We start from the raw sequence: 57,671 nt of genomic DNA, 5'->3' as shown, positions 1-57,671 counted from the left end.
GCGTCGCGGCGGGGGCGTCCATCGCGGCGAGAGCGGCGGGCAGGTCCTCGAAGGCGATGGTGCGGCCGACGGATTCGGCGGGGCGCAGACGGCCGGCGACGATGTCGTCGAGGAGGGCCGTGTAGCCGCTCCGGGCGATGCCGTGGCTGCCCAGCAGCTCCAGCTCCTGGGCGATGATCCGGCCGAGCGGGATCGCCGGTGCGGCGTCGGGCCCGAGCAGCAGACCCACCTGCACGTGCCGGCCGCGCGGACGCAGGGCGGCGATCGACGCCTCCGCGGTGACCCTGCTGCCGACGGCGTCGACCGCCAGATGCGCCCCTCCTCCGGTCGCCGCCCGGATCGCCTCGGCGGCACCCTCGCCTGCGGGGACGGTCACCGCCCCGAGCGCGGCCGCGGCCTCCCGCGCCGGGGCGGAGACGTCCGACGCCACCACGCGGGCCCCGGCCGCGAGCGCGACGATCACCGCGGAGAGGCCGACTCCGCCGCAGCCCAGCACCGCGACCCACTCCCCCGGGGCGACCCGGCCGCGCTCGTGCAGGGCGTGGTACGCGGTCCCGAAGCGGCAGCCGAGACCGGCCGCCTCGACGAAGCCGACGGAGTCGGGCAGGCGCACCAGGTTCAGGTCCGCACCCGTCACGGCCACCGCCTCGGCGAACGACCCGTCGAGGGTGAATCCCGGCTGCTGCTGCCGGAGGCACACCTGCGTCGCCCCCTCCCGGCACTGCTCGCAGTCGCCGCAGGCGAACACGAACGGCGCCGTGACCCGGTCACCGACCGCGAAGAGCGACACCTGGGCTCCCGTCGCGATCACCGTCCCGGCGAACTCGTGCCCGGGGATCTGCGGCAGGACGACCGAGTCGTCGTGCCCCTTCCACGCGTGCCAGTCGCTCCGGCACACCCCGGTCGCCGCGACGCGGACGACGACGCCGTCGACGGGGCAGACGGGCTCCGGGACCTCGACGATCGCGGGGAGGGCGGAGAAGGACGAGTAGCTCACGGCGCGCATGCCGAGAGTCTTCCAGAGGCCCGGGCGGCGCTCTGCCTACAGTGCGTCGACCGGGATGCCGCCGGTGCCCGGCTGGGCGGGCTCGCGGTGGACCGGGTAGACCGTGCCTCGGGCGCGGTCGATCGCGATGCTGCCGAGAGCGAGCACGATTCCGGCCGCGGTCAGGCCCACGCCGACCCAGATGGGAGACAGGTAGCCCAGTCCGGCGGCGATCGTCAGGCCGCCGAGCGCGGCACCCACCGAGTTGCCGATGTTGAGCGCGGAGTGGTTGAGCGCTGCCGCGATCGTCTGGCTGTCGCGCGCCACGTCCATCAGCCGGGTCTGGATCGCGGGCGACGCGGCCGCCGAGAAGCCCGCCGAGAGGAACGCGAACACCACCAGGCCGACGACCGACGAGGCCGACAGCGCGAGTCCGATCAGCGAGACGCCGACGCCGGCGAAGAACACCACCAGCGCCCGCCGCACGTCGCGGTCGGCGGCCCAGCCGCCGACGAGGTTGCCGACGGTCATCCCGAGGCCGATGACGACCAGGATCCACGGGACCGCGCCGAGCGGCAGGCCCGTCACCTCGGTCGCGAGCGGCGAGATGTAGCTGTACATCGCGAAGAGTCCGCCGAAGCCGATGGCGCCGACGAGCAGGGTCATCCAGACCTGCAGGCGCCCGAACGCCCGCAGCTCGTTGCGGACGGTCGCCGCCGGATTCCCGGGCTGCGCGGGCACCAGAAGCTGGACGGCCACGACGGTCAGCGCGAAGAGCACCGCGACCACGAGGTAGGCGGTGCGCCAGCCGGCCACCTGCCCGACCCAGGTGATCGCGGGCACGCCGACGACGTTCGCGATCGTGAGCCCGGAGAGGACGAACGCGACTCCCTTGCCGCGCTTGCCGGGACCCATCAGGTCGGCGGCGACCAGGGAGGCGATGCCGAAGTAGGCGCCGTGCGGGAGCGCGGCGACGAAGCGCGCGGCGAGGACGAGCGGGAAGCTCGGGAGCAGCGCCGAGCCGATCGTCCCGACGGTGAAGGCGACGAGGAGGGTCAGGAGGAGCCTCTTGCGCGGCCAGCGCGCCGCTGCGGCGGCGATGGTGGGGGCGCCGACCACGACACCGAGCGCGTAGGCCGAGATCAGCATCCCCGCCTGCGAGACGGCCTGCTCCTGGCTCGCGGCCCAGACCCCGGGGAGGAGGTCGGCGGCGAGCTGCGGGAGGAGCCCCATCGCGACGAACTCGGTCGAGCCGATGCCGAAGCCCCCCATCGCGAGGGCGAGCAGGGCGAGGCGGGTCCGAGCGGGCGAGAGCGTCACCGGTCAAGGCTACTCAGGATCGGGCGGATGTCGAATCGATTCGAGAAAGCCCGGACACGAGAGGTCTCGGCGCGGACCCGCTACTCCCCCAGCGCGTCGTTCAGCCGGGCGATCTTGCCGTCGATCTCGCCCGAGTAGCCGGGGCGGATGTCCGCCTTCAGGACGAGCGACACGCGCGTCCCGAACGCTCCGACGGCCTCCGTCGCGCGCTTGACGACGTCGAAGACCTCGTCCCACTCCCCCTCGATCTCGGTGAACATCGAGGTCGTCCGCGACGGCAGGCCGCTCTCGCGGACGATGCGGACGGCGGCGGCGACGGCGTCATGGACGGACGCGTCGGGCGCCTCGCCCCCGGACGGTGCGACCGAGAATGCGACGAGCATGGGAGCCTCCTTGACTGCGCGCACCGCGTGCCGGCTCCGCGCCCTCCGAGCCTACGAGCCCTGGGGCGCCAGGCGGGTCTCGCCGGTCAGCGACGACGCGGAAGTCGTGGCGCCGGGTGCGACGACCCGCGCCGTCCCCATCCTCCACAGCTCGCGCAGCAGCCAGCCGAGCAGCACCACGAGGAGGATGTTCCGCACGGTCAGCACGAGCACCATCCACCAGTGCGACCAGAGGAGGAAGAGGTAGAGGTACGGGTAGACCACCTGGGTCAGAGCCGCAGTGACGAGGGTCAGCTTCGCGGGCCGGTCGAACGCGCCGTCGCGGCACGCGATCAGCCCGGCGATCACCGGCGGCGCGAGCCAGACGATGTACTGCGGCGAGAGCACCTTGTTGGTGTCGATGAACACGACCACGAAGGTCAGCGCGAGCAGCGGGAACAGCCTCGCGGGGTCCGCCCGGCGGGCGAGAGCACGGGCACCCAGCAGGGCCACGCCGAGCATGGCCAGAGCGAGCAGCGGGGTCATCAGGCTCGCCGCGAACTCGGTGCCGGGCCCGTGCATCTCGAAGGTGTTGATGTCGGCGGCGTAGTAGACGTAGCTCCCCGATCCCGGGAGGACCGACAGCCACATCCAGGGAGTGCTCACGACGGCCTCGATCTGGAGGCCCCGATCGGTCTGATCGGTGACGAAGCTGAAGACCTGGTCCCCGCCACCGACGAGGACGACCGCGAGCACGATGATCACGGAGGCGACCGCGGGGACGAGGACCATCCGCAGCCGTCCGCGCAGGACCAGCACGGCAGCGGCGAGGATCGCGGCCGGCCACACCTTGATCCAGGTGGCCACGGTCAGCAGCAGCGCCGCGACGCCCGGACGGGTCGCCGCCCAGAGCATCCCGGCGATGGCCGGCGGCGCGGTGAAGGCGTCGATGCGGCCGATCGCGATCGGCCCGAGGAGGACGAGGAACAGCAGCCACCAGCGCGCCGCGGCGAGGCGCGGTGCCGACCGGCCGCGCAGCAGCAGGGCGAAGGCGGCGGCGTCGGCGAGCGCGACGAGGACGAGCCACACCAGGTCGTAGCCCGCCGAGCCGAAGAGCCAGGAGGCGGCGATCGGGCCCCAGGCGAGGATCGGGTAGACCCAGCCCGTGTCGATCCCGGCGATGCCGCCGCCCTCGACGGCGGTCCTCATCCACTCCTTGTAGACGATGCTGACGTCGCCCATCGGCAGACCCGGAGCGAACAGCGCCAGGAGGGAGAGCACCACGTGCACCAGCGCGAAGGCGCCCCAGAGCACGGCGACGGAGTCGCGGTTCTCGCGCAGCCGGGCGAGGGGGCGGGAGGACGCTCGAGGAGGGGAGGACGGCACCGCGTCATTGTAGAGGGGCCGCTGAACGGGACCCTGGCAGGACCTGAGCCCGCCTGAGAGCGCCGCTCCCGCCGGGCATCGGTCCCCCCCCGGCGGCGTCGGTCGCCGCCGGGCGTCAGCAGACGGCGGGCGTCAGCAGGCCGCGGGTGTCAGCAGGCCGCGGGTGTCAGCAGCCCGCGGGCGTCAGCAGCCCGCAGGCGTCCGCAGCCCGCAGGCGTCACCATCCCGCGGGCGTCACGACCCGACGAACTCAGTAGCCGGCGAACGCGTCGGTGCGGATCCGCTTCGCCCCGGCACCGCGCAGGGCGCCGCGGACCGAGTCGACGAACGACGGCGACCCGGAGACGTAGCCCACACGGCGGCCGGCGTCCGGCACCGCGTCCGCGAGCAGCTCGGCGGTCAGTCGGCCTGTGACGTGCGACCACCGTGCGGGCAGGTCGGTCGGCGCCTCCTTCGAGCAGAGCACGACCCGGGCCCCCGACTCCTGCAGCAGGTCGCGGTACGCGACCTCGGCGAGGCTCGGCGCGGCGACCACGACGACGACGTCCCGCCGCGGGCCGTCCGCGAGCGAGCGGAGCTGACTGGCGAACGGGGTGATCCCGATGCCGCCCGCCACAAGCAGCAGCGGCACGGTGGGATCGGCCGGCAGGACGAAGTCACCGCCGACGCTCGTCGCCCGGAGCGAGTCGCCGGGCTCCAGCGCGGCGAGGGCGCGCTTGAAGCTGCTCGCCTTCTCCGGCATCCGCAGGGCGATCGCGATCTCGCCGTCGGACGGAGCGGAGGAGACCGAGAAGGTGCGCCGGCTGCCCCGGCTGTCGGCGCGGTGCGGCAGGTCGAGCTCGAGCCACTGGCCCGGCTCGAAGGTCAGCGGCGAGCGGGAGCGGAAGCGGTACTCCGCGATGCCCGGCGCCAGCACGCGGGTAGAGGCGAGCTCGAGCGTGTGCCGCCGACGCTGGCGGAATGCGAAGGCGAACGCGAGGGCGTTGCCGACCACGAGGCCCAGCTCCGGAGTGGCGGAGACGACGCCGATGTGGAAGGGGACGCTCGCCACGAGCGCTGCGACGACCGCGATGATCAGCTGCTGCGAGCGGCGCGGCGCGAGCGTGAGCGGCTCCGTCAGCATGAAGGCGCCGGCGAAGACGAAGGGGTAGGCCGTGAGGACCAGAGCCGCCGCGGCGCCGAGGTCCTGGCCGTTCTGCACCGCCTGCTGCACGGACACCCCGCCGGCGACGACGACGAAGACGGCGAAGACGGCCCAGCGGCGGACCCGCGCGACGATCAGGAGGGAACCCACGACGACGAACGGCCAGATCGCGCCACTGGCGATCCACCAGGCTCCGGCGTTGAGCCCGGTGAAGCCGATGATCAGCACGGCGACCGCGGCCGGATTGAAGAGGTGGCGGCCCCGCCAGGCCAGGACGTACTTGGACGCGGCGGCGATCGCGCCGACGAGCGCGATCACGGCGAGCCCGCGGGGATCGGCCGTCGGGAAGAGGAGGCAGGCGATCAGCAGACCGGTGACGAGCGAGGACTCCAGGTGCGCGCGGCTCCGGAACAGCCTCGCGAGGACCGCGCTGACCAGGGCCGTCGAGGCGACGGCGACGAGCGTCGTGCCGAGGATCTCGAGCGGCGTCGAGAAGATCAGGCCGGCTGCGGCGTAGCCGACGGCGACGAGCAGGAGCGCGGCGAGCGTCATCCAGACCAGCCGGTAGGTGGTGACGCGGCCGAGGGCGCGGTCGAAGGCGCCGATCATCGGAAGACCTCTCCGGGGAAGGAAGGCGAGTAGTGGAGGGTGCCGTCGCTGCGGACGCGGACGAACTCGAAGTCGAAGCGCTCGGCGAGGGTCTCGGGCGGGCAGACGAACAGCGCGGTCGCGAGCCCGTCGGCGACGAGGGCCGTGTCGGCCACCGCCCAGGTAGCGACGATGCTCTCGACCGGAGCTCCGGTCCGCCCGTCGAGGACGTGGTGGAGGCCGCTGCCCCAGGCGCGGCGGTTGCTCGCCGAGCCGCAGAGCGCGCGGTCGCCGGGCACCGCCACGCCCAGTGCGCTGCTCGGGTCCCACGGGTGCTCGAGGCCGACCCGGACGGGTCCGGCTCCGATGCCCCGGAGGTCGCCGCTCGCGTCGACGACGGCGGGCCCGACTCCGTCGAGCTCCTCGAGGACGAGGTCGACGAGCTGGCCCTTGCCCGCGGCGCCGACGTCGACGACGGTCCCGGGCTCGACCCGCAGTCCCGCCGCCCCGCGTCGGGCGGCGGCCCAGGAGGGAGCGGGGACGGCGGGTCCGCGCGGGACGAGGGTGTACGCGGAGTCGTAGCCGAGCTGCTCGAGAGAGCCGCCGACGAAGGGGGTGACCGCCCCGCCGGTCAGCTCGTCGAGCACGTCGTACAGTGCGAAGAGGTCGGCCGCCTCGTCGGGGAAGACGTGCTCGCCTCCGACCCGCAGCTGCGAGACGGCGGAGTCGTCACGGAACCGCGACCAGGTGCGGTCGTACTCCGCGATGCGCGCCTCGACCCGCGAGCGGTGGGAGGGCTCGAGCGGCTCGGCGGTGTCGATCTGCCAGCCGGTGCCGATCGCGTCGAACCGCCACGCGTGCCCGAGGACCGTCGGGGCGTCAGGCCGTGGCATCGGCCTTGATGGTCTCGACGGCGTCGTTGAAGCCGCCGGAGGTGAGGGAGGACCCCGACACCTTGGAGACCTTCAGCTCGTCGAGCTGCTTGCCGACGACCTCGCCCGCGATGCCGCCCGCGAAGCGCGACTGGTACTGCTGGCCGGTGGGGTTCTCCGACTCCGGGGTCACGGTCACGTCGGTGACGACGCCGTCGGCGAGGGTCAGCGAGACGCCCACCTTCTCGTTCCCTCCGGGCGAGGTGTAGGCGCCCTCGGCCTCGTAGGTGCCGTCGGCGTAGCTGCTGCCGCTCGCGGCGGAGGACGCGGCGCCGGTCGCCTCGGGGGCGGAGCTGGTGGCGGTGCTCGGAGCGGTGGTGGTCGCCGCGTCGGCGGCGTCGCTCCCGGTCGTGGTGGTGCTGGAGCAGGCGGCGAGCGCGGCGAGGGTGCCGGCGCCGGCGAGGAGGGTCAGGGCGTAGCGGGCGGGAGTCGTGGTCTTCGCGGTCATGTCTGTTCTCCTGGTCAAGGCGGACGCGGCGGATCCGACGGTAGAGGTGCTCGCTTCGAGCACCCGATGAGGCGGCGGTGCGGAGCCGGTGAGCCGGGCCGCGGGCGTCGCTTCCTCCAGGACAACGGCGGCGGTCCCGGTTCGGTTCAGCGCTCGTCCGACGGGCGTGTCAGCGCAGGAGTGCGGCGACCACTCCGGGCAGGTGCTCCGCGATGTCGAGCGCGGCGATCGGGCCGCCGGCGGAGGCGCTCCGTCCGGCCTCCGCGTGCAGGACGGCGGCCGCGGCGGCCACGGGGGCGAGGTCCTCCGCGGTCAGAGTCGCCCCGGCCGCCTCGGCGTCCGCGGCCCGACCGGCGAGGAGTGCGCCGAGCACGCCGCCGAGGACGTCGCCGCTGCCCGCGGTCGCCAGCCAGGGCGTGGATCCGGAGACCTCGAGCTCGACGCCGCCCGCGACGACGTGGGTGGTGCCGCCCTTGAGGAGCACGCAGACTCCGAGGCGGCCCGCCGCCCGGCGCGCCCACTCCCCCGGGGCCTCGGCGATCGTCGCGGCGTCCGCGTCCAGACCCGCTCGGCCGAGCACTCCGGCGAGCTCGCGGTAGTGCGGCGTGATGACGACCGGGCCTGCGGCCTCGTCGATCAGGTCGAGCGCGCCCGCGTCGAGCACCACCGGGACTCCCGAGTGCAGCTGCTCGATCAGGGTGCGCCGCTCCTCGTCGCTGCGGTCCTCGGCGCTGGTGCCGGAGCCGACGAGCCAGGCCTGCACGCGTCCCACCGCGGTCACGACCTCCGGCCGCCGGGCGAGCACCAGTCCCGCGGGCCGCTCCGGTCCGAGGTAGCGGACCATGCCGACTCCCGTCCGCACCGCCGCCTCGACGCCGAGCACCGCCGCTCCCGGGTACCGCTCCGACCCGGTCGCGATCCCCAGCACCCCGCGCGTGTACTTGTCGTCGTCCTCCCGCGGCACCCTGATGCTCCGCGCCGCCTCCGCCGTCCCGACCCGCTCACCCATCCCGCCACCCTACGTCGCCCTGCGGCGGAGCCGCCCGGTGCCGCCGCAGCCGCACTGGTGCCGACGCAGCGCACTGGTGCCGGCGCAGCCGCACCCCTCTCCCCTTTCTCCAGGGGGGCGCGGGTGCTGGAGGGGGCAGTCGCTGGGCGGAGGAGGAAGCGGTACCGGCGGTATCGCGCCCGACGACAACGCCGCCTCCAGCACCCGCGGGCGCGGGCCGCGGAGGGGTCGGATGCAAGGCGGAGGAGGAAGCGATACCGGCGGTATCGCGCCCGACGACAACGCCCCCTCCAGCACCCGCGGGCGCGGGCCGCGGAGGGGTCGGATGCAAGGCGGAGGAGGAAGCGATACCGGCGGTACCGCGCCCGACGACAACGCCGCGAACGATCCTCCAGCACCCGCGGGCGCGGGCCGCGGAGGGGTCGGATGCAAGGCGGAGGAGGAAGCGATACCGGCGGTATCGCGCCCGACGACAACGCCGCAGACGGCCCCTCCGCGGCCCGCGCCTAGCGGCGGGTGGCGTCGTCGACTTCGCCGACGAGCTCCTCGATGATGTCCTCGAGGAACAGCACTCCGGTGGCGCGGCCCTGCTCGTCGAACGCCCGGGCGAGGTGGGCGCCGGTGCGCCGCATGATCGCGAGGGCGTCCTCGAGGTCGGTGGCCTCGAAGATCGAGGCGAGCTGGCGGATGCGCTTGGCGGGGACGGGGAGGCGGAACTTGGCGCCCTCCGTGTCGCCGTCGAGGTCGAGGACGTCCTTGAGGTGGATGTAGCCCTCGGGGGTGCCGTCCTCGCCGAGGATCACGTAGCGCGAGAAGCCGTGCTTGGCGACGGCGCGCTCGACGTCGGCGGGAGTCGCTCCGCTGGGGAGGCTGACGATCCCGTCGAGGGGCAGGGCGACGTCGTGGACCTTCTTCTCGGTGAACTCGAACGCGGCGAGGAGGGTCCCGGTCGAGTCGCGGAGCGTGCCCTCGCGGGTGGACTGGTCGACGATCGTCTGCACCTCCTCGAGCGTGAAGGTGCTGTTCGCCTCGTCCTTGGGCTCCACCTTGAAGAGGCGGAGCACTCCGTTCGAGACCGCGTTGAGGGCGACGATGATCGGGCGGAGGACCCGGGCGATGGCGACGAGCGGCGGCGCCAGGAGGAGCACGGCGCGGTCGGGCATCGAGAACGAGATGTTCTTGGGGACCATCTCGCCGAGCACCACGTGCAGGAACGACACGATCAGCAGCGTGATGACGAAGGCGACGGTGCCGGAGAGCTCGTCGGGGATGCCGACGGCGTGCAGCGGCACCTCGAGCAGGTGGTGGATCGCCGGCTCGCTCACGTTGAGGATCAGCAGCGAGCAGACGGTGATGCCCAGCTGCGTGGTCGCGAGCATCAGTGTGGCGTGCTCCATCGCGGCGAGCGCGGTGATCGCGCTGCGGCGTCCGCTCTCCGCGAGGGGCTCGATCTGGGAGCGGCGCGCGGAGATGACTGCGAACTCCGCTCCGACGAAGAAGGCGTTCGCGGCGAGGAGCACCACGAGCCAGGCGATTCCGGCCCAGTCACTCATCGTCGGACTCCTTCCGTCCGCGGTGTCCGCGGGCGACGTCGGCGAGCGGGTCGGGGATCCCGTCGGGATCCGCGTCGGGGTCGGGGGTGAAGCGGAGGCGGTCGATGCGGCGGCCGTCCAGGCGCTCGACGCGCAGCGAGCCGCCCTCGACGTCGACCCGGTCGCCGACGGCGGGGAGGCGGCCGAGCTCGCTCATCACGAACCCGGCGACCGTCTCGTAGGGCCCCTCCTCGGGGATGTGCACGCCGGCGCGGTCGAGGACCTCGTCCGGGCGGAGCATGCCGGGGAAGGTGGTGGAGCCGGGGAGCTTGACCACGTCGGCCCGGGAGCGGTCGTGCTCGTCGGCGACCTCGCCGACCAGCTCCTCGACCAGGTCCTCGAGCGTGGCGACGCCCGCCGTGCCGCCGTACTCGTCGACGACGACCGCGAGCTGGAAGCCGCGTCCGCGCAGCTCGGTGAGCAGCACGTCGAGCTTCATGGTCTCGGGGACGCGGAGCGGCTCGGAGCGCAGCGCCGTGACCGGGACGTCGGACCTCTTGCCGCGGGGCACGGCGACGGCCTGCTTGACGTGCACGACTCCGACGATGTCGTCGATGTCGTCGTCCGTGATCGGGAAGCGCGAGAACCCGGTGGTTCGGGCGAGGTCGAGCACGTCCTGCGCGGTGCTCGCGCGCTCGACCGTCGACAGGCGCAGGCGCGGCGTCATCACGTCGCCCGCGGTGAGGGCGGAGAAGCGGAGGGTGCGCCCGAGCAGGTCGGCCGTGTCCTCCTCGAGCAGTCCGGCGCTGGCGGAGTGGCGCACGAGGCTCGAGAGCTCCTCGGCGCTGCGGGCGCCCGAGAGCTCCTCCTTCGGCTCGATGCCGACCAGGCGCAGCAGGGCGTTCGCACTGCCGTTCAGCAGGGCGACGGCCGGGCGGAACACCGTCGTGAACGCGGTCTGCAGCGGCACGACGAGCTTCGCGGTCGCCCGCGGCAGAGCGAGGGCGAAGTTCTTGGGGACCAGCTCGCCGAGGATCATCGACAGCAGGGTCGCGATGACGATGGCGACCACCGTCATGACCGGCGCGAGCGCCTCCTCCGGGATGCCGAGTCCGCTGAACGGCTCCTGGAGCAGCGTCGAGAGGGCGGGCTCCATCGTGTAGCCGGTGAGCAGCGTCGTGAGCGTGATGCCCAGCTGCGCGCTCGAGAGGTGCGTGGAGGTGACGCGCAGGGCCGCGATGGTCATCCCCAGGCGCGTCTCGCCGCGGTCGCGACGGGCCTCGAGGTCGGCCCGGTCGAGGTTCACCAGCGCGAACTCGCTGGCGACGAAGACGCCGGTGCCCAGGGTCAGCAGCAGGCCGACGCCGAGGAGGAGCCACTCAGTTCCCACGGTGGTCGCCCCCGGTCACGAGAGGGTGGTGCGAGGAGAGCCGGACAGTGCGGGCCGGCGGAGCGGCGGCACCGGAGAGTCGAGCGGGAGTCCGAGGAGCACGGCGGCGAGCGGAACGGGCCGGATGCGCAGAGGGAGGGTCGTCCATTGTGGCGCCGAGTCTACCCGCCGCGGAGCGCCGCCGGGCGTGCTCCGATGCCGCGGCTCAGAGCCACTTCTTCCGCTTGAACACCGCGTAGAGCGCGAAGCCGAACAGCACCATCAGGCCCAGCGCCCAGGGGTAGCCGAGGCGCCAGTGCAGCTCCGGCATGTCGTCGAAGTTCATCCCGTAGATGCCGGCCACGAGCGTCGGGGCGAAGAGGATCGCCGCCCACGAGGAGATCTTGCGGACCACGTCGTTCTGGGCGAGCCCGGTCTCGGTCTGCCGGCGCGAGACGAGCGTCGAGTGCACCGTGAGCGCCTTGTCGAGGATCGCGCGCAGGGAGTCGACCGCCTCCGTCACGCGGATGGTGTGGTCGAGCACGTCGCGGAGTGACCGGCGCAGCTCGATCCGCTCCGGCGAGGGCGAGGGCTCCCCCTCCACGGGCGTCGACTCCTGCAGCAGCTCGTGCAGCAGGGCGGTCAGCGGCTGCACCGAGCGCTGGAAGTGGATGACCTCGCGCGAGAGCCGGTAGATGCGCTCCGAGAGCCCGTCGTCCGAGTCGTCGCCGAAGAGCTGGTCCTCGATCTCGTCCACGTCGCCCTGGACGCCGAACACCACCGGCGCGTACTCGTCGACGACCTGGTCGAGGATCGCGTAGAGCACCGCTTCGGGCCCTCGGGCGAGAAGGGCCGGATCCTCCTCCAGGCGGCGGCGCACGCGGGCGAGGTCCGGGGAATCGGCGTGCCGGATGGTGACCACGAAGTCGGGGCCGACGAAGACGTGCAGCTCGCCGAAGACGACCGTCTCGGCGGCGTCCGCGTAGCGCGCCGGCCGCAGCACGACGAAGAGCCCGTCGTCGTAGCGCTCGAGCTTGGCCCGCTGGTGCCCGCTGAGCGCGTCCTCGACGGCGAGCGGGTGCAGCCCGAACTCCTCGGCGACCGCCTCGACCTCCTCGCGCGTCGGGCGGTAGAGGCCGATCCAGGCCATGCCGTGCTCGTCGCGCATCAGCTCGAAGGTGTCCTCGAGCGAGTCGGGGTTCCGGATGCGGCGGCCGTCGACGTACACGGCGTTGTCGACGATGGTCATGGGCTCGGTTCTAGCACGCGGCGCCCGCTCACCAGCTGACCGGCAGCGCCTTGCCCTCCTCGTAGCCCGCGGCCGACTGCAGGCCCACTTGCGCCCGCTCGTGGAAGTCGGCCACGCTCCGGGCGCCGGCGTAGGTGAAGGACGAGCGGACCCCCGAGGTGATCATGTCGAGCAGGTCCTCGACCGAGGGTCGCAACGGGTCGAGGTAGATGGTGGAGGAGGAGATGCCCTCGGCGAAGAGGCGCTTGCGGGCGAGCTCGTAGGCGTCGAGGCGGTCGAAGCGCTCCTGCACCGCCTTGGCCGAGGCCATGCCCCAGCTCTCCTTGTAGACCCGGCCGGCCGCGTCGCTGCGCAGCTCCCCTGGCGCCTCGATCGTGCCAGCGAACCAGGAGCCGATCATCACGGAGGCGGCGCCCGCGGCCAGCGCGAGGGCGACGTCGCGCGGGTAGCGCACCCCGCCGTCCGCCCAGACGTGGGCGCCCAGCTCGTGCGCGCGCTCGGCCGTCTCGAGGACGGCCGAGAACTGCGGGCGGCCGACCGCGGTCATCATCCGGGTGGTGCACATCGCGCCGGGGCCGACGCCGACCTTGAGGATGTCCGCTCCCGCGTCGACGAGGTCGTGCACCGCGTCGGCCGTGACGACGTTGCCCGCCGCGATCGGCACTCCGAGATCGAGCGCGGAGACCGTCCGGAGCGCCCGGAGCATTCCCTCCTGGTGGCCGTGCGCGGTGTCGAGGACGAGGACGTCGACGCCCGCGGAGACGAGCGCGCGCGCCTTCGCCTCGACGTCGCCGTTGATGCCGATCGCCGCCGCGACGCGCAGACGCCCGTCCGCGTCGAGCGCCGGGTCGTAGACGGTGGAGCGGAGGGCGCCGGTGCGCGACAGCGTGCCGACCAGGGCGCCGTGGTGCAGCACGGGGGCGAAGTCGAGGTCGGCGGCCACCATGAGGTCGAAGGCGGCCCGCGCGGTGGGCACGTCGTCGGCGTCGATCGAGGGGGTGGCGGAGTGCACCAGGTCGCCCAGGCGCGCGTCCGGCAGCGCGGTCGCCAGGCGCGAGGCCGGGACGCAGCCGAGGATCGCGCCGCCCTCCTCCTGCACCACGAAGCCGTGGCCGGCGACGGCCGGCAGGATGCGCAGCGCCTCCTCCACGGTCGTCGCCGGCGAAGCGGTGAGGGCGCCGGAGAAGGCGACCGGCTGGCGCTTCACCCAGCGGATCGCGGCGTCCAGCGCCTGCAGGGGCATGTCCTGCGGGAGGACGCCGAGCCCGCCCCGGCGCGCGAGCGTCGCTGCGAGGCGCTGACCGGTGACCGAGTTCATGTTGGAGGAGACGACGGGGATCGTCGCCCCGGTGCCGTCGCCCGGGGCGAGCGAGACGTCGAGGCGGCTCGTCACCGACGAGCGGCCGGGGACGAGGAAGACGTCCGAGTAGGTGAGGTCGCCTGAGGGTGTTCCGCCGGAGAAACGCATGGGGGAAACGCTACTCCGGCGCGGCCCCGGGTCGGCCGTGCAGGGAACGGGGCTAGGCTTGGCGACCGGGACGGGACCAGGCGACGGCACCGGTTCCCGCTGGTGCGAGGACGACCTCCTCCGCCGCGGTGGCAGGCGCCGAGGGATGCGACGGGCCCGTCCGGATGATCGAGGACGAATCAACGGAGAGAGTGGGCGATCGGCTGTGTCGAGCCAGTTGACCGGAGCAGGAACAGAGCAGGGCGCGGAGGACTTCGGAGCCAACGAGTGGCTCGTGGAAGAGTTGTACGAGCAGTACAGCGCCGACCGCGCCTCGGTGGACGAGTCCTGGTGGCCCATCCTGGAGCGCTACGGCGCCCAGCTCGCGAACTCCGGCAAGGACGCTCCGGCTCCGGCTCCCGCCGCGGCCCCCGCGCCCGCCGCCTCGAAGCCCGCCGCTGCCGCCGAGCGCGTCTCGTCGAGCGGCGGAGGCGCCGTGACCCATCCCGCCGCGGCCTCCTCCACCGAGTCGACCCCCGCCTCCCGCACCACGTCGAAGCAGCCGAAGGCGCAGCCGATCCCGGCCGACGCTCCGGTGAGCAAGCCCTCCGCCGAGGACTCGACGCCGGATGAGGACGTCGTCACCCCGCTCCGCGGCATGGCGAAGAGCCTCGCGATCAACATGGACGCCAGCCTCAGCATCCCCACCGCGACGAGCGTCCGCACGATCCCGGCGAAGCTGATGATCGACAACCGCATCGTCATCAACAACCACCTGCGCCGCACCCGCGGCGGCAAGGTCTCGTTCACGCACCTGATCGGCTGGGCGCTCATCCGCGCGCTCAAGGACTTCCCGAGCCAGAACGTGTTCTACGACGAGGTCGACGGCAAGCCCGCGGTCGTCGCCCCGGCGCACGTCAACCTCGGCATCGCGATCGACATGCCCAAGCCCGACGGCACGCGCGCCCTGCTCGTGCCGAGCATCAAGCGCGCCGACACGCTGAGCTTCACCGCCTACCTCTCGGCCTACGAGGACCTGGTCAAGCGCGCGCGCGGCAACAAGCTCGTCGCCGGCGACTTCGCGGGCACCACGCTCTCGCTGACGAACCCCGGCGGCATCGGCACGGTCCACTCCGTCCCCCGCCTGATGAAGGGCCAGGGGTGCATCATCGGCGCCGGCGCCCTCGAGTACCCGGCGGAGTTCCAGGGCGCGTCCGAGAAGACGCTGGTCGAGCTGGGCATCGGCAAGACCATCACCCTGACCTCGACCTACGACCACCGCGTCATCCAGGGTGCCGGCTCGGGCGAGTTCCTCAAGATCGTGCACGAGCTCCTGCTCGGCGGCCGCGGGTTCTACGAGGACATCTTCGCCGCGCTGCGCATCCCCTACGACCCGATCCACTGGTCCACGGACATCGCCGTCGACCTCGCCGAGCGCGTCTCCAAGACCGCCCGCGTGCAGGAGCTCATCAACTCGTTCCGCGTCCGCGGGCACCTGATGGCCGACGTCGACCCGCTGGAGTACGTGCAGCGCTCGCACCCCGACCTCGCCATCGAGAGCCACGGCCTCACCTTCTGGGACCTCGACCGCGAGTTCGTCACGGACGGCTTCGGCGGCAAGCGCCAGCTCAAGCTGCGCGACATCCTCGGGATCCTCCGCGACTCGTACTGCCGCACCGTCGGCGTCGAGTACATGCACATCCAGGACCCGGAGCAGCGCGCCTGGATGCAGCAGAAGCTCGAGCGCGGCTACGAGAAGCCGGGCCACGACGAGCAGCTGCGCATCCTGGGCAAGCTCAACGAGGCCGAGGCCTTCGAGACCTTCCTGCAGACCAAGTACGTGGGCCAGAAGCGCTTCTCGCTCGAGGGCGGGGAGTCGCTCATCGCGCTGCTCGACGCCGTCCTGCAGGGCGCGGCCGACGAGCACCTCGACGAGGTGGCGATCGGCATGGCCCACCGCGGCCGCCTGAACGTGCTGACCAACATCGCCGGCAAGACCTACGGTCAGATCTTCCGCGAGTTCGAGGGCACCCAGGACCCGCGCACGGTCCAGGGCTCCGGAGACGTGAAGTACCACCTCGGCACCGAGGGCACCTTCCGCGGTGCTGCGGGCGAGGAGATCCCGGTCTACCTGGCGGCGAACCCCTCGCACCTCGAGGCCGTGAACGGCGTGCTCGAGGGCATCGTTCGCGCCAAGCAGGACCGCAAGCCCATCGGCACCTTCACCACGCTGCCGATCCTCGTCCACGGCGACGCTGCGATGGCGGGCCAGGGCGTGGTGGTCGAGACCCTGCAGATGTCGCAGCTGCGGGCGTACCGCACCGGCGGCACGATCCACATCAACATCAACAACCAGGTCGGGTTCACGACTCCCCCTCACGAGGCCCGCACCTCGATCTACTCGACCGACGGCGCGAAGACGATCCAGGCGCCGATCTTCCACGTGAACGGCGACGACCCCGAGGCTGTCGTCCACGTCGGGCAGCTCGCGTTCGAGTACCGCCAGCGGTTCCACCGCGACGTGGTCATCGACCTGATCTGCTACCGCCGGCGCGGGCACAACGAGGGCGACGACCCCTCGATGACCCAGCCGCTGATGTACAGCCTGATCGAGGCCAAGCGCTCGGTCCGCAAGCTGTACACCGAGGCGCTCGTCGGCCGCGGCGACATCACCGAGGAGGAGTACGACCGCGCCCACCAGGACTTCCAGGACCGCCTGGAGCGCGCGTTCGCCGAGACCCACGCCGCGCAGACCGGCGCGATCCCCGTGATCACCGCCGACGGCGACTCCGTGGCCGACCTCGAGCTGCCCGACGCGCAGCAGGGCGAGGACTACCCGGGCGAGCCCGAGGTGACCGGCGTGAAGACCGAGGTCGTCACCCGCATCGGCGACGCGTTCACGACGCCGCCCGAGGGCTTCACCGTGCACCCCAAGCTCCAGCAGCTGCTGGCGAAGCGCCAGGAGATGAGCCGCTCCGGCTCCATCGACTGGGCCTTCGGCGAGCTGCTCGCGCTCGGCTCGCTGCTGCTCGAGGACACCCCGGTGCGCCTCGTCGGCCAGGACACGCGCCGCGGGACCTTCGTCCAGCGCCACGCGGTCCTCCACGACCGCGAGAACGGCCAGGAGTGGCTGCCGCTGATGAACCTGTCCGAGCAGCAGGCCCGGCTCTGGATCTACGACTCGCTGCTCTCGGAGTACGCGGCGATGGCGTTCGAGTACGGCTACTCGGTGGAGCGGCCCGACTCGCTCGTGCTGTGGGAGGCGCAGTTCGGCGACTTCGCGAACGGCGCCCAGATCGTGATCGACGAGTTCATCTCCTCCGCCGAGCAGAAGTGGGGGCAGCGCTCGTCGCTCGTGCTCCTGCTCCCGCACGGCTACGAGGGCCAGGGCCCCGACCACTCGTCGGCTCGGATCGAGCGCTACCTGCAGATGTGCGCGGAGCGGAACATGACCGTCGCGCGACCGTCGACGCCGGCGTCCTACTTCCACCTGCTGCGCCGCCAGGCCTACTCCCGGCCCCGCCGCCCGCTGATCGTCTTCACCCCGAAGGCGATGCTGCGCCTCCGCGGAGCCTCGAGCCCGGTCGAGGACTTCACCTCGGGCCGCTTCCAGCCGGTGATCGACGACGCGCGGATCCAGGACGCCTCCGCCGTGAAGCGCGTCCTGCTCCACGCCGGCAAGGTCCACTACGACCTCAAGGCGGAGCTCGAGAAGAAGCCCGACGACGGCATCGCGCTGGTGCGGGTCGAGCAGTACTACCCGGCGCCGATCGAGGAGCTGCGCGGCATCGCCGAGCGGTACCCGGACGCGGAGCTCGTCTGGGTGCAGGACGAGCCCGAGAACCAGGGCGCCTGGCCGTTCATGGCCCTCGAGGTCGCTCCGAAGCTGGGCCGGTCCATGCGCGTGGTCTCGCGGCCGTCCGCGGCCTCCCCCGCGGCCGGCTCGGCCAAGCGGCACGCCTCCGAGCAGGCCGACCTGCTGTCGCGGGCGCTCACGCGCTGACCCGCGGTCCGCACGACGCGGTCGGGCCCGTCGGAACCTCGTGTTCCGGCGGGCCCGTCGCGTTGCGGGCGGACCGTGCCTGACCGCAGGCCCGCAGAGACCGGCAGGAGCGCGCGCGACGTGCGGGTGCCGCGGCACCCGGAGGCCGCCGGACACGACGGAGCCCCGGCCCTTCGAGGGCCCGCGGTGCGCGGGAGGTCTCGAACGGCCGGGGCTCCCCGGGTCGTGCGGCGCCTAGAGGCGGGCGGGCGCCTGCGAGTGCGCGGCGTGCTCGTCGCGGAGCATGCCGAGCACCTGGGCGCGGAGGTCCTCCGGCGCCGTCTCCTTGCACGCCCGCTGCACGGCGACCGTCAGCACCACGCCGACCTTCGCCTCATCGGCGCAGTCGACGCATCCCGCCATGTGCTCGCGGATGTCGGCGGCGTCCTCCTTGCACAGCTCGTTGTGGAGGTACTCCTCGAGCTCGGCCTTCGCCTTCGTGCAGCCGCTGTCGGTCATTTCGTGCTCCCGGAAGTGAATGCGGCGCGGAATCCGCGCTCGCGTGCGTAGTCGGTGAGTCGTTCGCGCAGCATGCGCCGGCCGCGGTGCAGCCGGCTCATGACGGTCCCGACGGGGGTCTTCATGATGTCCGCGATCTCCTGGTAGGAGAAGCCTTCGACATCGGCGAAGTAGACGGCGAGCCGGAAGTCCTCCGGGATCGCCTGGAGCGCCTCCTTCACCGCGGTGTCGGGGAGGTGGTCGATCGCCTCCGCCTCGGCCGAGCGGCTGGAGGTGGCCGTGGTCGACTCGGCGCCGCCCAGCTGCCAGTCCTCGAGCTCGTCGATCGCGCTCTGGTAGGGCTCGCGCTGCTTCTTGCGGTACGAGTTGATGAACGTGTTCGTGAGGATGCGGTAGAGCCAGGCCTTCAGGTTGGTGCCCTGCTCGAACTGGCGGAACGCGCCGAACGCCTTCGCGAACGTCTCCTGCACGAGGTCCTGCGCGTCGGAGGGGTTCTTCGTCATCCGCAGACCGGCCGCGTAGAGCTGGTCGATGAAGGGCAGCGCCTGCTGCTCGAAGAGGGAGCGGAGATCGACGGGAGCCTCGACCGGGGCGTCGTCCAGCGACTCCTCGACGGTCTCCACGATCGTCTGCTCCGCGTCGGCGGGCTCGGGAGCCTCGTCGGCGGGGGTGGTGCGGGGTTCGTCGTCGCGAGTCATCACGAGCGATTCTAGAGCGGCGGCGCGGCGGACGACCGGGGTTGCGGCGCGAGGGCGCCTCCGGGCGACGGGCCTGCTGCTCCGGAGGACCGGGGGTGCTGCCGTCATGCTCCGCCTCCGTCACGCTCCTGACGACGCCCTGCGCGCCGACTATCCTGACAACCGATGGTCTTCTCGCGTTATTCCGCCCCCGAGTTCGATCCGTACGGCGACGCCCGTGCGCTCCCCGGCGACGACGCCTGGCCCGCACCCCTCGCGGCCGGCGCTCTCGACGCCGAGGTCGGCCTGCCCGGCTCCAAGTCGCTGACCAACCGGGAGCTGGTGCTCGCTGCTCTGGCCGACGGGCCCTCCACGCTGCGGGCGCCGCTGCACTCCCGCGACAGCGCCCTGATGATCGAGGCGCTGCGCTCGCTCGGCACCACGATCCGGGAGTCCGGCTCGACCGGCGGCTTCGGCGCCGACCTGGTCGTGGAGCCCGCGGAGGAGTTGCTCGGCTCGACGACGATCGACTGCGGGCTCGCGGGCACCGTGATGCGCTTCGTCCCGCCGCTGGCCGGCCTCGCGCTCGGTCCCACCACCTTCGACGGCGACGCGTACGCGGCGAAGCGGCCGATGGGGGCGACGATCGCCTCCCTCCGCGCGCTCGGCGTCGACGTCGCCGACGACGGCCGCGGCGCGCTCCCCTTCACCGTCCACGGGTCCGGGGCCGTCCGGGGCGGCGACGTCGTCGTCGACGCCTCGCGGTCGAGCCAGTTCGTCTCGGCGCTCCTGCTGGCCGGCGCCCGCTTCGAGGAGGGACTGCACCTGCGCCACGAGGGCAGCGCCGTCCCCTCCCGGCCCCACATCGACATGACCGTCGCCGCGCTGGCGGCACGGGGCGTCGAGGTCGGCACGCCCGCCGACGGCGAGTGGACCGTCGCGCCGCAGCCCATCGCCGGCGCCGACGTGCTGATCGAGCCCGACCTCTCGAACGCCGCGCCGTTCCTCGCTGCGGCCCTCGTCACGGGCGGCCGCGTCCGGCTTCGCCACTGGCCGGCCGTCACCACGCAGGTCGGGGCGCACCTCGAGCGGATCCTGCCGCTGTTCGGCGCCCGCGTCGAGCGCGACGGCGAGGACCTCGTGGTCACCGGCGGCGACGAGATCCTGGGCGTGGACCTCGACCTGTCGGAGGGAGGCGAGCTCGCCCCCGCCCTCGCCGCCCTCGCCGCGCTGGCCTCCACTCCCAGCACCCTGACCGGGATCGGCCACATCCGCCACCACGAGACGGACCGCCTCGCCGCCCTCGCCGCCGAGATCACCGGCCTCGGCGGCCGGGTCACGGAGCTCGAGGACGGTCTGCGCATCGAGCCCGCCGAGCTCCACGGCGGCCGCTGGCGCACCTACTCCGACCACCGCATGGCCCACGCCGGCGCTCTGATCGGCCTGGTGGTCCCCGGCGTGGTGATCGAGGACGTAGCCACGACAGCGAAGACCCTCCCGCAGTTCCCGGAGCTGTGGACGACCCTCGCCGGATCGGTCTGACCCGTGTCGTGGTGGACGGACAGCGGCCTCGACGCCGACGGTGCTCTCGACGACTTCGACGGGTACGACGAGTCGGACGCGCGGGTGCGCCCGAACCCGAAGGGCACGAAGCCCCGGACCAAGAACAGGCCCGCCTACGAGAACGCAGAGATCGCGATGGTGCTCGGCGTCGACCGGGGTCGCTACACGGTGATGATCGGCGACGGGACGCCCGAGGAGCACGAGTTCACGGCGGCCCGGGCCCGCGAGCTGCGGCGCCAGGCGATCGTGGCCGGCGACCGCGTCGACGTGGTCGGGGACTCCAGCGGCGACGAGGGGACGCTCGCGCGCATCGTCCGCATCCGCGAGCGGTCGACCCTCCTCCGCCGCAGCGCCGACGACACCGACGCGATCGAGCGCGTGATCGTCGCCAACGCCGACCAGATGCTCTGCGTGGTGGCCGCCGCCGACCCCGAGCCCCGGACCCGGCTGGTCGACCGCTACCTGGTCGCCGCCTTCGACGCCGGGATCACTCCGATGCTCTGCATCACCAAGACCGACCTCGCGGACCCGGCACCGTTCCTCCGCAACTTCGAGGGGCTCGACCTCCGCGTGTTCCTCTCGAGCCAGGACGAGCCGCCGGTCGACGAGATCGCCGACGCCCTCCTCGGCCACGAGACCGTGGTCGTCGGGCACTCCGGAGTCGGCAAGTCCACCCTCGTGAACAAGCTCGTCCCGGACGCGCACCGGGCCATCGGGCGCGTGAACACGGTGACGGGCCGCGGCCGGCACACTTCGTCCTCCACCGTCTCGCTGCGCGTGGAGCGCGGCGACCGGCACGGCTGGGTGATCGACACCCCCGGCGTCCGCTCGTTCGGACTCGGCCACGTGAACACCGACAACATCCTCGGCGCGTTCACGACCCTCGCCGTGATCGCCCGGGACTGCCCGCGCGGCTGCACGCACCTGCCCGACTCCCCCGACTGCGCCATCATCGAGGCGGTCGAGGGCGGACTGCTGGGCGCCAGCGGACCGGAGCGCCTCGACTCGCTCCAGCGCCTCCTGACCACCTTCGCCACGACCGACGGAAGCAGACGATGACCGACCTCTCCCCCCTCCCCGCCGAGGCGCGCCTCGCCGCCGGCGACTCCGCTCCGGAGTTCACGCTGCCGAACCAGGACGGCGAGCCCGTCTCGCTCGCGGACTACCGCGGACGGCGCGTCATCCTGTTCTTCTACCCCGAGGCCGACACCCCCGGCTGCACCACGGAGGCCTGCGACTTCCGCGACAATGCGGCGTCCCTCCGCGACTCCGGCTACGAGGTCCTCGGGATCTCGCGGGACGCCCCGGAGGCACTGCGCCGCTGGGCCGACGCCCAGGGCATCGCGTACCCGCTGCTGAGCGACCCCGACATGACCGTGCACCGCGCGTACGCGGTGTGGGGCGAGAAGAGCCTCTACGGCAAGACCGTCGTCGGCGTGCTGCGCTCGACGTTCGTCGTCGGAGCCGAGGGAGCGCTCGAGTTCGGGCAGTACGGCGTCCGGGCGACCGGGCACGTGCAGGCGCTCCGCAAGAAGCTGAAGCTCGTCTGACCCCGGGGCGCGCTGTGCGGGTCATCGTGCGCCACCGGCTCTCGGGGTTCCGCTCATCTGCGAGCATCTCTCATGTCGACGTGAGCGGCACCGCCCGGTGCCCCGTCGGGACGAGGGGTGGTCAGGGTGCGCTCGAATGCTCGCAGGACGACGGCCGCAGCGGCGATCGCGGTCGTGGCCGCCGTGCTGGCGGGCTGCACGCCACCGGAGCCGGCGCTCACCGCCGCCAGGGTGCTGCAGGCGGTGTCCGTCGCCGTCTCGTCCGACGGGGGTGTCCGTGCGATCGAGGGGACGGCCCTCGGCGTCGGCGACGACCCGTCCGACACCTCGGCGACCACCACCGTCTACGATCCCGCCGAGGTCTCCGCGGACCTGCCGGTCCGTGTCCGGCCCTCGTGGCGCATCGCCGACGCCTCGGGCACCGATCCGGCCGAGCTCGCCGGGCGCTCGGGTCGGATCGAGATCTCGCTCGCGGTGGAGAACCTGACGGTCCGGCCCGAGGAGGTCGCGTTCGACGCGGCCGGTCGTGCAGCCCGCCGCAGCGCACTCGTCGGCGCTCCGCTGACGATCGCAGCCTCCGCGGTCCTGCCGGGCGTCCCGCCGAGTCGCGTCGTCACCGAGAGCGAGTCGGGTGCCGTCACCAACGGCGTGCTCAGCCGCGACGAGCACGGAGACGCCGTCGTGCAGTGGGCCTCTCTCCTCGCTCCCCCGGGCGGTGGCGCGACGGCGACGCTGACCCTCGTCGCCGACGTCGCCGACTTCTCCGTCCCCGCCTTCGACCTGGCGGTCCAGCCCGGCCTGAGCACCGACCCGACCACCGATGGGGCGCTGGGCGCCGCGTTCGACTCCTCCGACGCCTCGCCGCTCGCCCTCGAGCGCCGCACGATCGAGGTCGTCACCGCGGTGGACGACCTGCTGACGCAGGCCGGCACCACCGTCGCCGAGGTGCGGGCCTCGCTCGACGCGACCTCCGAGACTCTCGGTGTCCGCACGGCCGAGGAGCTGCGGGCCGGCGCCGCCTCGACGGCGGCCTCGATGCAGAGCCTCTCCGGGCAGCTCGGCGCGCTCCGGGCGCAGCTGTCGTCGACGGTCTCGGGCACCGAGTCCGGCCTGCTGGCGCAGCTGTCCGAGGCGATCGACGCGGTGGACGCCATGCTGGGCGACACATCGGCCGCGGTGCCGCCGCCGACGGTCTCGGGCAGCGGATGCGGACTCGCCGTCGACGGCGGCCGCACCGGCTCGATCCACTCGGAGCTGCTACGGCTCACGGCCGAGCTCGACGCGTACGGAACCGCGGCCGAGTCCTGCCGCGACGAGGTCGTCGCGGCTCTCCGTGCTGCCGCGGGGCCGGCACAGCCCTCCGCCGAGACCTGCACGGCACCCTCGATGACATGCTCCCTCGCCGCCTCCGCAGCCGCCGTCGACACCGTGCTGCTCGGGATGCTCGATCGCGGGCAGGACCTCGTCGACTCCCTGCAGCCGGAGCTGATGGACGGCGTGCAGGCCGGGTTCGCCGCCCTCGCGAGCAGGGTGGACGCCGCGTCGGCCTCGGTGGACACCCTGGCCGACCCGGAGGGATCCGTCACCCGGGCGCTCGCCGCCCTGTCGGCGACGCTGGACGAGCTCGACGCGGACACCGCGGGCCTGGAGACGACGGTCGCCTCGGTCGGCGCCGCCGCCACGACCGCCCTGGACGAGCTCGGCACGCCGACCAGCACGGGGTCGCTGTCGGCGCAGAACCAGGAGCTGGCCGATCGGCTCTGCGAGCTGTCGCCGGCGACACAGTCCCCTGCTGCCGCACCCACGCCGACCGGGCGCCCGACGCGCGCACCCGTGGAGGAGACCCGGGGCTCCGTCGAGGAGCTCCGCGCCTACCTGACCGCGACGCCCTGCTCCGGCACGGGCCGCCTCGACGCTCCCGACGGCTATCCGGCCCCCCTGGCCGACCGGCTGAGCGACCAGGTCCACGCGTGGACCGCCGTCGCCTCCACCGTCGGCAGCACCGGCGCTAGCGCCGACCTCGCCGCCCTGCGCGCCGCGCTCGCCACGGTCCGCGGAGGCGTGGCCGAGGCCGGCGCGACGGCCGGCTCGGACGACACGCGCCTCACCGGCCTGCTCGCCTCCCTCCGCACCGGCGTCGACGCGCTGACCGCTCAGCGCGACGCACTCGGCACCCGCATCGACGCTCTCGGTGCCCAGCAGGACGCTCTCGCACCGGCGATACAGAATGCGTTCGCCGAGGCGGACACGGCAGCCGCATCCGCGGTCACCGCACTCCTCTACGAGCAGGTGCGGCGGATCTCGACGCGCTCCGGCGCCGACGCCGACGCGGTCGTCGCGATGTTCGACCGGTCGGTCTCGAGCCTGCGCACGGCCTCCTCCGGCATCCGCTCCGACGGTGCAGCGACGGTGGACGCCGGGCACCGGGCTCTCCGCACCGCGGAGGCCCGGATCGGCGGGGCCGTCTCTGAGCGGACGCGCGCCTCCCTGGCCGGCATCGCGACGACGATCGACGCCTCGACCCGCGACACCGACGCGGCCGCCGCGCTCCTCGCAGCCGATCTGCACAAGGTGCTCCTGGACCTCGGCGACCGGACGGTCGGCGGCTCCGGCCTGCTCGGATCGATGACCACGAGTGCCGCGAAGGTCGGCACCGCCGACGTGCAGCTCGCCCTCGCCTCGCAGAGCGCACGGGGCTACGCCGCGGTGCGATCCGAGGACGTCTCGGGCATCCTGCTGGCGCAGGCCCAGGAGAGGGCCTCCCTCCGCGCCGGGGATGAGCTTCCCGCGTTCCACCTCGACCTGCCCGAGGGCACGCGGACCCGGACGGTCTACTCCTTCCGGATCGGGGACGAGCGATGACCCGCCTGGGCAGGCGCGCGGCGCAGCACCCCCGCACCGCCCGACGGAGCCCGATGCTGATCGGCGGCGCCGTCGCCCTCCTCGGCGTCAGCGGTGCCCTCGTCTCCCTCCTGCCCCCGCAGTCCGCCCCGATGACGGAGGTCGCCGCTCTCCCGGTCGGCTTCTCGTGCGCCCGGGTGCCCGAGCGGATGACGCTCGGGGTGGTGGTCTCGCTCAGCTCGGCTCCGGGCGAGGGCGCGGAATGGAAGGACGCGGCGAACGGCGCCGTCGTCGCCGCGCACCGGTCAGCGATGGGCGGCTGCGAGATCGGTCTCGTCGCCGTCGACGACCACGGGACGCCCGAGGGTGCCCGCGCCGCCGTCGAGGAGCTGACGGGGCAGGGCGTGTCCGGCCTCGTCCTCGCGGCCCACGGCACCCACACCGCTGCAGCCGTGGACGCCGCTCGGGCCGCGGGGACAGCGGCCGTCCTCCCCTACGGAGGCGGCCCCGACCTGCCCGGCGACGGCGTCTGGTCCCTCGGACCCGACACCGCCTCGGCCGACGCGGCACTCGTGGAGGAGGCCGGCGGAGGCGCCCGGGTACTCCTCGTCGACACCGGTGGAGGCACCCCGACCGGTCTCTCGCCCGCCGCGACGGTGACCGCCGATCCCGGCGCCACCGCGGACGTGATCGTCAGCGCCGCCCGCCCGCACCTCGAGGGCGAGCTGGCGGTCGAGCGCGTCGTCGTGTCCGGCTCCGCCGCTGCGCAGGCGACGGCGGTCGCCGCTCTGCAGGCGGCGGGGGCGTCCGTCCCGATCCTGCTCACGCCCGACGCGCTGAGCCCCGCCTTCGCTCCCGCCCTGGCCGCGGCCGGAGGCACCCTCTCGGGAGATCTGACGACGATCGGCACGGATTCCGGCGACGCGGTCGCTCTCCGCGGCGACGAGCGCGGGCGCGCGGCCTCCGCGTTCCTGGGGGCTGTGCGGATGACCGCCGACGATGCCGCGCGGACGACCCTCCTCGGCGACCGCGCGTTCCGCGATCTCGCCGCGGTCGCGGACGCCCCCAGCCACGACGCCGTCGTGGCGCTGGTGCGAGCCGCGGCCGTCGCAGGCAGCAGGGAACCCGCGGCGGTCGCCGCCGCACTCCGGGGATCCACGATCGGACCGGCGGACGGGCTCGCCGGTCCGCCGCTCGACTTCGGCGCCGCGCACGCTCTGGACGCCCCGGCACTCCCCCTCCACTCCTCGCCGCAGCGCCTCGGCCTGCGGCCCGCCGACCCGCCGCTGCTCTGGTTCGCCGGACAGCCCCGACCGTGAGCCCCCGGTGCGACTCCTCCTCGACCTCGACGGCACCCGCTCCGACATCGACCTCGGCCGCCACCGCGACTCCGCGACACTCGGCGAGCTGATCGCCACCGCAACCGGGCACCGCCTCCCGCCCGGGACGGCCCTCGCCGTCGACACCGTCCTGCACCCTGTGGAGACCCGGCTGGCCGATCTGCTGCTGCTCGAGGGAACGCGGATCGCCCGCTCCCCCCTGCCCCGACCTGCCGCGGCCCGCGGGTGGACGGCCGTGCTGTCGGGCGGTCTCGGCGCGGGAGCCGTGGTCGAGATCCCGCGGGCCCGCGCGCTGATCGTGGGCCGCTCCCCGCACGCCGACGTCGTCCTCGACACGGCGAGCGCCTCCTGGGAGCACTTCTCGGTGACCCGCGAGGGCGACGGCCTGCGGGTGCACGACGCCGACAGCACCAACGGCACCCTGGTCGACGGCGTCTCCGCGACCGGGGACGGGGTCCTCGTCTCCGACGCCGTGGTCGTGATCGCCGGTGGGGCGGCTCTCCGACTGCGCCCCGCGCCTCCCGAGCTCCTCGCGCCCGAGCCGGGGAGCACGGACAACGTCACCGCGACGGCGACCGTTCCCTTCAACCGGCCGCCGCGACCGGGACGTCCGGCGGCCGGCGAGGCGGTCGTCCCGCCGGCCCGCCTCGAGATCGCCTCCGCCACGACCTTCAGCGTGATCACCGTCGCCGCGCCGCTCGTCCTCGCCTTCGCGATGGTCCTCATCTTGGGCGATGCGCGCTACGCCCTCTTCGCCGCGCTCAGCCCCGTGGCCGGGGTGGGCATGTGGTTCGAGCAGCGGCACCGGCACGCCCGAGCGACCCGGTCCGAGGAGCAGCGCTACGTCGAGGCGCTGCAGACGCTCCGCGACGACATCGCCCGTTCCGCGCGTGTCGAACGGGCCCGCCTCGAGGAGGACGCGCCCGACCCGGCGACGACGATCCGCCGGGCGGCGCTGCCCGCCACGTCGCTGTGGCAGCGGCGCGCGACCTCCGCCGATGTGCTCCGCCTGCACATCGGCGTCGGCGACGTCCCGTGGTCTCCCCCGCTCGATCAGCGCGGAGTGCCGCGGCTCGAGGAGGAGGTGCGCGCGATCCTCGCGGTGAGCGTCGTCCCGAGCGCGCCGGTGTCCATCGATCTCGCGGACTCGGGCGTCGTCGGGATCGTCGGCGACCGCGAGGGCGGCCTCGCTCTGGCGAGGAGCCTGCTCTGCCAGGCGGCGGTCCACTGCGGTCCGGCCGACCTGGCGATAGGGGTGTTCTGCGACCGGCGACGCGACTCCGACTGGAGCTGGGCCTCCTGGCTCCCCCACACGCGTCTGGCCGGGGGCGGACGCCGCCTCTCCGACCGGCGCGACCGCAGCTCCGAGCTCCTCCGCGCCCTCCGCGACGAGGACTCGCCGCGCGTGCTCCTGGTGCTCGACTCCGACGTGCTGACCGAGGGACGCGCCGCTCCGGCGCGCGAACTCCTCGGACTCGGCCGCGGCGAGCGCGAGGCGGCGACCCGGATCTCCGGCCTCGTCCTCGCGGCGTCGGAGGAGCAGCTCCCCGCCTCCTGCACGGTCGTCGTCCGGGTCGGAGCGGACGCCTCGGCGCTCCTCTCCCGGCCCGACGAGCGGATCACCGTCGAGGACGTGGTGCTCGCCGGTCTCGCCTCCTCCACGGCCGAGCGCTGTGCGCGCGACCTGGCGCGCTTCGAGGACCCGGAGCTCGTCACCGCGGGGGCGGCCCTCTCCGCGCTCGTGCGGCTGCCGCCGCTCCTGGGCGCCGATCGTCCGACCGCCGCGGACGTCCGGGGGTGGTGGTCGAGCGCCCGGGGCGTGCGCGCGCCCGTCGGCTCGTCCGAGCACGGTCCGCTCGTGCTCGATCTCGTCGCCGACGGCCCGCACGGCCTGGTCGGCGGCACCACGGGCTCGGGCAAGAGCGAGTTCCTGCGCTCCTTCGTGGCCGGCCTCGCGGCCTGGAACGATCCGACGCGCCTCACCTTCGTGCTCATCGACTTCAAGGGGGGTGCAGCGTTCGCGTCCTGCGAGCGGCTCCCGCACACGATCGGCACCATCAGCAACCTCGACGCCCAGCTCGCCGACCGCGCGCTGCGCTCGCTCCAGGCCGAGATGCGGCGTCGTCAGCGGCTCTTCGCCGCCGCCGGCGAGGGTGTCGACGACCTCGACGCGTACTGGGCCACCTCGCCGCCCGAGCCGATGCCGCGGCTCCTGCTCGTCGTCGACGAGTTCGCCGTTCTCGCGAAGGAGCATCCCGACGTCCTGACGTCCCTCGTGAGCGTCGCCGCGGTCGGCAGGACGCTCGGCGTGCACATGATCCTCGCCACCCAGCGTCCGGCCGGAGTGGTGAACGACGACATCCTCGCCAACACCAACCTCCGCGTCGCCCTCCGGGTGCAGAGCCGGGACGACTCCGCCGACGTGATCGGAGTCGCGAGCGCGGCCGGGATCTCCCGCTCCCAGACCGGCCGGGCGTACGTGAAGCGGGGCCAGAACGACATCTCGCCCGTCCAGACGGCGCTGGTCACCGGTCGCGCGGAGGCGGCGGCCGTCGAGGCGATCGAGGTCCGCCCGGTCGGACCCACGGGCGTCCCCGTCGAGGGCCCCTCCCCGGTCGCCGCCGACGAGACGGCCCCGACCGATCTCGACCTCCTGATCGACGCGGTGGTCGAGGCGGACGTCGCTTCGGGCTTCGGCCCTCCCCGCCCGATCTGGCCGGAGCCGCTCGAGGACACCGTGGCCCTCAGCGGGTTCGGTGCGGAGGAGTCCGACCTCGGTCGCGTCGTCGGCGACGTCCTGCACGTCGCACTCTCGGACGACCCCGACCGGCAGCGCCGGACGCCGACCGGCTGGGATCTGGGCGAGGGGAACCTGCTCCTCATCGGCATCCCCGGCAGCGGCACCAGCACGGCGCTCGCGTCGATCGCGCTGACGGCCGCCCGCCACTTCCCCCCGGACGAGCTCGACCTCTACGTCCTCGCTGCCGGTTCCCGCGACTCCGCCCCGCTTGCGCGACTCCCGCACACCGTCTCCTACATCGGCGCAGGTGGCGGATCCCACGAGAAGCAGACCCGGTTCCTCCGTCACCTGCGCGACGAGGTGCGCCGGCGCCGAGCATCGCCCGGGGGCCACCGTCGTGCGCTGGTGCTCGTCGACGGTCTCGCCACTCTGAAGGACGAGTTCCAGGACTGGGAGGGCCTGGCTCTGATGGAGGCGTTCACCCGCGCCTACGCCGACGGACCGGAGCTCGGCCTGCACTTCGCGGTGACGAGCACCCGGGCGAGGGCGATCCCCTCGGTGATGGAGGAGGTCACGACGCAGAAGTGGCTGTTCCGCCTCGCCGACCCGCAGGACTACGCCGCCGCCGGGGTGAAGCCGGTGCAGGCGCCGGCAGCGGTGCCGGGGCGCTGCGTTCTCACCTCGTCGCTCCTGCAAACGCAGGTCGCGACTCCGAGGGCCGGTCTCGACGACGCGATCGCCGAGCTCGCGGCCGCCTGGCCGGATGCGCGCGGCAGGACGAGCACGGTCGGCACGCTTCCTGACAGGGTCGCCGTGAGCGCGCTCGGGATCGAGGCCCGCTTCGATCGCGAGCCGTGGCTGCTCCCGATCGGCCTCGGCGAGTCGGACCTCGCCCCGCTGGCGTTCCAGGTCTTCGAGGGCGAGCACGTCGTCATCGCCGGACCCGCCCGATCGGGCAAGTCGACCGTGCTGCTCGCCCTGGCCGAGGCGGCGCGGGCCGCCGGCTCGGTCGCCGTCTGGGGAGTGTGCGATCGACGCTCCCCGCTGAGGCGCGCCGACCTCGACCGACTCGCTGTGGGCGCGGAGGAGCTCCGCACCCTCCTCGCGTCGCTGTCGACGGAGGAGGGCCCCGTGCTGCTCCTCCTCGACGACGCCGAGCGCTGGGACGACACCGACCAGGCGCTGATGAGGCTGGTCTCGTCGGGTCGCCCGGGACTCTGCGTCGTGCTGGCCGGCCGGTCGAGCGAGCTCCGCAGCCATTTCGGGAACTGGACGAAGAAGGCGGCGGCCTCCCGCTCCGTGCTGCTGCTCCAGCCCGACATCGACAACGACGGCACTCTCCTCGGCGCGCAGATCCCGCGGCGCTTCCCCGTCCCGCCCACGGTGGGCCGGGGCTTCGTCAGCCTCGACGGCGAGATCCACTTCGTGCAGTCGGTCTCGCCGACGCCGGCGGACGGCGGCTGATCAGCGCCCTCGGGCGGGTGATCGCGCCTCCGCCACCGAGTCGATCGGCGCGTCCTCCTCGAGAGCGCTCCGATCACTCCGAGACGCACCGATGGAGGTGCGCGGAGGAAGGAGCGCGGAGACGACGAGCACGTCCCGCCCCCGCTCGCCGGAGCACGCAGGGGCGAGACGGCCGGTCAGCTCCCTCCGCCGGCGGCGAAGATGTTCTGCGAGATCGTCGCCAGCTGGCTGCGCAGCTCCTCGAGCTCCTGCTTGGCCTTCTCGAGGGCCGACTTCGTCTCCGGCCAGGTCGACGAGCGGAACTGCGAGGCCAGCGGACCGTCCCAGACGTTCGGATCGGACAGTGTCCGCCCCTGTGCGTCGAGCCGGCTGATCTGATCGGCGAGGCCGCCGTTGACGATCGACTGGATCTGCTGGATCGCGGACTTCGCCTCGTCGGTCGAGAGAACACGTGACATGGATCACACCTTTCTACCCCTGCGGACGGGACCGTCCCGACCGCTCCCCACTCCACCAACGTTTCATGAGGATGTCTCGTCATGGTAGAAGGCAAGACAGCACAGACGGCTCGCGTGGCGTCGACGGCTCGACACTGGCGCGGGAGGTCGACTCACTCGCGAGTGGTGATCGCGAAGGGACTGCTCGAGAGGTCCGAGAACGCGCCCACTCGGGCGCGCAGCTCGCAGGACGGAGTCACCGTGAGGGCGGTCACCGTCAGCCCGTCGGACGACACGGCGACCGCGCCGCCGCAGCCGTCGCTGAAGCGAACGCCCTCCACTCCGCCCGCGATCGCGTCGAGCATGCTGCTCGCCGGCGCGGACGACGGCGTCGCCAGCAGGGGATTCACGGGGTCCGCCCCGCTCGGCCAGACCGGCACCAGCGTCACCGGCAGCGGGGTCCGGCCGACCGTCCGCGCGGGAGTCTCGATCCGCACATCCCGCAGCCGCTGCACGGGATACGCCGTCCCGGTGACCGCAGGGTCGGCCACCGCCTGTGCCGTCGCTGATGCGGCCGCCGCGAGCCACCCGTCCAGGGCGCTCTGCTCGGCCACCGCGATCGGCACGGTCGCCGTGACGTCGACGATCCCCTGCGCCGGGACGTGCAGGTCCGTCAGGCTCCAACCGCAGCCGACCCCGACTCCGGTGACGCTCGGCCGGTTGCGCACCGCCGTCACTCCGGACCAGCTGGCCGCGGGGCACGCCGCCGCGGCGTCCGGGCCCGGCAGCACCTCGAGGAAGGACCCCGAGAGGGGCGCGCTCTGGGCGGAGTAGGAGATCTCGACGACCACGGCCCGTCGCTCCGCGTCCCAGGTGGCCGATCGCGTCACTCCGAGGCCCGTCGGCAGCGGCCGGTCCTGCTGCCGGGCCGACAGGTCGGCATCCGGTGCCGAGGCCCGTGCTCCGCCGCCGCGCGGCTGGACGGCGAGGAGCACCGCCCCGATGAGCAGGACGCCGGCGCCGAGGGCGGCGAGGATCATCCGCAGACGTCCGCCGCGCCCCCGCCGAGCTGGAGCCTCGAACGGCCGTTCCGCCAGGCGCAGCTCGCGGCGCGGCACCGGGCGGAGCACGGTCGCCTGCGACGACGGGCCGAGCTCGGGAGCGGGCCCCTCCTCCACCGGCTCCGACGACATCTCCACCGCCATCCCGCGGAGGACCGTGCCCGGGCGCTCGGCCTCCTCGAACTCCGCCGCGCCCGCCGCGAGCGGCAGCGCCGGCAGCCCGGCCAGCGCCGGGGAGAGGCGTCGCAGGATCCCCGCCGCCTCCGCAGCCGTCGGCCGCGACGCCGGATCCTTCGCGAGCATCCGGTCCAGGAGCGACGCGAGCCGCGGCGGCAGCTCCAGCGGCGGCGGGAGCATCGCGACATGCCGGTAGGCGACCGCGACGTCGGCGCCGGGGCCCGCGAACGGGGTCCGGCCGCACAGCAGCTCGTAGAGCAGGATCCCCGTCGAGTAGACGTCGCTCGGCGGGCCGGCCGCTCCGGTGGCGAGCATCTCGGGCGAGAGGTACTCCGGCGTCCCGATGACACCCGTCGTCGCGCGCGGCCCCTCGGCGACCACGTGAGCGATGCCGAAGTCGGAGACGCGGACGGCGGAGCCCGCATCGTCCGCACCCTCCGCGAGCAGGACGTTGTCGGGCTTCACGTCCCGGTGGACCGTGCCGATCGCATGCGCGGCGGCGAGAGCGTCGAGGATCGAGGCCGCCACGGGCAGCGCATCGACCGCCGGGAGGGTGCCCTCGTCCCGCAGCAGCTCCCGCAGCGATCCGCCGCCGACGAGCTCCATCACGATCCCGAGCGTCTCCCCCTCCACGACGAGGTCGAGCACCTCCACGACGTGCGGGTGCAGCAGACGGGTGAGCACCGACCTCTCACGGACGAACCGCTCGACCAGGCCCGCGTCGTGCACGTGCTCACCGCGGAGGAGCTTCGCCGCGCGGTCCGGCCCCTGCGCGTCGGCGACGCGCCACACCTCGCCCGCGGCACCCGAGCCGATCCGCTCGAGCAGGCGGTAGCGCGCCCCCAGCGGATCCCCGGCACTCCTCGCCATGCCGCCTCCCGCTCTGAGCTTCCGTCATCTTCGAGAGGAAGCGTAGCGGAGACCGCTCGGGCGGATCAGCGGTGGCGCATCGGCCGGATCAGAACCCCTCGTTGGCGCGCGGTGCGTAGTCGGCGCCCAGCGCCTCCAGCTCGTCGGCGGTCAGCTCCACGTCCAGCGACGCGACCGCGTCGTCGAGGTGGTGGAGCTTCGTGGCTCCGACGATCGGAGCAGTGACCGCCTCCTGCTGCCGGACCCAGGCGAGCGCCACCTGCGCACGGGGCACGCCGCGCTGCTCGGCGATGCGTGCGACGGTCGCGACGGTCCGCCGGTCGGCCTCCTCCTGCTGGCGGTAGAGGGTGCCGCCGAAGACGTCGGTCTCGGTGCGCGCCGTGGTCTCGTCCCAGTCGCGGGTGAGCCGGCCCCGGGCGAGCGGCGACCACGGGATCACGCCGACTCCCTGGTCGACGCAGAAGGGGTGCAGCTCGCGCTCGTCCTCGCGCTGGATCAGGTTGTACTGGTCCTGCATCGAGACGAACCGCGTCCAGCCGCCCAGATCCGCGGTGTACTGCGCCTTCGCGAACTGCCACGCCCACATGCTCGAGGCGCCGATGTAGCGCGCCCTGCCCGAGCGGACGACGTCGTGGAGCGTCTCCATCGTCTCCTCGATCGGCGTCTCGGGGTCCCAGCGGTGGATCTGGTAGAGGTCGACGTAGTCCGTGCCGAGACGCCGGAGGCTGTCGTCGATCGCGCTGAGGATGTGCCGCCGCGAGAGGCCGCCGCCGTTGGGGCCGGGGCGCATCCGCCCGTGGACCTTCGTGGCGATCACGACCTCCTCGCGGACCGCGAAGTCCGCGAGCGCCCGGCCGACGAACTCCTCGCTCGTGCCGTCGGAGTAGACGTCCGCCGTGTCGAACGTGGTGACGCCGAGCTCCAGCGCCCGCCGGAGGAAGGTCCGCGACTCCTCCTCGCCCATGCTCCAGCCGTGGGCACCGCGGTCGGGAGCGCCGAAGCTCATGCAGCCGAGGACGATCGAGGAGATCTGCAGGCCGCTGGAGCCGAGTCGGGTGGAGTCCATGCGCGTCGCTTCCGTGTCGAGGAGGGGGTCCCTCCAGCGTCGCACCCGCGAGCGGCGGCGCGCCAGCCGTCCGGCTACACGGCCGGATCGCGACGAGTGGCGGCGACCACGCTCGGGAGGAACAGCGCGACGACGGCCACCGCGGCCGGCGCCAGCAGCGCCCAGCCGATGTCGGGCACGGCGTACTGGCCCTGGAAGGCGCCGAGCGCCACGGCCATCATCACCAGCTGGATCGTCAGCGCCGACGCGCGCATCCAGCCTCGCCGTCGCACGGCGCCGAGCGTCGTCGCGGCGGCCCAGCACACGGCGATCAGCGCGAGGACGACGATGGCGATCCCTCCGCCGACCGTGTCGGCCCGGGTCGTCAGCAGCTCGAGCACGAGCCACGCCGCGACCCCGGCGACGGCGAGCGTCTCGAGGGCCAGGACCGCGATCAGCACCACCAGACCGAGCGGCCGTGAGGCGGTCGGGCGGGGTCCGCGGGACCCGTTCGCGTCAGCGGTCACAGGCACATCCCATCCAGGACTCTTGATTCGGGCTCATCCCCGTGACAGGCTAGTCCAGTTCGTTTCACCGCTCACAGGGTCGTGGGTTTCCGCCGATGTGAACATCCGATCCCGCCGCGCCGTCAGGCACGGGGGCGAGCCGGATGACCAGCACTGGAGCCGGGTGGCCGACGCAGTGCTCACGCATCGCGTCGAGTGCACCGGCAAGAACCGAGCGTTCTCCCGTCCACCACCCCGATCCACCCCGCGCTCCAGCACGGGGCCTCGTGGCGTGCGCCGGTGAGGGCGCGGAGGTCGAGTACTGGTCGGGATCGTCGGCGTGGATCGATCATCCCACCCGAACACTGCGTGGTTCCTCCACGCACGCCTTCACACAAGGAGCACCCGCATGGACTGGCGCGACAAGGCCGCTTGCCTCACCGCAGACCCCGAGCTTTTCTTCCCGGTCGGCAACACCGGCCCGGCCGTGGACCAGATCGAGAAGGCGAAGTCGGTGTGCGCACGCTGCACCGTCACCGAGGTCTGCCTCCAGTACGCCCTCGAGACCGGCCAGGACTCGGGCGTGTGGGGCGGCCTCAGCGAGGACGAGCGTCGCGCCCTGAAGCGCCGCGCCGCCCGCGCACGCCGCGCCTCCTAGGCGCACGAGCCGCTCGGCGGCACGAACGACCCCGACCCCCGTCGCCTCTCGGCAGCGGGGGTCGCGTCGTCTCCGGCTTCAGGAGCGGGCGCGCTCCAGCCATCGCAGCGGCACCTCGATGGTGACCTCGGTGCCGCGCCCGACCAGCGTGTGCCAGTCGATGGTGCCGCCGAGCTCGCCCTGGATGAGCGTGCGCACGATCTGCGTGCCCAGGCCCGATCCGACCTTGCCCTCCGGCAGCCCGACGCCCGTGTCGCGCACCTTCACCGTGAGCTCGTCGTCGCTGCGCGAGGCGACGATCTCCACGTCGCCCTCCCGTCCGGCCAGGCCGTGCTCGACGGCGTTGGTGACCAGCTCGGTCAGGGCGAGGGCGAGCGGAGTCGCGTACTCGCTGGGCAGGTTGCCGAAGCTCCCCGTCAGCTTCGGGTGCACCGTGGTGTTGTGGGTCGAGGCGACCTCGGCGATCAGCAGCAGCACCCGGTCGAAGACCGCGTCGAAGTCGACGTTCTGGTTCAGCCCCTCAGAGAGCGTGTCGTGCACGACCGCGATGGCGGCGACGCGGCGCATCGCCTGCGTGAGCGCCTCCCGGGCGAGGTCGGAGTGGGTGCGCCTGGCCTGGATCCGCAGCAGCGAGGCCACGGTCTGCAGGTTGTTCTTCACGCGGTGGTGGATCTCGCGGATCGTCGCGTCCTTGGTGATGAGCTCCCGCTCCTGGTGGCGCAGCTCCGTCACGTCGCGGCACAGGACGACGGCGCCGACCCGCTCGCCGCGGTCGCGGATCGGGATCGCGCGCAGCGACACCGTCACTCCGCGGGCCTCGATGTCGGTTCGCCACGGCGCCCGGCCGGTCACGACCAGCGGGAGCGACTCGTCGATGACGACCTTCCCCGCGATCAGCTTCGTCGTGACCTCGGCGAGCGACTCCCCCTCGAGCTCGTCGGCGAAGCCGATGCGGTTGAACGCCGAGAGGGCGTTGGGGCTCGCGAACGTGGTGACGCCGTCGACGTCCAGGCGGATCAGGCCGTCGGACGCGCGCGGCGCCCCGCGGCGAGGACCGGTCGGCGCGCCCAGATCGGGGAAGTCGCCCGAGGCGATCATCGAGAAGAGGTCGTTCGCGCAGTCGTTGAACGTCAGCTCCTGCCGGCTCGGCGTGCGCGTCTCGCTGAGGTTGGTGTGGCGCGTGACGACCGCGATGGGGCGGTCCGTCGTCCCGCCGTCGGAGGCCCCCAGGCGGCGCAGGACGGGCACCGCGCGCACGCGGGTGGGCGTCTCCTCGAACCAGTCCGGGGCGGAGGTGTCGACGATCCGCGCGGTCTCGAACGCCTCGACGACCTGGGCGCGCCACTCCGACTTGATCCTCTGCCCGACGAAGTCGCGGTAGAAGAGCGTCGCCGCGCTGCTGGGGCGCGCGTGGGCGACGGCGACGAAGCTGTCGTCGGCCGTGGGCACCCAGAGCACGATGTCGGCGAAGGCCAGGTCGGCGAGCAGCTGCAGGTCGCCGACGAGCAGGTGCAGCCATTCGACGTCCGCTTCGTCGGATCGGCCGTGGGAGAGGACGAGGTCACTGAGGGTCGACACCCGACAAGCCTAGGGCGCGGCCGGGCGGTGCACGCCGGGCTCGCTGTCCACAGCTCGGGACGGCCGACGATTATCCACAGTCTGCGCCTCTGCACTCCATGAGCATCCCTCGACTGCTTCGATGAGGTCGTCCTCGCGTGCCGACCCAGCGCGCCCCGCCCGTCGAGCAGAGAGGTGACCCGGACCCGTGAACAGCTCGTCCTGCCCCAGGAGATCGCCGCATGAGCCTTCCCCTCCACGCCTTCGACTACCGCACCCTCCCCCTCGACCCCGAGGCGGCCGTGGAGCGGCTCACCCTCGCGGAGTTCTTCGCCCCGCAGCCTGCGACCCGCGCGGAGCTGCCCGACCCGGAGCCCCTGCTCGCCCGGCTCACGCACCTCGTGATCGAGATCCTGGAGGGCTCGCGCGAGATCGACCAGATCGCGCGGTGGCTGAGCGACGAGGTCTACCACCACCTGCAGAAGCGGGTCGTGCTCGCGGCCCGCGCCCGCAGCCTGCGGAAGCGGACGGCGCAGCGCGTCCCGTTCACGGTCGGACGGGTGATCGTCACGGAGCCGCGGGACGGCGTCGTCGAGGGAGTCGTGCTGGTGCATCACCGCGCACGGAGCCGGGCCGTCGCGATCCGGCTCGAAGGCACGGACGCGCGCTGGCGTGCCACCGCGATCAACGTGCTGTGAGGAGCGGGTCAGCGCTCCCGGGCGGCCGCACCGGCCGGGAGCACGATCTCCACCCCCCTGTCGCGCAGGGCCTCCTCGAGCTCCGGGGGCGGCGGGGCGTCGGTGACGAGATGATCCGCGCGACCGAGCTCCGCGACCTCCTCGGGGACGGCTTCACCGCCGCCGACTACGACCACGTCGGCGGACTCCCTCCCCAGCCCGGCTCACAAGCGGTGTGCGCAGCGGTGGAGTCGACGCTCGAGGCCTGCTGCGTCCCCGGGCTCGTCCTCGAGACGGACCGGCCGACGACGATCGGCCTCGGCGACACCTTCGCCGGCGGCTTCGTCTCGGCCCTCGCGCGCGGCGAGTCCTGACGGCGGGCGAGGCGGGGTCCGAGCCTCCGCAGGAACGCCGACGGCCCCGGACACCCGCTGCTGCGGGACCGGGGCCGTCGGCGTCGTCCGGGGAGGACTCAGCGGCGCTTGGACTGCGCGCGTCGCTCCTCGCGGTTGGCGGGGGCGTCCGAGCCGCCCGGCTTCTGGCCGAAGGCGCCGGTCGTCGGAGTCTCCTCCGCCTCGCCCTCGGGGAGCGCCTTGCGGGCCTCCTCGGCGCGGGCCTTCGCGGTGGCCGCCTGCTGCACCTGTCCGCGCTGGTCGCGGACCTCGACGCCGCCGGTGTCGCTCGGAGCCGAGTAGCTGAGCTTCTCGGCCGGAGCGACCGGCTGAGCGAGGCCCTTGGCCGCGACTCCGGCGACCTCGCCCTGCTTCTGGGTCACCTCGACCTCGAGGTTGAAGAGGAAGCCGACGGTCTCCTCGCGGATCTGCCCCATCATCTGCTGGAACAGGGCGAAGCCCTCGCGCTGGTACTCGACCAGCGGGTCGCGCTGGGCCATCGCGCGCAGGCCGATGCCGTCCTTGAGGTAGTCCATCTCGTAGAGGTGGTCGCGCCAGCGGCGGTCGATCACCGAGAGCACGACACGGCGCTCGAGCTCGCGCATGGCGGGAGAGCCCAGCTGCTCCTCGCGGCGCTGGTAGGCGAGCTGCGCGTCCGAGAGGATCTCGCGGCGCATGAACTCCTTGTTGATGCGGCCGCGGCTGCCCGCCTCCTGCACCACCTCGTCGATCGTGAGGCTGATCGGGTACAGCGTCTTCAGCTCGGTCCAGAGGGCGTCGAAGTCCCAGTCGTCGCCGTTGCCGTCGCCGGTGTGCACCTCGAGGATCTCGTCGATCACGTCGACGAGGAACTTCTGGGTGCGCTCGTGCAGGTCGTCGCCCTCGAGGATGTGGCGGCGGTCCGAGTAGATCGCCTCGCGCTGGCGGTTGAGGACGTCGTCGTACTTGAGGACGTTCTTGCGGATCTCGGCGTTGCGGGCCTCGACCTGCGACTGGGCGCTGCGGATGGCGCGCGAGACGACCTTCGACTCGATGGCGATGTCGTCCGGGACGTTGCCCCGGCCCATGAGCGCCTCGGCGGCGCCGGAGTTGAACAGGCGCATGAGGTCGTCGGTGAGCGAGAGGTAGAAGCGGCTCTCCCCCGGGTCGCCCTGGCGGCCCGAGCGTCCGCGGAGCTGGTTGTCGATGCGGCGCGACTCGTGGCGCTCGGTGCCGAGCACGTAGAGGCCGCCGGCGGCCTGGACCTTCTCGGCCTCCTCGCCCACCTTCTCCTTGACGGCGGCGAAGACCTCGTCCCATGCGGCCTCGTACTCCTCCGGGGTCTCGGAGGGGTTCAGGCCCTTGGCCGTCATCTCGGAGACCGCGAGGAACTCGGCGTTGCCGCCGAGCATGATGTCGGTGCCTCGACCGGCCATGTTGGTCGCGACGGTGACGGCGCCGAGGCGGCCGGCCTGGGCGACGATGGCCGCCTCCCGCGCGTGGTTCTTGGCGTTCAGGACCTCGTGGCGCACGCCCTTCTTGGCGAGCAGGCGCGAGAGGTACTCGCTCTTCTCGACGCTGGTCGTGCCGACGAGGACCGGCTGCCCGGCCGCGTGGCGCTCCGCGATGTCCTCGACGACCTGGGCGAACTTGACCTGCTCGTTCTTGTAGACGAGGTCGGCGTTGTCGATCCGCTGCATCTTGCGGTTCGTCGGGATCGGGACGACGCCGAGCTTGTAGGTCGACATGAACTCGGCGGCCTCGGTCTCGGCCGTTCCGGTCATGCCGGAGAGCTTCGCGTAGAGGCGGAAGTAGTTCTGGAGCGTGACGGTGGCCAGGGTCTGGTTCTCGGCCTTGACCTGCACGCCCTCCTTCGCCTCGATGGCCTGGTGGATGCCCTCGTTGTAGCGGCGTCCGGCCAGGATGCGGCCGGTGTGCTCGTCGACGATCAGGACCTCGCCGTTCAGCACGACGTAGTCCTTGTCCTTCTTGAACAGCGCGCGCGCCTTGATGGCGTTGTTGAGGAACGAGATCAGCGGGGTGTTCGCCGACTCGTAGAGGTTGTCGATGCCGAGGTAGTCCTCGACCTTCTCGATGCCGGGCTCGAGGACGCCGACGGTGCGCTTCTTCTCGTCGACCTCGAAGTCCTCGCCCTCGTCGAGGCGCTTGGCGAGGTTGGCGAACTCCGCGAACCAGCGGTTCGCCTCGCCCGAGGCCGGACCGGAGATGATCAGCGGGGTGCGGGCCTCGTCGATGAGGATCGAGTCGACCTCGTCGACGATGGCGTAGAAGTGGCCGCGCTGGACCATGTCCTGCGCCTGCCACGCCATGTTGTCGCGGAGGTAGTCGAAGCCGAACTCGTTGTTCGTGCCGTAGGTGATGTCGGCCGAGTACTGCTCACGGCGCTGCTCCGGGGTCTGGCCCGAGAGGATCACTCCGGTCGTCATGCCGAGGGCGCGGAACACGCGCCCCATCAGCTCGGACTGGTACGACGCGAGGAAGTCGTTGACCGTGACGATGTGCACGCCGCGGCTGGCGATCGCGTTGAGGTAGGCCGGAAGGGTCGCGACGAGCGTCTTGCCCTCTCCGGTCTTCATCTCGGCGATGTTGCCCAGGTGCAGGGCGGCGCCGCCCATGAGCTGCACGTCGAAGTGGCGGAGGCCGAGCGTCCGGCGCGAGGCCTCGCGGACGGCGGCGAACGCCTCCGGCAGCAGGTCGTCGAGGGACTCGCCGTTCGAGTAGCGCTCGCGCAGCTCGACGGTCTCGTTCTTCAGCTCCTCGTCGCTGAGGTGCGTGAAGTCCTCTTCGAGGGCGTTGACGGCCTTCGCGTAGTTCTCGAGGCGGCGGATGACCCGCCCCTCCCCGACGCGAAGGACCTTTTCGAGGACAGAGGCCACGGGGTACTCCAAAAAAGTAGAAGACAGGAGTCGCGCGCCGGAGCGCGGACCGCGACCAGCCTAGCCGGGGCGGGCGGCGAGCGGTCGGGGCGACGCGTCCGCCCTGGGCGGACTCCCTGCCTGGGCACGGGGAGGGCCCCGGAGCGGATGCTCCGGGGCCCGGGGTCGGATCTCAGCCGGCGGCCTGCTCGGCGAGCTCGTCGGCCTCGTCGCCGAGGCCGATGACGCCGTAGTCCCAGCCCTTGCGGCGGTAGACCACGCTCGGGCGGTTCGTGTCGGAGTCGATGAAGAGGTAGAAGTCGTGTCCGACCAGCTCCATGTAGTCGACGGCGTCGTCGACGGTCATCGAGACGGAGGCGAAGACCTTCTTGCGGATGACGACGGGGCAGTACGGCTCCTCGACCTCGTCCTCCACCGGCTCCGGCGCCTCCTGCACGGGGATGACGCCCGTGCTCAGCTGCTCCAGCACCGCCGCGTCGGCCGGCTGGATGGCGACGACGCTGAAGTCGTCGGCGGCCGCGTCGCGGAGCGAGGTCGGCCGATGCTGGCCCCGATGGACCTTCTTCCGGTCCTTGGCGCGTCTCACCCGTTCGAGCAGCCGGCCGATGGCGACGTCGAACGCCGCGTACTTGTCGGCTCCGCTCGCCTCGGCCCGGACCACGGGCCCCTTGCCGATCAGCGTCAGCTCCACGCGGTCGCCGCCGGCCGAGCCCTTGCCCTCGGCGTGCCTGCTCGCCTTGATCTCGAGTGCGAGAGCACGATCGGCGAGGTGCGCCACCTTGTCCGACTTCTCCGTCGCGTACGCGCGGAAGCGATCGGTGATGTCGATGTTGCGTCCTGTGATGTCGATGTCCATGACAACCTCCCAGTCGAGTACGGCGTGCCGCCTTTCTCCGGGGCGGACCGTTCACGCCGTGCCCCCACCGTAGACCCCGGCCACCGGATCGTCACCGGGAGTTCGTCCGGATTCTGCTGCTACGTTCCCTCCTCGTTGCGCGGTGCCGGCCAGGGCCGCCGCGGCCCGGACCGTCCCGCCGGCCGCACGCACGGCGCGCCGGAGCTCGAGCAGGGTCGCGCCGGAGGTGACCACGTCGTCGACGAGGACCACCGGCGGCCACGACGAGAGCGGACGGCGGGCGCGGAACGCCCCGTCGAGGTTGCCGCGCCGCTCGACGCGGCCGAGCCCGACCTGGTCGCGGACCATCCGCGACCGCCGGAGAGGACGCGCCGCCCGCCCTCCCGCCGCGGCGACCAGCTGCGCGACGGGATCGGCGCCCCGCCGCACGCGGCCGAGCCAGGAGCCGGGCGGGACGACCAGGATCGCGGGGCTGCCGGCGAGCGCCGCGCCGAGAGCGGGACGCAGCAGCGCGCCGAGCGGGGCGAGGCTGGCCGTGCGGCCCTCCTCCTTCAGCGCGACGACGAGGCGGCGCACCGTGCCCTCGTACGGGGCACCGGTGACGACGAGGAGCGGATCGTCCGGCGGTCCGACGACGCGGGTCAGCAGGCAGGCCGAGGCGGCCGCGTCGGCCGAGCAGTCCGGACAGGGCGCCCGGCTCGTCGGCTCTCCGCAGGCGGGGCACTCCAGCGGGAGGAGGACGGCGAGGGCGTCGAGCAGGTGATCGGAGAGCATGCCTCCACGTTCGCCGTCCGGGCCGCGGCGCGGTGGGTGGATCCGTCGGATCGGGACGATCCGCCCGCCCGACGCGCCTGGGGAGGAGCATCCGGGGAGCGCCGTCGTCGACAGGGCTCGTCGTCGCCGACAGGACCCGTCAGGACCCCATGCCGGTCTGCGTCGCGAGCAGCCGGATGTCCGTCGCGGTCGTCTGCCAGGCCGAGCCCCGTTGCTGCCGGAGCTCCCCGCCCTCGGCGAGGATGCGGACCTGGGTCGAGGTGTTGCCCGCGGCGATCTGGACCGTGCCCGTCGTCGTGCCGAGCGCCGTGGCGCCTCCGCCGAGCAGGTTCATCGTGACGGCGTCCTCTCCCGTCGAGCCGCGCACGACCGACACCACGTCGAGCTCGTCCGTCCAGGCCGCGGCGACCGCGGTCCCCAGGGTCGAGCGGAGGACGACCGGCTCGCCGACCGCCACCGGGTCGCCGTCCCGTGAGCGGGTGATGCCGGCCACCAGCACCGTGGCCTGCTGCCCGTCCTGGGCGAGCGCCAGCATCCGGGTGCCGTCGCGCGACACGGCGATCGAGGCGAGCGACTCGACCTCGCTCCAGGCCGTCGCGACCTGCATCGAGCGCGAGCCGTCCGCGGAGTACGCCACCAGCTGCCCGGGCGAGGCCGACGGCACCGACCAGACGTACCCGAGCGGATCGATGGACGGCGCGACGAGGCCCGACCGCGCGTCGAGGAGGACGTCGGCACCGTCGGGCTCCACGAGGCTCACGCCCGCGGCGGTGAGCACGGCGGCCGATGCGTCCGAGTCGGCCCCGCGCTGCTCGCCGAGGACCGCGGCCCGCGGCTGCAGCGCCTCGATCCGATCCGAGATCCCGAGGCCGGCCAGCCCGGAGGAGCCGAGGAATCCGAAGGCGTCGTCGGTCAGCACGAGCGGCCGGGTGTCGACGCGGGGCGAGGTCGGCAGGCCGGTGACCTCGGAGGGGACGTCGATCGGGTTCTGCTCGACCGAGAGCGCGACTCCGGTGACGTTCGAGACGTTCGCGAGGCTCCGGTTCAGCTGCAGGGCCATCAGCCGCCACTGCGCCGGATCGGCCTCGAGAGCGGCCGGGTTCAGGTCGACCACGGCGCGCTGCGACTCGACCGGGACGGTCTCGGCCGCCAGCGTCGTCCCGGTCGGGAAGGCCGACACGACGGCGGCGGAGTCCCGCAGCCACGGCGTGGGGCCGCGCAGCAGCTCGGTGACGATCGTGGTGCTGGTGGAGCTGTCGGCGCGCGAGGCGAACCAGCGCAGGTCCGGCACGAGGTACTGGTATCCGGGGTCGAAGAAGTAGAGCGCGTGCGTCGAGAAGACCTGCTCGAAGGTGGTGCGGTCGATCACCACGCCGCTCGGCGGCGCGCTGATGCGCCACTCGCCGTTCTCCTGGACGAAGCCGTAGTCGAGGGTCAGGCCGGCCGTGGTGGCGACGTCGGTGTAGACGCCCGTCGCGTCGACCTCGGCGACGGGCGTGATCGTCAGCGAGAGCGTGGATCCCGACTGCGGCGAGGCGGAGCGCTGGCCCTCGTCGACCGTCACGTGCTCGCCCGGCGTCCAGTCGGCTCCGGTGGAGAGGAACTCGCGGGCGATCTTGTAGTTGTTCTGCGGGCTCGACGCGGCGTCGATGAAGCCGGTCAGGATGTCGCGCTGCGACGCACCGACGGCGGGTCCCGACGGGAGGAAGTCGTACTGGAGGTCCTGCGGCGCGGTGTCGGGCCGTCCGACTCCGACGTCGCCGTCCCGCGGGATGCCGGCGCACCCGGCCAGCCCGAACGCGAGCAGCGCGGCGGCCGCGACGGCGCGGAGGACGCCGCGCCTCACGGGAGCACCCCCGCGGCCCCGACCGGAGGAGCCTGCAGCGGCGGGAGGACGATCGGGCCGCTGTAGGCCTGCTCGCCCGCGTCGACCGGGGGCAGCGGGAGCGGCGAGGCCTCGATCCGCTCGCCGCGGTGCCGGGGCACGGTCAGGCGGAAGCAGGCGCCGCGATCGGGCACGGACCAGACCTGCAGCCAGCCGTGGTGCAGGGCGGTGTCCTCCTGCGCGATGGAGAGGCCGAGGCCGGTGCCGCCGAGCGTGCGGCGGCGGGACGGGTCGGCGCGCCAGAAGCGGTCGAAGACGCGCACCACCTCCTCGCTGCTCATGCCGTGCCCGTAGTCGCGCACCGCGAGGGCGACCGCGCTGGCGTTGCTGTCGACGGTGACGACGACCTCGCGGCCGTCGCCGTGCTCGATCGCGTTGCCCAGCAGGTTGCGGACGATCCGGCGGATGCGGCGCGGATCGAGGTCGGCGTCGAAGTAGCCGCCCGGGGCGGAGAGAGTGAGCCGGGAACCGTTCGCCTCCGCGATCCCGCGCATCGCCTCGATCTCGTCGCCGGCCAGCTTCACCAGGTTGACCGGCTCGAGCTCGAGCTCGGCCGATCCCGCGTCGTGGCGGGAGATCTCGAGCAGGTCGGCGAGGAGGCTCTCGAAGCGGTCGATCTGGCTGTGCAGCAGCTCGACCGTGCGCTCGGCGACCGGGGCGAAGTCCTCGCGCTGGTCGTACAGCACGTCCCCGGCCAGCTTCATCGTCGTCAGCGGCGTCCGGAGCTCGTGCGAGACGTCCGAGACGAAGCGCTGCTGGACCTGGCTGAGCGTCGCGAGCTCGCTGATCCGGTCCTGCAGGCTGTCGGCCATGCCGTTGAAGGACCGGGCGAGGGTCGCGATCACGTCCTGGCCCCGCTCGGGGATCCGCACGTCGAAGTCGCCGGCGGCGAGGCGCTGGCTCGTCTCGGCCGCGACCCGGACCGGGGCGACGACGATCCGCACGACGACCCAGCTTACCGCTCCGATCAGCAGGATGAGCAGGATCCCCGCCACGTTGAGCACCTGCTGCACGAACTGGAGCGTGCGCTCCGCGTCCGCGAGGGAGTAGCCGATGTACAGCTCGTAGCGCCCGGCCGAGCTCGGCAGCTCGAGGGTCGAGCCGACGAGGATGCCGGGCTGCTGCTGACCGGAGGCGTCGAGCGTCACCGACTGCCAGTACTGCCCGTCGGAGCCCGCCTGCACCCGCTCGCGCAGCGCGTCGCTGATCACGCCGTTCTGCAGCTCGCGGTTGTAGATGTCCTGAGGCGCCAGCGAGGACGCCTCCTGGTCGGGCGAGCGCACGACGGCGATCAGCGCGGAGGAGGAGGCGTCCCGGACGGCGGTGCGCACCGAGCTCATCACCTCCTCCATGTCCTGGCGGGTGGAGACTGTGGCTGCGTCGAGGTATCCCTGCGCGGCCCGGGTCGCGCGCGACGTGTCGCCCGTGACCTGCGTCAGCCGTGACTGGAACAGGTTGTCGCTGATGCTGTACGAGAGGTAGACGCCGGTCGAGCCGATGGCGATGCCGCTGAGCAGGACCGTGATCGCGACCGCGCGGAACTGCAGCGACGTGCGCCACACCCCGAGCACGCGGCGGGGCCACCGGCGCACGTCGGGAGCGGCGAGGCGGGGCACGGTCAGCCCGGGAGGACGGCGCCGGCGCGGTAGCCGACGCCGCGCACGGTCATCACGATGCGGGGGTCGTCCGGGTCCTTCTCGACCTTGGCGCGCAGGCGCTGGACGTGCACGTTCACGAGGCGGGTGTCGGCCTTGTAGTGGTAGCCCCAGACCTGCTCGAGCAGCATCTCGCGGGTGAAGACCTGCTGGGGCTTGGAGGCGAGGGCGAGGAGGAGGTCGAACTCGAGCGGGGTCAGGCCGATGCGCGTCTCGCCGCGGCGGACCTCGTGGCCGGCGACGTCGAGGCTCAGGTCCCCGACCTGCAGCACCGCGTTCGCGGCGGCGGTGGCGGGACGCAGGCGCGTCCTGATCCGCGCGACGAGCTCCTTGGGGTCGAACGGCTTGACCATGTAGTCGTCGGCGCCGGACTCGAGGCCCTGCACGACGTCGGAGGTGTCGGACTTGGCCGTCAGCATGATGACGGGGACGCCGGACTCGGCGCGGATCGCGCGGCACACCTCGATCCCGTCGATCCCGGGCAGCATCAGGTCGAGCAGGACCAGGTCCGGCCGGGCCCGCCGGAAGGCCTCGAGGGCGCCTGAGCCGTCCGCGCAGAAGGAGACGTCGTACCCGTCGGCGCGCAGGACGATGCCGATCATCTCGGCCAGGGCGGCGTCGTCGTCGACCACCAGAATGCGCGCGCTCATCGGTCTGCTCTTCCTCGTCTCGGGTCGCGCCCGCCCACGGCGCGCACGGTGACCCGACCCAGGCTAACCGACGCACCTCTCCGTGGGCGGGGAGCGGGCTCTGCGGGCGAAGGGGGTCCGCTCGGGGGAGGACCCCGCCCGCACGCCTGTGACAGCATGGAGGGGATGACCGACGCAGCTCAGTGGCCCCCGCCCGCAGGGCGTCCGGACGACGCGGCCGTCCCGGCGCAGGACGGCGACCGGCGCAGGCCGCTGCCCGCTCCCGTCGCCCCGGCCTGGTCGCCCGCGCCGCCGAGCGCAGGCCCCGTACCACCCGGTCCCGCCGGGGGCTCCTGGTCGCCCGCCGGCGCCGGCACCTGGTCGCTTGGACGCCCAGCGCCCGGCTGGACTCCCCCGCCCAAGCCCGGTCTCGTGCCGCTGCGCCCGCTCGGCTTCGGCACCCTGCTCGGCGCCCCGTTCCAGGTCCTCCGCCGCAGCCCCCGCACGACCCTGGGCGTCGCCCTGCTGGTGCAGGGCCTCGGGTCGGTGCTCGCCCTGGCGGTCTACGGCTTGATCGCGGTGCTCGCCGTCGGGCGCATCGCGCAGGCGGAGTCCGCCGACCGCGACGCCGTCGGCGCGGGCTCCCTCGCGGTCGTGGTCCTGGCCGCCCTCATCCCCCTCGCCGTCTCGCTCGCCAGCGGTGCCCTCGTGCAGGGCGTGGTCGTGCTCGAGGTCACCCGCGGCGTCCTCGGCGAGCGGGCGACCTTCCGACAGCTGCTCGCCCGGCTGCGGGGCCGCTTCTGGGCGCTGATCGGCTGGACGGTCCTGCAGGGCGTCGGCTACCTCCTCCTGGTGCTCCTCGCCGTGGCGCTCGCCGTGCCGCTGTTCGTCATCGGAGCGATGGACGGGACGTCGAGCGCGATCGTCGGCGGGATCCTGGTACTCGTCGGCTCCGGCCTGGTCGCCCTCGCGCTGGGGGTCTGGCTGTCGACGAAGCTCGCCCTGGTTCCGAGCCTGATCGTCGTCGAGCGGCTGCCGCTGCGCCGTGCGGTGGCGCGCTCCTGGCGGCTGGTGGCGGGCGGCTTCTGGCGCACCTTCGGCGCGCTCGCGCTGATGACCGTGATCATCCAGGTCGCCGGCCAGATCGTGGCCACGCCGTTCAGCCTGCTCATCCCGATCGCCGGCGCCCTGATCGCCCCGACCGACCCGGACGCGCAGCTCGTCACCTCGCTCGTGGTGACGATCGCCTCCGTCGCCGTGGGCTTCGTGATCGGCGCCGTCGGCACCGTGCTCCAGTCGGCCGTGACGGGCCTCGTCTACCTCGACCGACGGATGCGCCGCGAGGGCTTCGACCTGGTGCTGATGCGCCACGTCGAGGAGCGCGCGGCGGGCCGCCCCTCCCCCGATCCCTTCCCCGTGCCGGAGCGCCCGTGATCCTCGCCGCGGCCCCTCTCGAGCCCGACGCGGAGCAGGCGCGCCGACTCCTCCTCGAGGAGCTCGCCGACCCGCGCTACCGGGCGGCCGAGCCGACCCTCTTCGACCGGGTGGTGCAGGCGGTGCGCGACTGGTTCGCCTCCCTCACGCTGCAGGGCGACGGCCCGCCGGTGCCGATCGCCGCCGTGATCGGCGTGCTGGTGCTGGTGGCGCTCGTGGTCGCCGCGCTCGTCATCGCGGGACGGCCCCGCGCCGGTCGCCGCAGCACCGTCACGGGAGCGGTGCTCGCCGACGACGACACCCGCTCGGCCGCGATCCTCCGCTCGCTCGCCGAGGCCGCGGCCGCCCGCGGGGACTGGGACGAGGCGCTCGTCGAGCGCTTCCGCGCCCTGGTGCGCTCCCTCGACGAGCGGACCGTCCTGCGGGTCTCGCCCGGCACCACCGCGCTCGGCCTGGCGTCGCGCGCCTCTGCGGCCTTCCCCTCCTCCGCCGCCGCGCTGCGCCGCACGGCCGACGACTTCGACCGCGTGCGCTACCTCGGGCAGCCCTGCGGCCCGGCCGAGTACGAGCGGGTCGCGGCTCTGGACCGCGAGCTCGCCGCGGCCTCGCCGGTCCTGGACGCCCTGGCGGCGCCCCGGTGAGCGCCGACACGGTCTCCAGCCCGACCCTCGGCGCGCTGCTGCGCCGCGGACGGGTGTGGGTGCTCCTGCTCGTGATCGTCGCGGTCGGCACTCTGCTGCTCACCGTCGCGACCGGGACCCGGGTGGCCGCCCCGGACCTCGACGTCGACAGCGCGACCCCGGACGGCGCCCGCGCGCTCGCCCAGGTGCTGCGCGATCAGGGCGTCGAGGTCGTCCGCGCCGACGACCTGGACTCCGCTCTCGCCGCCTCCTCCCCGGACGCGACACTGCTCGTCGACGACCCGGACGTGGCCCTCGACGAGGCCCAGTACCGCCGGCTCGCCCGCGCCTCGGCCTCGCTCGTCCTGGTGACCCCGGGAGGAGCCGCGCTCGACGCCCTGCTGCCGGACGTCCGCTTCGCCGGCTCCCCAGCCGGCGACGGCCCCTTCCGCGCCGAGTGCCCGCTCCCGGCGGCCGAGCGCGCCGGGACGCTCCCCGCCGGAGGGAGCACGTACCGGATCCTCGACGACGGCGACGCGGTCGGCTGCTTCCCCTCGGGCGACGACGGCTTCCTGCTCGTGAGCACCGGGTTCCCGCAGGGCGCCGACGTCACCGCGATCGGCGACGCCGACCTCCTCCGCAACGGCACCATCGGCCAGGACGGCCGCGCCGCTCTCGCACTCGGACTGCTCGGCGGTGAGGACCGGCTGGTCTGGTACCGCGCCGGAGCCGCCGACTCGGCGAGCACCACCCCTGCACCCGCCGACCTCGCCCCCGGCTGGGTGACTCCGGCTCTCCTGCTGCTGGTGGCCGTGTTCGTCGCCTCCGCCGTCTGGCGCGGCCGCCGGCTCGGCCCGCTCGCGGTCGAGCCGCTGCCGGTCGTCGTGCATGCGAGCGAGACGGCCCGCGGCCGCGCGCGGCTCTACGCGCGCGGAGCCCTGCGGCCCCGCGCCCTCGACGCACTGCGCATCGGCACCCTCCGGCGGACGGCCGCGCTCCTGGGACTCGCTCCGGCGACCGGGGTCGACGAGATCGTCGCCGTCGCCGCCGAGCGCCTCGGCCGCGATCAGGCCGCGCTGCGCCGTCTGCTCGTCGACGACCTGCCGGGCGACGACGCCGCCCTCGTCGCCGCCTCCGACGAGCTCCTCCGCTTCGAGAGCGCGCTCCGCGCCGCCCTCTCCCCGACGACCGCCCGACGACCGGAAGGCCCCTCCCGATGAGCGACACCACCCCCTCCGCCCGCGACGGAGCGCCGGTCTCCGACGACGACCTGCGCGCCGAGCTCGACCGGGTCCGCTCCGAGGTCGGCCGCGCGGTCGTCGGCCAGGACGGCGCCGTCTCCGGGCTCCTGATCGCCCTCCTCGCGGGCGGCCACGTCCTGCTCGAGGGCGTCCCCGGAGTCGCGAAGACGCTGCTCGTGCGCGCCCTGTCCGTCTCGCTCGGCCTCGACACCCGCCGGGTGCAGTTCACGCCGGACCTGATGCCCGGCGACATCACCGGCTCCCTCGTCTACGACGCCTCCACCTCCGGCTTCGCCTTCCGCGAGGGCCCGGTCTTCACGAACCTCCTGCTGGCTGACGAGATCAACCGCACGCCGCCGAAGACCCAGGCCGCGCTCCTCGAGGCGATGGAGGAGCGCCAGGTCAGCGTCGACGGGCGCACCCTGCCTCTGCCGGACCCGTTCCTCGTCGCCGCCACCCAGAACCCGGTCGAGTACGAGGGGACCTACGTGCTCCCGGAGGCCCAGCTGGACCGGTTCCTGCTCAAGCTCGTGCTCGACATCCCGCCGCGCGACGTCGAGGTGGAGGTGCTCTCGCGCCACGCCGCGGGCTTCGACCCGCGCGACCTCGACGCCGCGGGCGTGCGACCCGTGCTCGACGCCGCCCGTCTGCGCGCCGCCCAGGCCTCGGCCCGGCGAGTCGGAGCCGGTCCCGACGTCCTCGGCTACATCGTCGACCTCGCCCGCGCCACCCGCGAGAGCCCGAGCGTCAAGCTCGGCACCAGCCCCCGCGGCTCGACCGCCCTGCTCGCGGCGTCCCGCGCCTGGGCCTGGCTCAACGGCTACGGCTCGATCACCCCCGACCACGTGCAGGCGATGGTCCTGCCCGTGCTGCGCCACCGCATCCAGCTGGAGCCGGAGGCGGAGCTCGAGGGCGTCCGCACCGAGGCCGTCCTGGGCGGGATCCTGCAGCAGGTCCGCGTCCCGGTCTGAGCCGTGCACCTCACCGGACGCAGTGTCCTCGTCCTCCTCGTCGGCCTGGTGCCGGTCGTCCTCCTGGGCGGCCGCCCCGAGGTCGCCTTCGCCGTGCTCGGCCTCTGGCTCCTGGCCTGGGCGGTCCTCGTCGGGATCGACGTCGCGGTCGCGGGCTCGCCCCGGGCCGTGGTGCTCGAGCGGCGGGTGCCGGACCGGGTGCGGCTCGGCGAGAGGGCCGAGGCGACCCTCCTGGTCACGAGCACCGGCCGCAGGAGGATCACGGGGGTCCTCCGCGACGCCTGGGAGCCCTCGGCCGGTGCACTCGAGACCCGGTCGCCCCTGCGTCTGCCGCCGGGCGAGCGCCGCGCGGTGACCACGGTCCTGGAGCCGATCCGCCGCGGCGAGCGCCGGGCACTCCACGTCACCATCCGCTCCCGCGGGCCGCTCGGGATGGCCGGCCGCCAGGCGACGCGGGCCGCGCCGGCCGTCGTCCGGGTGCTGCCCGCCTTCCGCTCCCGCCGCCACCTGCCCTCGCGCCTGGCGCGGCTGCGTGAGCTGGAGGGGCGGACCAGCGTGATGATCCGCGGCCAGGGGACCGAGTTCGACAGCCTGCGCGAGTACGTCCGCGGCGACGACGTCCGCTCGCTCGACTGGCGGGCGACCGCGCGGCGCCGGGAGCCGGTCGTCCGCACCTGGCGCCCGGAGCGCGACCGGCGCGTGATCGTCGTGCTCGACACGGGCCGCACGTCCGCCGCACGGATCGAGGACGAGCCGCGCCTGGACACGGCGATCGAGGCGTCGCTCCTCCTGGCGGCCCTCGCGGCCTCGGCCGGCGACCGGGTCGACGTGCTCGCGTTCGACCGCACCCGGCGAGCCCGCGTGCACGGCGCCACCGGCACGGAGGTGCTGACCCGCGTCGTGGACGCCCTCGCCCCCGTGCAGCCCCAGCTCATCGAGACCGACTGGGCGGCGGTCCCCGCGCAGGTGCGCACCCTGGCCTCCCAGCGCTCGCTGGTGGTGCTCCTCACCGCGCTCGACTCGGTCGGCTCGGCGGAGGGGCTCCTCGCGGTGCTCCCGCAGCTCACCCGCGTGCACACGGTCGTGGTCGCCTGCGCGCTCGACCCCGAGCTGCAGCGGATGGCGGAGGACCGGAGCGACCGGGCCGCGGTCTACTCCGCCGCCGCCGCGGAGCGCTCGCTCGCGGACGTCGACCGGCTCTCGGCCGCCGTCCGCCGTCTCGGCGGGGACGTCGTGCTCGGCAGCCCCTCCGCTCTCCCGCCGGCGCTCGCGGACCGCTACCTCGCCCTCAAGGCGGCCGGACCGCTCTGACCTGCGAGAGGGGCCGTCGTCGGTCCCGGGAGCGCTGATCGTCGGCCCCGCTCCGACGGCCGCGCTCGTCCGGCTCGGCTCAGCCGGCCGCGATGCTGCGCGACCCCGCCTCGAACCGGTCGAGGTCGCCCGTCTCCCCCGCCCGCACCGCGCGCCCGCCGACGACGATCATGTAGAAGAGGAACGCGCCGAGGGCGAGCGCCCCGATCCCGATCTTGAGCCACCAGGGCCAGGGCGCCGGAGTGACGAACCCCTCGATCACGCCCGAGACGAGCAGCACGAAGACCAGGCCGATCGCCACCGTGAACAGGCTCCGCGCGTCCTCGGCGAGCGCCTGGCCGCGGGTGCGCGCGCCGGGAGCGATCCAGGCCCAGAAGATCCGCAGGCCCGCAGCCGCGGCGACGAACACGGCCGTCAGCTCGAGCTGGCCGTGCGGCGCGATGTAGAGGAAGAACGTGTCGCCCTCCCCCACGTGGAACATCACCGCGATCGATGTGCCGAGGTTCTGCGCGTTCTGCAGCAGGATGTACGGCACGTAGACGCCGACGATCCCGAAGGCCACGCACTGCGCCGCGATCCAGGCGTTGTTGGTCCAGACCTGCCCGGCGAACGAGGCGGCGGGGTTCTCGGAGTAGTAGTCGATGAAGTCGCCCCGGGCAAAGCGCCGCAGCTCCTCGTCGTCGCCCAGCGCGGCGAGCAGGCGCGGGTCGCCGAGGATCCAGAGCGCGTAGAGCGTCGCCACCACCGCGGTCGCGAGGGCGACGGCGAGCGTCAGCCAGCGCAGCCGGTGCAGAGCGGCCGGGAGCGAGAGGACGACGAAGCGGGAGACCGCGGCGAGCGGCTCGTCTCGCGTGCCGGTCAGGCGTCCCCGAGCCCGCGAGAGCGAGACGGCGAGCCGCGTGCCGACGGCCGTCGATCCGGCGGTGGAGGAGATCGTGGCGAGGTCCGCGGATGCCGCCTGGTAGCGCTCGATCAGCTCGTCCGCCTCGGCTCCGGTCAGGCGGCGCCTGCGCGAGAGCTCGTCGAGGCGGGTCCACTGCGCAGTGCGGGCGGCCGAGAGAGCGTCGATGTCCATCTCCTGACAGGATAGCCAGGCACGCCGCCGAGGCCGAGCATCCGGGAGGAGCACCGTGGAGGAGCAGCGCACCGAGTTCGACGACGCCGACCTGGTCACCGGCGAGGCGATCGCGCTCGAGGTGCCCGTCACCTCGTTCGTGCTCCGCGCGGTCGGCGCGATCATCGACCTGATCGCGGAGCTCCTGCTCGCGCTGGGCCTGTTCCTGCTGGTCTCCTCCCTCTCCGGGGACGGCGGCCTGGACCCCGCCGCCTCGGCCGCCGTGGCGATCGCGGCCCTCGTCATCGCCGTGGTGATCGTGCCGGTCACCGTCGAGACGGCCAGTCGCGGCCGCTCGCTCGGGAAGCTGACCGTCGGCGCTCGCGTCGTCCGCGACGACGGCGGCTCCATCGGCTTCCGGCACGCCCTCGTGCGCGGCCTCACCGGCGTCCTCGAGATCCTGATGACCTTCGGCGGGCTCGCCGCGGTCGTCGGCCTCCTCTCGCGCCGATCGCGCCGTCTCGGCGACGTCCTGGCCGGCACGCACAGCCAGCTCGAGCGCGTTCCCCGCGCGGAGCCGCTGGTCGTCGAGATCCCGGAGCCGCTGCGGGGCTGGGCCGTCACGGCGGACACCGCGCGCCTCCCCGACGCCCTGGCGCGCCGACTGGCGCAGTTCCTCCGCCAGCGCCACGGCATGACGGAGCCCTCGCGCTCGCAGCTCGCCGCCGCGCTGGCCGACGAGACCGCCGTCCACGTCTCCCCGCTGCCCGCCGCGCCCGCGGAGGACTTCCTCCTCGCCGTGGCCGCACTCCGCCGGGCACGGGAGGAGCGCGCCCTGCTCCTGTCCGACCAGCGGCTCGAGCGGCTGGCCCCCGTGCTCTCGAGCACTCCGCGCGGCTTCCCCGAGCGGCCCTGACGCGCGCGGCAGCGGCCTAGGCGGGCCCCGCGCCGTAGCGGACGGTCTCCCAGCCGCGCGGGACGAGGAGCCGCCGGTCGTGCTCGGCGCAGAGGTCGTAGCCGTGCGGATCCGGCGCAGGACTCAGCGGCCCGACCGCCACCAGCGAGTCGCGGTAGTCGTAGGTCAGCGTGACGACGGCCTGCGCGCGGCAGCCCGTCCGCGAGCAGTGCCGTCCGGTCATCGCCGCCCACAGTAGCAATAGGCTGGAGCCATGCCCCGTGCTCGTCGTTCCGCCGCTCGCCCGACGAGCGGGTCGCGCGGAGGCTCCCGCGACCGGCACGGCCGCGGCGCACGAGGGCCGATCACCGGTCCGCACCTCCCCCTGCTGCAGACCCGCTCCGACTTCTTCGAGGCGACGATCGGCTCGGCCTTCGACTACCTCCGCGGCACCTGGCCGGAGGAGCTCGCCGGCATCCGCGTCGACGTCGCGGCGACTCCCGACGTCGACCCCGACCGGCTGCAGGGCACGGGCATCGCGCGGTGGCGCGTCGACCACGCCGCGCGCCGCATCACGCTCTACCGTGTGCCGATCGAGCGCCTGGCGAAGCTGCACCGCCGCGACGAGTGGCACCAGCGCATGCTGATCGAGAGCTACGTGTTCCGCGCCGTCGCGGAGCTGCTCGGCCGCGACCCGTGGGACATCTCCCCGGACCGCTACCGGCACCCCTGAGGCGCCGGCAGCTCTGAGGCGCCGGCACCGCCGAGGCGCCGCCGCCCCGCGTCTCAGTGCGAGTAGACCGTGATCGGCGAGGAGAGCGGTCCCGGCGGGACGATCGTGTACGAGGCGATCCGCCCGTCGCGCGCGATCGAGACCGAGGCCTGCACGGGCTGGGTGCTGCTGACGACAGCGCCGTCGCCGTCCAGCGGGGTCGCGAGAGCCGCGAACGGGCCGAGCTCGAGCGTGCGGGTGCCGCCCGGGGCCTCGATCTCGACCGAGGCGGTCGAGTCGCTGCCGTTGACCAGGTGCAGCCGCGCGTCGCCCTCGCCCGTGCCGGCGACGCCGAAGGGCGTCGTGGTCGCGGTGCCGGAGGCGAACCAGGCGAAGTCCGTGCCGGCCGAGCCGGTCGAGGTCGTCCGCCCCGCCGCGACGATCGGCTGATCGGCCCGCAGGACGATGCGGTAGGAGCCGTCCGCCAGGCCCGTGAGCGGGACCTCGCCGACGAGGCCGGCGGGGACGACGACCTGGGTGGAGGCGCCCGACCCGCTCGGGTCCTCGTTGGTGACCTCGACCGAGACCGTGCTGTCGGCGTCGCCGGGGGTGAGGATGCGCAGCACGGGGCTGCCCGCGCCGCCGCTGCCGTCGTCGCTCGCGGTCTCGGCCGGAGGCGACGTGACGGTGAAGCCGGCGATCACGGCGAGCGTGTCCGGGCCGGCGGAGGGGCCGGTGGTCTCGACGCCCTCCGGGGTGAGCCCGGAGATGGCGCTGCTCTGCATGCTCGCGGCGACCTCGCCGCCCCGTGCGGTCACGTGCACGACGGGCTGGACGACCCCGGGGGCGAGCCCCGCGAGCGGGAGCGCGCGGACCGCTCCGGCCGGAACGACGATGCCCGTGGCGCCGGTGGCCTGGACGGTGCCGGTCTCGGAGAAGAGCGTGAGGTCGACGGTGGAGGCGACCTCGCTCGGGTTCGCCAGGATCAGCACGGAGGTGCGCCCGACGTCGGTCGAGCCGGCCACGAGCCAGCTGTCGGCCGAGGGCTCGGCGCAGGCGCGGGCGGACAGTCCGGAGAGGGTGTCCGTGCCGATGGCCTGGACGGTGGCTCCACCGGGAGCGGGGTCGGAGCCCGCGGGCACGCTCAGACCGGTGATGCCGGTGCCCGGTGCGGCGACATCGTCCTCGTCGAGGACCGTGGGGTCCGAGGTGGAGCCCTCGGGCCGGACCGCGGTCGCCGCGCCGTCGAGGGCGCGCAGCTGCTCCGGCTCTCCGGCGTCGATCAGATCGCCGCCGCAGACCAGCGAACTGTCGGCCGCGACGGGCGTCACGACGACGCCCTCCGCGGCGCTCGAGACCAGGGGGGACGGGAGGAGCTGGGGCACGACCACGGCGGCCGCGGCGATCACGACTCCGGCCGCGCCCACCGCACCGCGCAGGGCCGTCCGGCGCCGACGGGCGGCCGAGGGTGCGCGATCGGGCGTCGAGGCCGCGGCGCGATCGGCGCGGCGCTCCGCGCGGGAGCGGCGGGCGGAGGACTCGGGCATCTGCTTCTCCTGGTCGGCGGGGTCAGACATCGTCGTTCCCGTCGTCGAACTGGCCGGTGGCCTCGCCCGGCTCGTCGTCGATCCCGGCGACCGCGCCGCTGGAGCGGCCCCGCTCGAGGGAGAGCCCGGTGGGCACCGCCAGCAGGAGGGCGACGACGAAGACGAGGAGGAGGGCGATCGTGTAGGCGATCCCGAAGGGTCCGACCACGCCGGACGGAGCGGCCTCGGTGCGGGTCCCCTCCGTGTCGACGGCCGTCCAGAGGAGCCCGTAGCGGGTGTCGCCGACGGCCGAGAACGCCGCGTTGCCGTCGAGGGAGACGGCCGCCCGCGCGCGCACGGCGGCGGCCGCGTCGCCGACCTGGGTGCCGGGCGGCTCGGTCAGCACGACGAAGCGCACGCCGAGGTTCTCGAGCGCGGAGGGGACGTCGTAGCCCGTCCGCGAGACGAGGTTGCCCGCCAGCTCGTCGATCGCGTCCGTGCTCTCGGCGCCGGTGTTCGCGAGGGTCGACTGCTGGTCGAGGGTCGCGCCCGCTCCGCGCTCCAGCCGGGCGAGGACGCCGCCGTCCGCCTGCGGGACGAGCACGATCGTGCCCACCCGCGGGTCGTTCCGGGCCTCGGCCGCCACGTAGGCGGGGAGCGAGCGGTCCGACGTGGTCGACACCGACGTGCCGGCGCCGGACGGGAAGGCCACCACGAGCGGACCGACCAGTGCTGCTGCCGCGGCCGTGACGACGAGCGCCGGCACCACGCGCACGGAGCGCACGGCGGCGAGCGAGAGCGACGCGCCGATCACCAGGCCGAGCCAGTAGAGGCTGAGACCGGTACCGCTCCAGACGGAGACCGCCTCGGAGCCGGTGGTCGCGACCTGCACGCCCTGGGCGAGCGAGGCGGTCACGAGACCCGCCGCCGCCACGCCGACTCCGCCGAGGGCCGAGAGGTTGTTCGGGAGGAGGAGGGCGGCCAGCGCCGCGACGATCAGCGGCACGACGAGCACGGCCGTAACCAGCGGGGCGGCGGAGGCGCCGATCCCCAGACCGCCGAGGAACGCGAGCCATCCGTCGGGCAGACCGGCCGGGAAGCCGGCGAGCAGCGCGACGAGGTCCGACTGCGCGGAGGGCAGCGGGACGCCCGGATCCGCGAGGACGCCGAGCCAGTCGCCCCGCGGTGCGCGGGCGACCACCAGCGGGAAGAGGAGGACGGCCGCGGGGATCGGCAGGCCGAGGAAGCGGCCGATCCGCCGCCCCGAGGTGGCGACGACGACGAGCCAGATCACCAGGAGCGGCACGGCCAGCACCGGCGCGCACGCGACGACGGCCGCAGCCAGGATCGAGGCGCTCGCGGAGGCGGACCAGGAGCGGTACGCGCCGAACCCGGCGAAGAAGAG

General features: G+C 73.7%; 46 protein-coding genes (2 of these 46 only partly in view). 17 read left to right on the top strand and 29 right to left on the bottom strand.

The window, feature by feature from the left end; translation table 11 throughout:
- The 12 genes from C5B98_RS01060 to C5B98_RS01005 form a co-directional block, all read right to left on the bottom strand.
- On the bottom strand, positions 1 to 1,006 hold the 5' portion of the coding sequence (locus C5B98_RS01060) for an alcohol dehydrogenase catalytic domain-containing protein (protein ID WP_104327144.1). The gene continues 32 nt to the left of window position 1, outside the view; the window shows 1,006 of its 1,038 coding nt (coding positions 1-1,006); its start codon is at positions 1,004 to 1,006; its stop codon lies off the left edge, out of view.
- A 36-nt stretch (positions 1,007 to 1,042) separates the two neighbouring features.
- The gene (locus C5B98_RS01055; RefSeq protein WP_104327175.1) at positions 1,043 to 2,257 is read right to left on the bottom strand and encodes an MFS transporter; all 1,215 of its coding nucleotides are present in this window, start codon (positions 2,255 to 2,257) and stop codon (positions 1,043 to 1,045) included.
- A 128-nt stretch (positions 2,258 to 2,385) separates the two neighbouring features.
- On the bottom strand, positions 2,386 to 2,688 hold the full coding sequence (locus tag C5B98_RS01050; RefSeq protein WP_104224449.1) for a thiamine-binding protein: 303 nt from the start codon (positions 2,686 to 2,688) through the stop codon (positions 2,386 to 2,388).
- Between the two features lie 51 nt (positions 2,689 to 2,739).
- Positions 2,740 to 4,053: a glycosyltransferase 87 family protein gene (locus C5B98_RS01045; RefSeq protein ID WP_104327143.1), complete on the bottom strand. Its 1,314-nt coding sequence runs from the start codon at positions 4,051 to 4,053 to the stop codon at positions 2,740 to 2,742.
- 250 nt (positions 4,054 to 4,303) lie between these two features.
- Positions 4,304 to 5,806, bottom strand: a complete 1,503-nt coding sequence (locus C5B98_RS01040) for an oxidoreductase (RefSeq protein WP_104327142.1) — start codon at positions 5,804 to 5,806, stop codon at positions 4,304 to 4,306.
- A complete protein-coding gene (locus C5B98_RS01035) occupies positions 5,803 to 6,678 on the bottom strand; it encodes an FAD:protein FMN transferase (RefSeq protein WP_104319076.1) in 876 nt (291 codons plus the stop codon). Before C5B98_RS01035 ends, C5B98_RS01040 begins: the two co-directional genes overlap by 4 nt.
- Positions 6,665 to 7,165, bottom strand: coding sequence for an FMN-binding protein (locus tag C5B98_RS01030; protein ID WP_104224453.1), 501 nt, complete (start codon positions 7,163 to 7,165; stop codon positions 6,665 to 6,667). The genes C5B98_RS01035 and C5B98_RS01030 overlap by 14 nt, the downstream gene beginning before the upstream one ends.
- A 169-nt stretch (positions 7,166 to 7,334) precedes the next feature.
- Positions 7,335 to 8,174: an ADP/ATP-dependent (S)-NAD(P)H-hydrate dehydratase gene (locus C5B98_RS01025; protein ID WP_104327141.1), complete on the bottom strand. Its 840-nt coding sequence runs from the start codon at positions 8,172 to 8,174 to the stop codon at positions 7,335 to 7,337.
- Between the two features lie 506 nt (positions 8,175 to 8,680).
- Entirely contained in the window at positions 8,681 to 9,727 is a 1,047-nt protein-coding gene (locus C5B98_RS01020) for a hemolysin family protein (RefSeq protein ID WP_104224111.1), read from the bottom strand.
- Positions 9,720 to 11,096: a hemolysin family protein gene (locus tag C5B98_RS01015; protein WP_104225499.1), complete on the bottom strand. Its 1,377-nt coding sequence runs from the start codon at positions 11,094 to 11,096 to the stop codon at positions 9,720 to 9,722. The genes C5B98_RS01020 and C5B98_RS01015 overlap by 8 nt, the downstream gene beginning before the upstream one ends.
- Positions 11,097 to 11,301: 205 nt before the next feature.
- The gene (corA, locus tag C5B98_RS01010; RefSeq protein WP_104224113.1) at positions 11,302 to 12,324 is read right to left on the bottom strand and encodes a magnesium/cobalt transporter CorA; all 1,023 of its coding nucleotides are present in this window, start codon (positions 12,322 to 12,324) and stop codon (positions 11,302 to 11,304) included.
- 28 nt (positions 12,325 to 12,352) lie between these two features.
- A complete protein-coding gene (locus C5B98_RS01005; protein ID WP_104327140.1) occupies positions 12,353 to 13,792 on the bottom strand; it encodes a GuaB1 family IMP dehydrogenase-related protein in 1,440 nt (479 codons plus the stop codon).
- A 205-nt stretch (positions 13,793 to 13,997) separates the two neighbouring features.
- On the opposite strand from C5B98_RS01005, the gene C5B98_RS01000 reads away from it, so the two are divergent.
- Positions 13,998 to 17,774 (top strand): multifunctional oxoglutarate decarboxylase/oxoglutarate dehydrogenase thiamine pyrophosphate-binding subunit/dihydrolipoyllysine-residue succinyltransferase subunit, encoded by a 3,777-nt coding sequence (locus C5B98_RS01000; protein WP_181065418.1) that lies wholly within the window; start codon positions 13,998 to 14,000, stop codon positions 17,772 to 17,774.
- 234 nt (positions 17,775 to 18,008) lie between these two features.
- Here the strand turns inward: C5B98_RS01000 and C5B98_RS00995 are convergent, their stop codons facing one another.
- Positions 18,009 to 18,272 (bottom strand): zf-HC2 domain-containing protein, encoded by a 264-nt coding sequence (locus C5B98_RS00995; protein WP_104224116.1) that lies wholly within the window; start codon positions 18,270 to 18,272, stop codon positions 18,009 to 18,011.
- Positions 18,269 to 18,970: a sigma-70 family RNA polymerase sigma factor gene (locus C5B98_RS00990; RefSeq protein ID WP_104224117.1), complete on the bottom strand. Its 702-nt coding sequence runs from the start codon at positions 18,968 to 18,970 to the stop codon at positions 18,269 to 18,271. Before C5B98_RS00990 ends, C5B98_RS00995 begins: the two co-directional genes overlap by 4 nt.
- Before the next feature lie 165 nt (positions 18,971 to 19,135).
- Between C5B98_RS00990 and aroA the strand changes: the two genes are divergently transcribed.
- The 6 genes from aroA (at position 19,136) to C5B98_RS00960 (ending at position 30,447) form a co-directional block, all read left to right on the top strand.
- Complete coding sequence (gene aroA, locus C5B98_RS00985; protein ID WP_104225496.1) at positions 19,136 to 20,491, top strand: 3-phosphoshikimate 1-carboxyvinyltransferase; 1,356 nt, start codon at positions 19,136 to 19,138, stop codon at positions 20,489 to 20,491.
- 3 nt (positions 20,492 to 20,494) lie between these two features.
- Positions 20,495 to 21,571 carry a ribosome small subunit-dependent GTPase A gene (gene rsgA / locus C5B98_RS00980; protein ID WP_104294955.1) on the top strand — a complete coding sequence of 359 codons (1,077 nt, stop codon included), beginning with the start codon at positions 20,495 to 20,497 and terminating at the stop codon, positions 21,569 to 21,571.
- Positions 21,568 to 22,062 carry a thioredoxin-dependent thiol peroxidase gene (gene bcp, locus C5B98_RS00975; protein WP_104327138.1) on the top strand — a complete coding sequence of 165 codons (495 nt, stop codon included), beginning with the start codon at positions 21,568 to 21,570 and terminating at the stop codon, positions 22,060 to 22,062. The genes rsgA and bcp overlap by 4 nt, the downstream gene beginning before the upstream one ends.
- A 126-nt stretch (positions 22,063 to 22,188) precedes the next feature.
- Entirely contained in the window at positions 22,189 to 24,924 is a 2,736-nt protein-coding gene (locus tag C5B98_RS00970; protein WP_104327137.1) for a hypothetical protein, read from the top strand.
- Positions 24,921 to 26,222 (top strand): ABC transporter substrate-binding protein, encoded by a 1,302-nt coding sequence (locus C5B98_RS00965; RefSeq protein ID WP_104327136.1) that lies wholly within the window; start codon positions 24,921 to 24,923, stop codon positions 26,220 to 26,222. Before C5B98_RS00970 ends, C5B98_RS00965 begins: the two co-directional genes overlap by 4 nt.
- A 7-nt stretch (positions 26,223 to 26,229) precedes the next feature.
- Positions 26,230 to 30,447 (top strand): FtsK/SpoIIIE domain-containing protein, encoded by a 4,218-nt coding sequence (locus C5B98_RS00960; protein WP_104327135.1) that lies wholly within the window; start codon positions 26,230 to 26,232, stop codon positions 30,445 to 30,447.
- Positions 30,448 to 30,623: 176 nt separating this feature from the next.
- On the opposite strand, the gene C5B98_RS00955 is transcribed toward C5B98_RS00960, so the two are convergent.
- From C5B98_RS00955 to C5B98_RS00940, 4 genes are all read right to left on the bottom strand, one after another.
- Complete coding sequence (locus tag C5B98_RS00955; protein ID WP_104224124.1) at positions 30,624 to 30,905, bottom strand: pyrophosphorylase; 282 nt, start codon at positions 30,903 to 30,905, stop codon at positions 30,624 to 30,626.
- Positions 30,906 to 31,057: 152 nt separating this feature from the next.
- Positions 31,058 to 32,992, bottom strand: coding sequence for a serine/threonine-protein kinase (locus C5B98_RS00950; protein WP_104327134.1), 1,935 nt, complete (start codon positions 32,990 to 32,992; stop codon positions 31,058 to 31,060).
- Between the two features lie 88 nt (positions 32,993 to 33,080).
- Positions 33,081 to 34,058, bottom strand: coding sequence for an aldo/keto reductase (locus C5B98_RS00945; RefSeq protein ID WP_104257096.1), 978 nt, complete (start codon positions 34,056 to 34,058; stop codon positions 33,081 to 33,083).
- A 74-nt stretch (positions 34,059 to 34,132) separates the two neighbouring features.
- Positions 34,133 to 34,564, bottom strand: a complete 432-nt coding sequence (locus tag C5B98_RS00940; protein ID WP_104246659.1) for a hypothetical protein — start codon at positions 34,562 to 34,564, stop codon at positions 34,133 to 34,135.
- A gap of 388 nt (positions 34,565 to 34,952) precedes the next feature.
- Between C5B98_RS00940 and C5B98_RS00935 the strand changes: the two genes are divergently transcribed.
- The gene (locus C5B98_RS00935) at positions 34,953 to 35,201 is read left to right on the top strand and encodes a WhiB family transcriptional regulator (protein WP_055788231.1); all 249 of its coding nucleotides are present in this window, start codon (positions 34,953 to 34,955) and stop codon (positions 35,199 to 35,201) included.
- Between the two features lie 78 nt (positions 35,202 to 35,279).
- On the opposite strand, the gene C5B98_RS00930 is transcribed toward C5B98_RS00935, so the two are convergent.
- Positions 35,280 to 36,779: a sensor histidine kinase gene (locus C5B98_RS00930; RefSeq protein WP_104224128.1), complete on the bottom strand. Its 1,500-nt coding sequence runs from the start codon at positions 36,777 to 36,779 to the stop codon at positions 35,280 to 35,282.
- 221 nt (positions 36,780 to 37,000) lie between these two features.
- Between C5B98_RS00930 and C5B98_RS00925 the strand changes: the two genes are divergently transcribed.
- Both C5B98_RS00925 and C5B98_RS00920 read left to right on the top strand, forming a co-directional pair.
- Complete coding sequence (locus tag C5B98_RS00925) at positions 37,001 to 37,456, top strand: Rv3235 family protein (RefSeq protein WP_219812326.1); 456 nt, start codon at positions 37,001 to 37,003, stop codon at positions 37,454 to 37,456.
- A 110-nt stretch (positions 37,457 to 37,566) separates the two neighbouring features.
- Complete coding sequence (locus C5B98_RS00920) at positions 37,567 to 37,809, top strand: carbohydrate kinase family protein (RefSeq protein WP_146076850.1); 243 nt, start codon at positions 37,567 to 37,569, stop codon at positions 37,807 to 37,809.
- 98 nt (positions 37,810 to 37,907) lie between these two features.
- Here the strand turns inward: C5B98_RS00920 and secA are convergent, their stop codons facing one another.
- From secA to mtrA, 6 genes are all read right to left on the bottom strand, one after another.
- A complete protein-coding gene (secA, locus tag C5B98_RS00915; protein WP_104225488.1) occupies positions 37,908 to 40,703 on the bottom strand; it encodes a preprotein translocase subunit SecA in 2,796 nt (931 codons plus the stop codon).
- A gap of 172 nt (positions 40,704 to 40,875) precedes the next feature.
- Positions 40,876 to 41,559 carry a ribosome hibernation-promoting factor, HPF/YfiA family gene (hpf, locus tag C5B98_RS00910; protein WP_104224131.1) on the bottom strand — a complete coding sequence of 228 codons (684 nt, stop codon included), beginning with the start codon at positions 41,557 to 41,559 and terminating at the stop codon, positions 40,876 to 40,878.
- Between the two features lie 51 nt (positions 41,560 to 41,610).
- Positions 41,611 to 42,333: a ComF family protein gene (locus tag C5B98_RS00905; RefSeq protein WP_104255254.1), complete on the bottom strand. Its 723-nt coding sequence runs from the start codon at positions 42,331 to 42,333 to the stop codon at positions 41,611 to 41,613.
- Positions 42,334 to 42,472: 139 nt separating this feature from the next.
- A complete protein-coding gene (locus tag C5B98_RS16755; protein ID WP_181065417.1) occupies positions 42,473 to 44,179 on the bottom strand; it encodes an LpqB family beta-propeller domain-containing protein in 1,707 nt (568 codons plus the stop codon).
- Positions 44,176 to 45,834 (bottom strand): MtrAB system histidine kinase MtrB, encoded by a 1,659-nt coding sequence (gene mtrB, locus C5B98_RS00890; RefSeq protein WP_244229464.1) that lies wholly within the window; start codon positions 45,832 to 45,834, stop codon positions 44,176 to 44,178. Before mtrB ends, C5B98_RS16755 begins: the two co-directional genes overlap by 4 nt.
- Positions 45,835 to 45,836: 2 nt before the next feature.
- Positions 45,837 to 46,523, bottom strand: coding sequence for an MtrAB system response regulator MtrA (gene mtrA, locus C5B98_RS00885; protein WP_104224133.1), 687 nt, complete (start codon positions 46,521 to 46,523; stop codon positions 45,837 to 45,839).
- Between the two features lie 165 nt (positions 46,524 to 46,688).
- Between mtrA and C5B98_RS00880 the strand changes: the two genes are divergently transcribed.
- From C5B98_RS00880 to C5B98_RS00860, 5 genes are read left to right on the top strand one after another with little or no spacing between them, the layout of a single operon-like run.
- On the top strand, positions 46,689 to 47,936 hold the full coding sequence (locus C5B98_RS00880) for a hypothetical protein (RefSeq protein ID WP_146076849.1): 1,248 nt from the start codon (positions 46,689 to 46,691) through the stop codon (positions 47,934 to 47,936).
- On the top strand, positions 47,933 to 48,577 hold the full coding sequence (locus tag C5B98_RS00875) for a DUF4129 domain-containing protein (RefSeq protein WP_104232800.1): 645 nt from the start codon (positions 47,933 to 47,935) through the stop codon (positions 48,575 to 48,577). Before C5B98_RS00880 ends, C5B98_RS00875 begins: the two co-directional genes overlap by 4 nt.
- Complete coding sequence (locus C5B98_RS00870; RefSeq protein ID WP_104225485.1) at positions 48,574 to 49,776, top strand: DUF4350 domain-containing protein; 1,203 nt, start codon at positions 48,574 to 48,576, stop codon at positions 49,774 to 49,776. The genes C5B98_RS00875 and C5B98_RS00870 overlap by 4 nt, the downstream gene beginning before the upstream one ends.
- Positions 49,773 to 50,768, top strand: a complete 996-nt coding sequence (locus tag C5B98_RS00865) for a MoxR family ATPase (protein WP_104224137.1) — start codon at positions 49,773 to 49,775, stop codon at positions 50,766 to 50,768. Before C5B98_RS00870 ends, C5B98_RS00865 begins: the two co-directional genes overlap by 4 nt.
- Positions 50,769 to 50,771: 3 nt before the next feature.
- Positions 50,772 to 52,079, top strand: a complete 1,308-nt coding sequence (locus C5B98_RS00860; protein WP_104327132.1) for a DUF58 domain-containing protein — start codon at positions 50,772 to 50,774, stop codon at positions 52,077 to 52,079.
- Between the two features lie 79 nt (positions 52,080 to 52,158).
- Here the strand turns inward: C5B98_RS00860 and C5B98_RS00855 are convergent, their stop codons facing one another.
- Positions 52,159 to 53,154 (bottom strand): stage II sporulation protein M, encoded by a 996-nt coding sequence (locus C5B98_RS00855; protein WP_104224139.1) that lies wholly within the window; start codon positions 53,152 to 53,154, stop codon positions 52,159 to 52,161.
- 55 nt (positions 53,155 to 53,209) lie between these two features.
- Between C5B98_RS00855 and C5B98_RS00850 the strand changes: the two genes are divergently transcribed.
- Positions 53,210 to 54,049: an RDD family protein gene (locus C5B98_RS00850; RefSeq protein WP_104224140.1), complete on the top strand. Its 840-nt coding sequence runs from the start codon at positions 53,210 to 53,212 to the stop codon at positions 54,047 to 54,049.
- Between the two features lie 16 nt (positions 54,050 to 54,065).
- On the opposite strand, the gene C5B98_RS00845 is transcribed toward C5B98_RS00850, so the two are convergent.
- Positions 54,066 to 54,272, bottom strand: coding sequence for a DUF3499 family protein (locus C5B98_RS00845; RefSeq protein WP_104224141.1), 207 nt, complete (start codon positions 54,270 to 54,272; stop codon positions 54,066 to 54,068).
- Between the two features lie 30 nt (positions 54,273 to 54,302).
- Here C5B98_RS00845 and C5B98_RS00840 point away from each other — a divergent pair, with 30 nt between their 5' ends.
- Complete coding sequence (locus C5B98_RS00840; RefSeq protein ID WP_104224142.1) at positions 54,303 to 54,761, top strand: metallopeptidase family protein; 459 nt, start codon at positions 54,303 to 54,305, stop codon at positions 54,759 to 54,761.
- 53 nt (positions 54,762 to 54,814) lie between these two features.
- Here C5B98_RS00840 and C5B98_RS00835 read toward each other — a convergent pair whose 3' ends face one another.
- Positions 54,815 to 56,317, bottom strand: a complete 1,503-nt coding sequence (locus tag C5B98_RS00835) for a DUF5719 family protein (protein WP_146076848.1) — start codon at positions 56,315 to 56,317, stop codon at positions 54,815 to 54,817.
- Positions 56,310 to 57,671, bottom strand: partial view of a glycosyltransferase family 2 protein gene (locus tag C5B98_RS00830; RefSeq protein ID WP_104327131.1) — the 3' end only. It continues 1,506 nt past the right edge of the window; only the last 1,362 of its 2,868 coding nucleotides appear in the window; its start codon lies beyond the right edge, outside the window; its stop codon occupies positions 56,310 to 56,312. Before C5B98_RS00830 ends, C5B98_RS00835 begins: the two co-directional genes overlap by 8 nt.

The sequence above is a fragment of the Rathayibacter sp. AY1A5 genome, assembly GCF_002930875.1.
In the GTDB taxonomy this organism is placed as follows: Bacteria; Actinomycetota; Actinomycetes; order Actinomycetales; family Microbacteriaceae; genus Rathayibacter.
Note: the sequence above shows the minus strand (reverse complement) of the source record. Positions and strands in the feature narration are given on the sequence as shown.

Coding starts and splice junctions, on each gene's coding strand:
- C5B98_RS01055 (WP_104327175.1), bottom strand. CDS start 2,257: ATGGGGGGCTTCGGCATCGGCTCGACCGAGTTCGTCGCGATGGGGCTC.
- C5B98_RS01050 (WP_104224449.1), bottom strand. CDS start 2,688: ATGCTCGTCGCATTCTCGGTCGCACCGTCCGGGGGCGAGGCGCCCGAC.
- C5B98_RS01040 (WP_104327142.1), bottom strand. CDS start 5,806: ATGATCGGCGCCTTCGACCGCGCCCTCGGCCGCGTCACCACCTACCGG.
- C5B98_RS01035 (WP_104319076.1), bottom strand. CDS start 6,678: ATGCCACGGCCTGACGCCCCGACGGTCCTCGGGCACGCGTGGCGGTTC.
- C5B98_RS01030 (WP_104224453.1), bottom strand. CDS start 7,165: ATGACCGCGAAGACCACGACTCCCGCCCGCTACGCCCTGACCCTCCTC.
- C5B98_RS01025 (WP_104327141.1), bottom strand. CDS start 8,174: ATGGGTGAGCGGGTCGGGACGGCGGAGGCGGCGCGGAGCATCAGGGTG.
- C5B98_RS01020 (WP_104224111.1), bottom strand. CDS start 9,727: ATGAGTGACTGGGCCGGAATCGCCTGGCTCGTGGTGCTCCTCGCCGCG.
- corA (WP_104224113.1), bottom strand. CDS start 12,324: ATGACCATCGTCGACAACGCCGTGTACGTCGACGGCCGCCGCATCCGG.
- C5B98_RS01005 (WP_104327140.1), bottom strand. CDS start 13,792: ATGCGTTTCTCCGGCGGAACACCCTCAGGCGACCTCACCTACTCGGAC.
- C5B98_RS00995 (WP_104224116.1), bottom strand. CDS start 18,272: ATGACCGACAGCGGCTGCACGAAGGCGAAGGCCGAGCTCGAGGAGTAC.
- C5B98_RS00990 (WP_104224117.1), bottom strand. CDS start 18,970: ATGACTCGCGACGACGAACCCCGCACCACCCCCGCCGACGAGGCTCCC.
- aroA (WP_104225496.1), top strand. CDS start 19,136: ATGGTCTTCTCGCGTTATTCCGCCCCCGAGTTCGATCCGTACGGCGAC.
- bcp (WP_104327138.1), top strand. CDS start 21,568: ATGACCGACCTCTCCCCCCTCCCCGCCGAGGCGCGCCTCGCCGCCGGC.
- C5B98_RS00965 (WP_104327136.1), top strand. CDS start 24,921: ATGACCCGCCTGGGCAGGCGCGCGGCGCAGCACCCCCGCACCGCCCGA.
- C5B98_RS00955 (WP_104224124.1), bottom strand. CDS start 30,905: ATGTCACGTGTTCTCTCGACCGACGAGGCGAAGTCCGCGATCCAGCAG.
- C5B98_RS00950 (WP_104327134.1), bottom strand. CDS start 32,992: ATGGCGAGGAGTGCCGGGGATCCGCTGGGGGCGCGCTACCGCCTGCTC.
- C5B98_RS00945 (WP_104257096.1), bottom strand. CDS start 34,058: ATGGACTCCACCCGACTCGGCTCCAGCGGCCTGCAGATCTCCTCGATC.
- C5B98_RS00935 (WP_055788231.1), top strand. CDS start 34,953: ATGGACTGGCGCGACAAGGCCGCTTGCCTCACCGCAGACCCCGAGCTT.
- C5B98_RS00925 (WP_219812326.1), top strand. CDS start 37,001: ATGAGCCTTCCCCTCCACGCCTTCGACTACCGCACCCTCCCCCTCGAC.
- C5B98_RS00920 (WP_146076850.1), top strand. CDS start 37,567: ATGATCCGCGCGACCGAGCTCCGCGACCTCCTCGGGGACGGCTTCACC.
- hpf (WP_104224131.1), bottom strand. CDS start 41,559: ATGGACATCGACATCACAGGACGCAACATCGACATCACCGATCGCTTC.
- C5B98_RS00905 (WP_104255254.1), bottom strand. CDS start 42,333: ATGCTCTCCGATCACCTGCTCGACGCCCTCGCCGTCCTCCTCCCGCTG.
- mtrA (WP_104224133.1), bottom strand. CDS start 46,523: ATGAGCGCGCGCATTCTGGTGGTCGACGACGACGCCGCCCTGGCCGAG.
- C5B98_RS00880 (WP_146076849.1), top strand. CDS start 46,689: ATGACCGACGCAGCTCAGTGGCCCCCGCCCGCAGGGCGTCCGGACGAC.
- C5B98_RS00865 (WP_104224137.1), top strand. CDS start 49,773: ATGAGCGACACCACCCCCTCCGCCCGCGACGGAGCGCCGGTCTCCGAC.
- C5B98_RS00855 (WP_104224139.1), bottom strand. CDS start 53,154: ATGGACATCGACGCTCTCTCGGCCGCCCGCACTGCGCAGTGGACCCGC.
- C5B98_RS00845 (WP_104224141.1), bottom strand. CDS start 54,272: ATGACCGGACGGCACTGCTCGCGGACGGGCTGCCGCGCGCAGGCCGTC.
- C5B98_RS00840 (WP_104224142.1), top strand. CDS start 54,303: ATGCCCCGTGCTCGTCGTTCCGCCGCTCGCCCGACGAGCGGGTCGCGC.
- C5B98_RS00835 (WP_146076848.1), bottom strand. CDS start 56,317: ATGTCTGACCCCGCCGACCAGGAGAAGCAGATGCCCGAGTCCTCCGCC.